The sequence below is a fragment of the Acinetobacter sp. Res13-Abat-PEC15-P4-01 genome (assembly GCF_015676285.1).
GTDB lineage: Bacteria > Pseudomonadota > Gammaproteobacteria > Pseudomonadales > Moraxellaceae > Acinetobacter > Acinetobacter nematophilus.
In genome coordinates this window covers 115,343-173,013 of record NZ_JADAIN010000038.1, presented here as the reverse complement: position 1 = coordinate 173,013, position 57,671 = coordinate 115,343, and the positions used below count along the sequence as shown (strand labels likewise).

At 38.5% G+C, this 57,671-nt stretch carries 47 protein-coding genes, 1 tRNA gene and 1 pseudogene (2 of these 49 running past the window's edge); 26 read left to right on the top strand and 23 right to left on the bottom strand.

Going from position 1 to position 57,671, the window contains the following annotated elements:
- Together infC and thrS are read right to left on the bottom strand one after the other, a co-directional pair.
- Positions 1-547: the 5' portion of a translation initiation factor IF-3 gene (gene infC / locus IMO47_RS14895; protein WP_080633117.1), read on the bottom strand. It extends 5 nt beyond the left edge of the window; 547 of the gene's 552 nt are visible here — the first part of the coding sequence; the start codon lies at positions 545-547; its stop codon lies beyond the left edge, outside the window.
- A gap of 5 nt (positions 548-552) precedes the next feature.
- On the bottom strand, positions 553-2,475 hold the full coding sequence (gene thrS, locus IMO47_RS14890) for a threonine--tRNA ligase (RefSeq protein ID WP_196075384.1): 1,923 nt from the start codon (positions 2,473-2,475) through the stop codon (positions 553-555).
- 256 nt (positions 2,476-2,731) lie between these two features.
- Here thrS and IMO47_RS14885 point away from each other — a divergent pair, with 256 nt between their 5' ends.
- Positions 2,732-3,805, top strand: a complete 1,074-nt coding sequence (locus tag IMO47_RS14885; RefSeq protein WP_196075383.1) for a hypothetical protein — start codon at positions 2,732-2,734, stop codon at positions 3,803-3,805.
- 60 nt (positions 3,806-3,865) lie between these two features.
- On the opposite strand, the gene IMO47_RS14880 is transcribed toward IMO47_RS14885, so the two are convergent.
- From IMO47_RS14880 to IMO47_RS14870, 3 genes are all read right to left on the bottom strand, one after another.
- Entirely contained in the window at positions 3,866-5,026 is a 1,161-nt protein-coding gene (locus IMO47_RS14880) for an alanine racemase (protein ID WP_196075382.1), read from the bottom strand.
- Positions 5,027-5,101: 75 nt separating this feature from the next.
- On the bottom strand, positions 5,102-6,376 hold the full coding sequence (locus IMO47_RS14875; RefSeq protein ID WP_196075381.1) for a D-arabinono-1,4-lactone oxidase: 1,275 nt from the start codon (positions 6,374-6,376) through the stop codon (positions 5,102-5,104).
- Between the two features lie 12 nt (positions 6,377-6,388).
- Complete coding sequence (locus IMO47_RS14870) at positions 6,389-8,155, bottom strand: neutral/alkaline non-lysosomal ceramidase N-terminal domain-containing protein (protein WP_196075380.1); 1,767 nt, start codon at positions 8,153-8,155, stop codon at positions 6,389-6,391.
- 432 nt (positions 8,156-8,587) lie between these two features.
- On the opposite strand from IMO47_RS14870, the pseudogene IMO47_RS14865 reads away from it, so the two are divergent.
- The 5 genes and pseudogenes from IMO47_RS14865 (at position 8,588) to IMO47_RS14845 (ending at position 16,587) form a co-directional block, all read left to right on the top strand.
- Positions 8,588-9,633: pseudogene (locus IMO47_RS14865) on the top strand (AraC family transcriptional regulator).
- A gap of 234 nt (positions 9,634-9,867) precedes the next feature.
- On the top strand, positions 9,868-11,517 hold the full coding sequence (locus tag IMO47_RS14860) for an acyl-CoA synthetase (RefSeq protein ID WP_196075379.1): 1,650 nt from the start codon (positions 9,868-9,870) through the stop codon (positions 11,515-11,517).
- Between the two features lie 354 nt (positions 11,518-11,871).
- Positions 11,872-12,399 (top strand): hypothetical protein, encoded by a 528-nt coding sequence (locus IMO47_RS14855; protein ID WP_196075378.1) that lies wholly within the window; start codon positions 11,872-11,874, stop codon positions 12,397-12,399.
- A gap of 412 nt (positions 12,400-12,811) precedes the next feature.
- Positions 12,812-14,614: an acyl-CoA dehydrogenase C-terminal domain-containing protein gene (locus IMO47_RS14850; protein ID WP_196075403.1), complete on the top strand. Its 1,803-nt coding sequence runs from the start codon at positions 12,812-12,814 to the stop codon at positions 14,612-14,614.
- Positions 14,615-14,805: 191 nt separating this feature from the next.
- On the top strand, positions 14,806-16,587 hold the full coding sequence (locus IMO47_RS14845) for an acyl-CoA dehydrogenase C-terminal domain-containing protein (RefSeq protein WP_196075377.1): 1,782 nt from the start codon (positions 14,806-14,808) through the stop codon (positions 16,585-16,587).
- A gap of 66 nt (positions 16,588-16,653) precedes the next feature.
- Here the strand turns inward: IMO47_RS14845 and IMO47_RS14840 are convergent, their stop codons facing one another.
- Positions 16,654-16,995 carry a hypothetical protein gene (locus IMO47_RS14840; protein WP_196075376.1) on the bottom strand — a complete coding sequence of 114 codons (342 nt, stop codon included), beginning with the start codon at positions 16,993-16,995 and terminating at the stop codon, positions 16,654-16,656.
- A gap of 159 nt (positions 16,996-17,154) precedes the next feature.
- Here IMO47_RS14840 and IMO47_RS14835 point away from each other — a divergent pair, with 159 nt between their 5' ends.
- Positions 17,155-17,649 carry a phosphate-starvation-inducible PsiE family protein gene (locus IMO47_RS14835; protein ID WP_196075375.1) on the top strand — a complete coding sequence of 165 codons (495 nt, stop codon included), beginning with the start codon at positions 17,155-17,157 and terminating at the stop codon, positions 17,647-17,649.
- A 158-nt stretch (positions 17,650-17,807) separates the two neighbouring features.
- On the opposite strand, the gene IMO47_RS14830 is transcribed toward IMO47_RS14835, so the two are convergent.
- The gene (locus IMO47_RS14830; protein WP_196075374.1) at positions 17,808-18,305 is read right to left on the bottom strand and encodes an RcnB family protein; all 498 of its coding nucleotides are present in this window, start codon (positions 18,303-18,305) and stop codon (positions 17,808-17,810) included.
- 167 nt (positions 18,306-18,472) lie between these two features.
- Here IMO47_RS14830 and IMO47_RS14825 point away from each other — a divergent pair, with 167 nt between their 5' ends.
- Positions 18,473-18,919: a hypothetical protein gene (locus IMO47_RS14825; RefSeq protein ID WP_196075373.1), complete on the top strand. Its 447-nt coding sequence runs from the start codon at positions 18,473-18,475 to the stop codon at positions 18,917-18,919.
- Positions 18,920-18,945: 26 nt separating this feature from the next.
- Here IMO47_RS14825 and IMO47_RS14820 read toward each other — a convergent pair whose 3' ends face one another.
- The 3 genes from IMO47_RS14820 to znuD all read right to left on the bottom strand — a co-directional run bounded on the left by IMO47_RS14820 (position 18,946) and on the right by znuD (position 24,137).
- Positions 18,946-20,277 (bottom strand): sel1 repeat family protein, encoded by a 1,332-nt coding sequence (locus IMO47_RS14820; protein ID WP_242052675.1) that lies wholly within the window; start codon positions 20,275-20,277, stop codon positions 18,946-18,948.
- Positions 20,278-20,426: 149 nt separating this feature from the next.
- Positions 20,427-21,890: a phospholipase D-like domain-containing protein gene (locus IMO47_RS14815; protein ID WP_196075371.1), complete on the bottom strand. Its 1,464-nt coding sequence runs from the start codon at positions 21,888-21,890 to the stop codon at positions 20,427-20,429.
- Positions 21,891-22,037: 147 nt separating this feature from the next.
- Positions 22,038-24,137 carry a zinc piracy TonB-dependent receptor ZnuD gene (znuD, locus tag IMO47_RS14810; protein ID WP_196075370.1) on the bottom strand — a complete coding sequence of 700 codons (2,100 nt, stop codon included), beginning with the start codon at positions 24,135-24,137 and terminating at the stop codon, positions 22,038-22,040.
- 134 nt (positions 24,138-24,271) lie between these two features.
- On the opposite strand from znuD, the gene IMO47_RS14805 reads away from it, so the two are divergent.
- From IMO47_RS14805 to IMO47_RS14790, 4 genes are all read left to right on the top strand, one after another.
- Positions 24,272-25,042: a DUF4184 family protein gene (locus IMO47_RS14805; protein ID WP_196075369.1), complete on the top strand. Its 771-nt coding sequence runs from the start codon at positions 24,272-24,274 to the stop codon at positions 25,040-25,042.
- Between the two features lie 198 nt (positions 25,043-25,240).
- A complete protein-coding gene (gene aspS / locus IMO47_RS14800) occupies positions 25,241-27,028 on the top strand; it encodes an aspartate--tRNA ligase (RefSeq protein WP_196075368.1) in 1,788 nt (595 codons plus the stop codon).
- A 137-nt stretch (positions 27,029-27,165) separates the two neighbouring features.
- Positions 27,166-27,384, top strand: a complete 219-nt coding sequence (locus tag IMO47_RS14795; RefSeq protein WP_004827797.1) for a hypothetical protein — start codon at positions 27,166-27,168, stop codon at positions 27,382-27,384.
- 9 nt (positions 27,385-27,393) lie between these two features.
- Entirely contained in the window at positions 27,394-28,257 is an 864-nt protein-coding gene (locus IMO47_RS14790; protein WP_196075367.1) for a lysophospholipid acyltransferase family protein, read from the top strand.
- A gap of 59 nt (positions 28,258-28,316) precedes the next feature.
- On the opposite strand, the gene IMO47_RS14785 is transcribed toward IMO47_RS14790, so the two are convergent.
- Positions 28,317-29,123, bottom strand: a complete 807-nt coding sequence (locus tag IMO47_RS14785) for a glycosyltransferase family 25 protein (RefSeq protein WP_196075366.1) — start codon at positions 29,121-29,123, stop codon at positions 28,317-28,319.
- A gap of 142 nt (positions 29,124-29,265) precedes the next feature.
- Between IMO47_RS14785 and IMO47_RS14780 the strand changes: the two genes are divergently transcribed.
- The 3 genes from IMO47_RS14780 to IMO47_RS14770 are packed head-to-tail and all read left to right on the top strand — an operon-like array spanning position 29,266 to position 33,111.
- The gene (locus IMO47_RS14780) at positions 29,266-30,171 is read left to right on the top strand and encodes a glycosyltransferase (protein WP_196075091.1); all 906 of its coding nucleotides are present in this window, start codon (positions 29,266-29,268) and stop codon (positions 30,169-30,171) included.
- A gap of 54 nt (positions 30,172-30,225) precedes the next feature.
- Entirely contained in the window at positions 30,226-31,143 is a 918-nt protein-coding gene (locus IMO47_RS14775) for a lipopolysaccharide biosynthesis protein (protein ID WP_196077837.1), read from the top strand.
- A 39-nt stretch (positions 31,144-31,182) separates the two neighbouring features.
- Complete coding sequence (locus IMO47_RS14770) at positions 31,183-33,111, top strand: acyltransferase family protein (protein WP_196075987.1); 1,929 nt, start codon at positions 31,183-31,185, stop codon at positions 33,109-33,111.
- A 92-nt stretch (positions 33,112-33,203) separates the two neighbouring features.
- Here IMO47_RS14770 and IMO47_RS14765 read toward each other — a convergent pair whose 3' ends face one another.
- From IMO47_RS14765 to IMO47_RS14750, 4 genes are all read right to left on the bottom strand, one after another.
- Positions 33,204-34,115: a capsular polysaccharide synthesis protein gene (locus IMO47_RS14765; RefSeq protein ID WP_196077836.1), complete on the bottom strand. Its 912-nt coding sequence runs from the start codon at positions 34,113-34,115 to the stop codon at positions 33,204-33,206.
- Positions 34,116-34,217: 102 nt separating this feature from the next.
- Positions 34,218-34,976, bottom strand: coding sequence for a glycosyltransferase family 25 protein (locus tag IMO47_RS14760; RefSeq protein WP_196076440.1), 759 nt, complete (start codon positions 34,974-34,976; stop codon positions 34,218-34,220).
- On the bottom strand, positions 34,966-35,973 hold the full coding sequence (locus tag IMO47_RS14755; RefSeq protein WP_196076441.1) for a capsular polysaccharide biosynthesis protein: 1,008 nt from the start codon (positions 35,971-35,973) through the stop codon (positions 34,966-34,968). The genes IMO47_RS14760 and IMO47_RS14755 overlap by 11 nt, the downstream gene beginning before the upstream one ends.
- A gap of 40 nt (positions 35,974-36,013) precedes the next feature.
- The gene (locus tag IMO47_RS14750; protein WP_196076442.1) at positions 36,014-36,781 is read right to left on the bottom strand and encodes a glycosyltransferase; all 768 of its coding nucleotides are present in this window, start codon (positions 36,779-36,781) and stop codon (positions 36,014-36,016) included.
- A 236-nt stretch (positions 36,782-37,017) separates the two neighbouring features.
- On the opposite strand from IMO47_RS14750, the gene IMO47_RS14745 reads away from it, so the two are divergent.
- Together IMO47_RS14745 and IMO47_RS14740 are read left to right on the top strand one after the other, a co-directional pair.
- Positions 37,018-38,187, top strand: coding sequence for a nucleotide sugar dehydrogenase (locus tag IMO47_RS14745; protein WP_196076443.1), 1,170 nt, complete (start codon positions 37,018-37,020; stop codon positions 38,185-38,187).
- Positions 38,184-39,206: an NAD-dependent epimerase gene (locus tag IMO47_RS14740; protein WP_196076444.1), complete on the top strand. Its 1,023-nt coding sequence runs from the start codon at positions 38,184-38,186 to the stop codon at positions 39,204-39,206. Before IMO47_RS14745 ends, IMO47_RS14740 begins: the two co-directional genes overlap by 4 nt.
- Positions 39,207-39,300: 94 nt before the next feature.
- Here IMO47_RS14740 and IMO47_RS14735 read toward each other — a convergent pair whose 3' ends face one another.
- From IMO47_RS14735 to IMO47_RS14720, 4 genes are all read right to left on the bottom strand, one after another.
- Positions 39,301-40,227: a branched-chain amino acid transaminase gene (locus tag IMO47_RS14735; RefSeq protein WP_196076445.1), complete on the bottom strand. Its 927-nt coding sequence runs from the start codon at positions 40,225-40,227 to the stop codon at positions 39,301-39,303.
- Positions 40,228-40,253: 26 nt separating this feature from the next.
- Positions 40,254-43,004, bottom strand: coding sequence for a bifunctional [glutamate--ammonia ligase]-adenylyl-L-tyrosine phosphorylase/[glutamate--ammonia-ligase] adenylyltransferase (gene glnE, locus IMO47_RS14730; RefSeq protein ID WP_196076446.1), 2,751 nt, complete (start codon positions 43,002-43,004; stop codon positions 40,254-40,256).
- 153 nt (positions 43,005-43,157) lie between these two features.
- Positions 43,158-44,435 carry a HAMP domain-containing sensor histidine kinase gene (locus IMO47_RS14725; RefSeq protein WP_196076447.1) on the bottom strand — a complete coding sequence of 426 codons (1,278 nt, stop codon included), beginning with the start codon at positions 44,433-44,435 and terminating at the stop codon, positions 43,158-43,160.
- 328 nt (positions 44,436-44,763) lie between these two features.
- Positions 44,764-44,850: transfer RNA gene (locus IMO47_RS14720), tRNA-Leu, on the bottom strand.
- 184 nt (positions 44,851-45,034) lie between these two features.
- Between IMO47_RS14720 and queA the strand changes: the two genes are divergently transcribed.
- The 9 genes from queA to secF all read left to right on the top strand — a co-directional run bounded on the left by queA (position 45,035) and on the right by secF (position 54,814).
- The gene (gene queA, locus IMO47_RS14715) at positions 45,035-46,090 is read left to right on the top strand and encodes a tRNA preQ1(34) S-adenosylmethionine ribosyltransferase-isomerase QueA (protein WP_196076464.1); all 1,056 of its coding nucleotides are present in this window, start codon (positions 45,035-45,037) and stop codon (positions 46,088-46,090) included.
- A gap of 118 nt (positions 46,091-46,208) precedes the next feature.
- A complete protein-coding gene (locus IMO47_RS14710) occupies positions 46,209-47,225 on the top strand; it encodes a hypothetical protein (protein ID WP_196076448.1) in 1,017 nt (338 codons plus the stop codon).
- A 101-nt stretch (positions 47,226-47,326) separates the two neighbouring features.
- Positions 47,327-48,352 carry a hypothetical protein gene (locus tag IMO47_RS14705; RefSeq protein ID WP_196076449.1) on the top strand — a complete coding sequence of 342 codons (1,026 nt, stop codon included), beginning with the start codon at positions 47,327-47,329 and terminating at the stop codon, positions 48,350-48,352.
- A gap of 19 nt (positions 48,353-48,371) precedes the next feature.
- On the top strand, positions 48,372-48,941 hold the full coding sequence (locus tag IMO47_RS14700) for a LemA family protein (protein WP_196076450.1): 570 nt from the start codon (positions 48,372-48,374) through the stop codon (positions 48,939-48,941).
- A 677-nt stretch (positions 48,942-49,618) separates the two neighbouring features.
- Positions 49,619-50,035: a hypothetical protein gene (locus IMO47_RS14695; RefSeq protein WP_196076451.1), complete on the top strand. Its 417-nt coding sequence runs from the start codon at positions 49,619-49,621 to the stop codon at positions 50,033-50,035.
- Positions 50,036-50,285: 250 nt separating this feature from the next.
- Positions 50,286-51,416, top strand: coding sequence for a tRNA guanosine(34) transglycosylase Tgt (gene tgt, locus IMO47_RS14690; RefSeq protein WP_196076452.1), 1,131 nt, complete (start codon positions 50,286-50,288; stop codon positions 51,414-51,416).
- 134 nt (positions 51,417-51,550) lie between these two features.
- Positions 51,551-51,880 carry a preprotein translocase subunit YajC gene (gene yajC, locus IMO47_RS14685; RefSeq protein ID WP_196076453.1) on the top strand — a complete coding sequence of 110 codons (330 nt, stop codon included), beginning with the start codon at positions 51,551-51,553 and terminating at the stop codon, positions 51,878-51,880.
- 53 nt (positions 51,881-51,933) lie between these two features.
- Entirely contained in the window at positions 51,934-53,835 is a 1,902-nt protein-coding gene (gene secD, locus IMO47_RS14680; protein WP_004827743.1) for a protein translocase subunit SecD, read from the top strand.
- A 10-nt stretch (positions 53,836-53,845) separates the two neighbouring features.
- Entirely contained in the window at positions 53,846-54,814 is a 969-nt protein-coding gene (secF, locus tag IMO47_RS14675) for a protein translocase subunit SecF (protein WP_004827740.1), read from the top strand.
- Positions 54,815-55,030: 216 nt separating this feature from the next.
- Here secF and IMO47_RS14670 read toward each other — a convergent pair whose 3' ends face one another.
- The 4 genes from IMO47_RS14670 to IMO47_RS14655 form a co-directional block, all read right to left on the bottom strand.
- A complete protein-coding gene (locus tag IMO47_RS14670) occupies positions 55,031-55,738 on the bottom strand; it encodes an FG-GAP repeat protein (protein WP_196076454.1) in 708 nt (235 codons plus the stop codon).
- A 124-nt stretch (positions 55,739-55,862) separates the two neighbouring features.
- On the bottom strand, positions 55,863-57,317 hold the full coding sequence (locus tag IMO47_RS14665; RefSeq protein ID WP_196076455.1) for an NAD(P)(+) transhydrogenase (Re/Si-specific) subunit beta: 1,455 nt from the start codon (positions 57,315-57,317) through the stop codon (positions 55,863-55,865).
- Between the two features lie 3 nt (positions 57,318-57,320).
- On the bottom strand, positions 57,321-57,641 hold the full coding sequence (locus tag IMO47_RS14660; protein WP_196076456.1) for a proton-translocating transhydrogenase family protein: 321 nt from the start codon (positions 57,639-57,641) through the stop codon (positions 57,321-57,323).
- Positions 57,642-57,652: 11 nt separating this feature from the next.
- Positions 57,653-57,671: the 3' end of a Re/Si-specific NAD(P)(+) transhydrogenase subunit alpha gene (locus IMO47_RS14655; RefSeq protein WP_196076457.1), read on the bottom strand. Its footprint extends 1,109 nt past the window's final position; 19 of the gene's 1,128 nt are visible here — the last part of the coding sequence; the start codon falls outside the window, past its right edge — the gene reads right to left on this strand; its stop codon occupies positions 57,653-57,655.

The following is a 57,671-nucleotide window of genomic DNA, read 5'->3' as shown; positions in this document are numbered from 1 at the left end:
TTTTCTTTTTAGGTCCAAGTAACATACCCATTTGACGACCTTCCATTTTTGGTGCTTGTTCAACTACACCTGATTCAGCCACATCTGCCTCAATTTTTTGTAATTGCGCAAGACCCAACTGTTGGTGAGCCATTTCACGACCACGGAAACGTAAAGTAATTTTGACTTTGTTGCCTTCTTCAAGAAACTTCAGAATAGCACGCAACTTAACATTGTAATCACCAACGTCTGTACCAGGGCGCAACTTGATTTCTTTCACCTGAACTTGATGCTGTTTCTTTTTCGCATCTTTTTGCTTTTGCTTCAAGTCAAATAAATGTTTGTTGAAATCCATGATTTTACAAACAGGTGGCTCTGCATTTGCCACGATCTCAACAAGATCAAGATCAGCTTCTTCAGCAGCACGCAAAGCTTCAGCAAGTGAAACGATGCCTTTTTGCTCTCCATCTGCAGCAACGAGACGTACTTCTTTAGCTTTGATCTCATCATTTAATGCAGGACGATTGCTTTTAGCACCTTGTTGTTGGTTACGGTCAGGCTGTTTAATCTTTCTTACTCCACAATATACCGGCCACGTTCGGCTACGGCTGCTTTCACTAGGTCAATAAATGCATCTATTGACATAGTACCTAAATTTTTTCCAGAGCGCGTGCGGACATTCACAGTACCTTCTTCGACCTCACGATCTCCAAGTACCAATAAGTACGGAATACGCTCCAGTGTACGCTCACGAATCTTAAAGCCGATTTTCTCATTTCTCAAGTCTGAAATTGCTCGAATTCCATTTTCTTTGAGTTTTGCGACGACTTGTTCACAAGCTTGCGCTTGAGAATCTGTAATATTCATGACACATGCTTGGATTGGAGCCAACCATGGTGGCATAAAGCCTGCGTAGTGTTCAATTAGTATACCAATAAAACGCTCGAAACTGCCAAGAATTGCACGATGCAACATCACTGGATGGTCACGATCGTTATCTTCTGTTACATATGAGGCATCTAAACGTAACGGCAAGTTGAAGTCACACTGAATTGTACCGCATTGCCAGATACGACCTAAACAGTCTTTCAGTGAAAATTCAATCTTCGGACCATAAAAAGCGCCCTCGCCAGGTTGTTCTTCCCAATCAAGATTTGCAGCATCCAAAGCATCTGCTAAAGATTTTTCTGCAACATCCCAAAGTTCATCAGCACCTACGCGTTTTTCAGGACGTGTAGACAATTTCATTTGAACGTCTTCAAAGCCAAAGTCTTTATAAACATCTAAAGTGAGTTTAATAAAGTCTGCAACTTCCTTACCGATCTGTTCAGTTGTACAGAAAATATGCGCATCATCTTGGGTAAAACCACGGACACGCATAATGCCGTGCAATGAACCTGATGGTTCGTTACGGTGACAAGAACCAAACTCTGCCAAACGAATTGGAAGATCACGATAAGACTTTAAACCTTGATTGAACACTTGCACATGACATGGGCAGTTCATTGGTTTTACAGCATAGTTACGACTTTCTGAATGTGTCGTAAACATATTCTCTGCATAGTTTGCAGCATGACCCGACTTTTCCCACAGTGTAAAGTCTACAATCTGCGGGGTTTTAATCTCTTGGTAGCCATTATCCTGCTGAACTTTGCGCATATATTGTTCAAGCACTTGGTAAATCGTCCAGCCATTGGCGTGCCAGAACACCATACCTGGCGCTTCTTCCTGCATATGGAACAAGTCTAATGCTTTACCAATTTTACGATGGTCACGTTTTTCAGCTTCTTCAATACGCTTGATATATGCAGCAAGTTCTTTTTTATCTGCCCAAGCCGTACCATAAATACGCTGTAATTGTTCGTTCTTCGCATCACCACGCCAGTATGCACCAGAGATTTTAGTGAGTTTAAATGATTTTAAGAATTTAGTATTTGGAACGTGGGGACCACGACACATATCTAAATAATCCTGATGATAGTACAAGCCCATTTGAGTTTCTTCAGGCATGTCTGCAATCAAGCGTAATTTATAATCTTCACCACGTGCAGTAAATTCAGCAATGACTTCATCACGAGGTGTCATCTTTTTAATGACATCGTAATCTTGATCGATAAGCTTTTTCATGCGCGCTTCGATCGCTGCCATATCATCTAATGTGAACGGGCGAGGCATCCAGATGTCATAGTAGAAACCTTCTTCAATGACAGGACCAATCACCATTTTGGCTTCTGGGAAGAGTTGTTTTACCGCATGACCCACCAAGTGTGCACAAGAGTGACGGATAATCTCCACGCCATCTTGATCTTTTGGGGTAATGATTTGTAATGTTGAATCTTCGGTAATTAAATCACTTGCATCGACTAAGCGACCATTTACTTTCCCTGCAACTGTATTTTTAGCCAGTCCAGGTCCAATACTTTGGGCAACTTCCATAACGGAAACAGCATGATCAAAACTTTTCTGATCGCCATTTGGCAATGTGATAATAGGCATATTTAAAAATCCTTAAGGAGTGATGCCCCGTACAATGGAGCATGTCACCGCGAGATTATGATCGAGGAAGATCCTCAAGATAAAATCGGTGGAACAAAATAAAAAGTGTGTGAAATTTTACACCTTTACTGAGTATTTATAAACCTTTGTCTTCAATTAATCTAAATTTTAGTTTTTGATTTTGTCGAAACAGTCATTTATCATCGCCGCGTGACATTTTATTGACTTTAAAAACATAAAACCAATGGATAACTAAATGAATTCGATAAACTTAACTAAACTTAGTTCTGTAATCCTTGTTGGCTTGGCATTAACTGCCTGTGGAGGCGGTTCTAACAATAACGAACACACATCAGATATAGCCAATACCCAAAGCCAATCTGAAAAAATTGAATGTAGTCATGGACTTCCCAAAAATCTTAAAACGACTGGACTGGGCTTTTTTAGTGATGAAATCTATTCTCTAGAGACACAACCCAATGACAGTGGCGATGAGGATGTTATCGTATTATATTCAAATAAGCTTACGAATGGTGTGATATACCAAAATCTCACCACCTTACTTAAAAATCAACCAAAGCAAATAAATATTGACTTTTTAGAATCATATCTTTTAACGAAATCTAAACTCGATACAAGCTTTAAACAAACCAATTTGACTGTTGGCTTTCCATTGGGCTATCTCATCAGCCAAGATGACAACTCAGCGATATTCAATAGTTTTACCGATAAGTGTACGATTCATATAGAAAATCAAATTAAATTAAATTTAAAACACATCGATATTTCGGGAATGACCATTGCTGATCTCTTTAAATATTACGACTATCCAAATGCTGGTAATGTAGAGCGTTATATAAATTCAGACCTAGCCCAGATTATAATCAACAACCATAAAGGTTCTTTAGAAAAATTATTAGCAAATCAAACAAAGTTTCCTTCTGGTTCTAAACTCAGCTATGTTGAGCAATCAATATTTAATACACCTACAATTACATTTAATGACAGTGATCTAACTGATTATAAATCCTTAGAAGAGTTTACTGATAACATTGAACTTCCATCTGGATACATTTGGCATAAAGATCAATTTGCAGGTTATAAAGTTGTCTATCCGATCAATCCAACTACAGGTATCTCCAAGAGCTTTGTTGATAACTATACAGGCGTAGAAATGAATGGAAAAATATATCAAGCATATCAAGTTATTTCTGGAGATTTAATAAAGGATCAAATGGCTCCATCAGAAGACAAACTTGATATGTCAGAAACTTACTTCAATAAAACAGCAGTACAAACTTTAGCGGATGCGCTAAATCAAGCGCTTTGATTTGATCTATCATCTGTTATTTTTAAAACCGCCATTTCTATGGCGGTTTTTATTATATATTCACTCTCTAAAGCTTTCCCATTTTTTAAAACTTCGATCTAGATAATAAGTCAGTTGGGCAAACTGAGGAATAACAGCTTCACTTTGAGTCGGTCGTAAAAATACAAAATCATCAACTTCGATTTGAGTTGTTTTTGGCACATTCACCATTTCTTGATTGGTACTACGCCCATACAGCACATGTGGATGAATTCCTTGGGGATAGACATAGTCAGCCATCCAATAGCCCCCATACACAAATAATGCTTTAGACCGGTGAGGAAGCTTGTTTAAAATCGGCAACCCTGGTAATTGCGAATACGGCAACACCTTTAATACAGGTGTTGCAATCCATAAACACGCCTTTAAAACACGTAGTCCTTCACTGTCAAAGTCGCTCGGTTTAAGCAGCATTGAACCAAAAGCAAGATCATTACACACACTCTGTTTCACATGGAGGTAAAAGGTCGGGCTGCCTCCCCCATTAAAACAGAGATCAGAATGCCAAAGCTGTGGAAAGAATTGTTGAATCACATCCTTGTAGCTTTGATAAGTTGCTTGTGATTCTTGATACGCCACCTCAACTTTCTTGATGACAGGTGGGAGTTTTGTCACATGGGCATCGTAGCCCATCAATCCTGAAAATTTTAAATTGTCAGGATGCTGCTCAATCAACCTGAGTAGGTCAATCATTTGCGCTTTTGAGTCTACACCGCCACGATGCAACCCCACATCTATCTCGATATTGACCTGAAGCTGAATTGCTAAAACTTTCGCCACCTCAAGATACTGTAATAAACGTGCTTTGGTATCAACCAACCACTGAATATTGTTGTGTTTCGATTGAGGATTATGGGTATAAAACTGTTGTACCAGCCTTACTGGCATCGGCTTTCCCAGTAAAATATCAGCTTCTGAAAAATTCTCTAAAATCGGCAGCAATTGAGGTAAGTGAAAAACCATAAAACGTTGTGTGGACAGCTTGGTACTTACCGTCTTAAGTAGTTCCATACATGCCAAAGATTTAACCACAAGACGGGGCTGTAAATGGGTTGCGTATTTAAACTGGGTTGTTGCATATTGCAAATTTTGCGCTAAAGCCTGACCATCAACAATCAATTGTGGTAGCACATCTGCGGATTGTTTTAAATCCCGGTTTAACTGCTCAAAAAAATGATTCATTGCATACCCCTATCTTTCACTGTTAATTTTTGAACATCCACCTTATTCAACCTTTTTCATGCACCATGACCTGAATTAGGTATTCAAGAACAGTTTTTCCAAATAAGGATTTAAAAACTTTTGCGTAGGGTCAAGCTGAGCCCTTAACTGCATAAAATCATTCCACTTTGGGTATAAGTCTTGAAGCTGCGAAGCACTCATGTTATGCATTTTCCCCCAATGAGGGCGACCATGATAATGCTGAAAAATCGGTTCAATTTCATCAAATAATTGGTTTGGAGCTTGTTTGTGATATTGATGGACTGAAATTGAAATCGAATCCTGCTGATAGAACGGACTCAGCCAAATATCATCACCTTTGACAAAACGAAATTCTACTGGAAAAAATGTTTGTGCTTTCGCATGTTTTAGTGCGGTTAATACTGCTTGTAAACATTCCATACCAGACTGTACAGGAATTTGATACTCCATCTCATTAAACTTTGTTTCGCGTGGAGTCGGAAAAATTTGACTGGACCAATCCACGCAAGTGGTGGGTTTGACAAAGACACCTAATAACTTTTGCAGCTTGGGATTCAATACCGGAAAAGACTTCGTCAAACCACAGCATATCGTAAGCAAGGCATCTTCTGATGGCCAGGATAATTTTCTCGGTTGAATATCTTCATCCGTGATGTCTAGAGTTTTTAATATCAATTGGTCTGCATGTGAAAATGCAAAACACTCGATATGACGATGTTGCGTTTTCCATAGATCGATATTTTCAAAAAAATCTTTAACCGAACAAAGCCGTACATCTTCTTTCAATTTATAACGCGGTTTGTTTTGCATGGTGATCTTGGTGAGTATCCCCAAACTTCCTAAAGACACTCGTCCTGCTTCAAAAATATCGGGATTGTCTTGGCGACTACACCTCAGTATTTCTCCTGATGCTGTTAAGAGTTCGAAAGCTTCCACATAAGCAGAAATACAATGCAAGTCCATACCTGTTCCATGTGTTCCAGTCGATACCGCCCCAGCCAAGCTTTGTTGGTCGATATCCCCCTGTTGCATTAAAGACTGCTGTATCGGTTCTAAATATTGATCCAAATTAAACAACCGGGTTCCTGACCAAATATTGGCCTGTGCTAATGCTGTATCGATGTTCTCTACACCAGAAAAATGGTCTAAGGACAATAGTGTTGCATCGGTACACACCAACGGGGTAAATGAATGACCTGCGCCCACAACACGGATCTTATGATGGTTTTGAACAATGCTTTTTAATTCATCTATACTGCTGGGTTTTAAAATATGTTCAGGTTGAGATTGTTGAAACCCAGACCAATTGTTCCATTTTTGCTGATTCATAATGCTGATCCTTTAGCGTACTGCGGTTTTTACACTGCCATGATTTGTTCTCAGGTCTATTTCGTGTTGTGAAATTTTTGTAGGGCGAGTGACTTGATCAAACTTGCGTTGCGACTCATCAATCATTAATTGGCTTGCAAGATATTGAAACTTGAATTGAATTGCAGCATGTGTCCACTGCCCATATAAGGTGTGCGCGCCTTCATAGGCTTGCTCTTGATACTCTTCTTGTGTGGTAATGTATCCCATATAATCATTGCAGTAAGACACTAGAGCCGTGGTTGAAATCATCTGATGAGTTGTCAGTTGCTTTGCCACTGTTTGAATCAAACGCTGCCCTGCTGTCGTGGTAATCTCTCCCGGACAACACACCAATGCCAATGCACCAATGTGAATGATCTGTAAAGGAATAACACTCGGAACAAGTGGACTGGTTTGAATTGCACCTGCTTTCACTTGACGATTCATTTCCGCAATAAGCGGATCAAAAACACTTGGAGAAAAATCCAAATGTTTGCCCAACAACCGGTTATCAGGACTTTCAAGCACAATATCTTTGGGAAATTGAGATTCATACAACGCCTTGTATTTGATATAATCTGGCGCATTGATATCTGCTAAACGTTTCTTACGCACTTGCCTTGACAACAGCGTTAAAATTTTAAGGATAGGCTTTGCTGCACCTTGACCATCAACGGGTGTCCCCCCCATAAATCCAACACCATGACAGGCAGCACTGGTTCTCACCCTGTAAGGCACCTGACTAAACTCGCTCGGAACCTCAACCTGACTTAAATCAACATAACTCAAGATAGCATCTATACCGCCGTTAAGTTTCATTGGTCCACCTCTCCATTGATTTTGGTGAACTTCCCTTTTTTCTAGACTTTCAGTCAATGCTTTAATCGCCAACTCACTTTGATAGCGACCATTCTGTTGCGCATATTGATATTGTTTTTCACCTTTGATTCTACTGCGAATTATATTTTGTTTCGGACCATGAAAATGTGGAGATACATCCCCAGCAGTGGCTTGTGCAAAAATTGCAACGGGATTTGGAACACCTTGCCGCAATAAATACGCTTCACTTTGTATCGCAGCATAACCTTTGTTATCACCATCATGCGCGTTGAGTTGATTACCCAAACATGTTGCATGAACACCAAATAATGAAATAAACCCGGAGAGTTGCCCTTCACGGTAAAAACCGATTAATTGCATTTCACGATTTAAGGCAAGATGTGTTTCAGCTTCAGTTCTATGAATCACGTCTGGATTACGATTATAGGCATTTAATGACCGATTCCATGCAACAGGTGTATGATGAGGAAATTGACGGGTTTGATAAAAAATCTCGGTTTGTTGTTCTGATTGAATTGCTTGAAGAATACTGGACAAAGCAGCATTGATCACAGCATTTAAATGCTCAGGAACAAAACCCGGGGTCGGCATATTATATAATGCTTCATAGGCACAGCCACCTGGTCCAGAATGGGTATGCGTCGCCATCAATACCAATCGTTGCGGATTAAATTGTCCATTCAACTTTTCAGTTAAAGCTTTAACTACACCTTCACGCATCGCATAGGTAATACAACCTAAATCCAAACAGCAAAATAAGAGAGGCTGTTCCGAATCTGAACGGCGAATACTGAAACTCCGTGCAAATAAGGCTGTACGTTTTTCATAGGCACGATGCGACCACATACCATAACCAAACATGGCATAACCCTGTGGTTGAATTTCAATCTCGTGTTTAGCCCAGCCTACCCAAAACATATACGATATTCCTTTATCATTTTTAAGTAGGGTCCGTTGACATTTCATAAATGGCTTGGTTGTAGGTTAAAATTGAGCAGGCAAGGCAGGAAACGAAGAGAATAGCGAGACTATTTTCAAGTTTCATAACGTAGCCTGAGATAATTTTAGCCACAACCCTGAGCAAGAACAAAGCACTGCTTTGTTTGCAGCGCAAGGCGTAGCGGGGACTAGCGTGTTTTTTGCCGCTTCTTCGTTTCGAACTACTTATTTAGAATGACTAAATTTCGTATTTCGCGTCTAAAATCGTCTAAAAAACACACCTAGTCGCAAACATAGGCGAATTGTCAACAGACCCTAATACAACACTAGAACTAGATTGAATATTAATCAAAAATATGCGATACCAACTAGGGTAAAAGCAACAACAATATGGGGGGCTAAACGGACTTTATGGGCTCACAACAAAAGGAATTTGCCAATACACAATTTTATATTCCACCTATGATCCTCACCAGTTTGATTCATTATGGGGAACAACAAGATTGGCAATATGAAGATTGGTTTAAACCACAAAATCTTGACTTGGAACAGATTCGCCAAGGGCAAGGTTTTGTTGCGTTTTCGGAACTTTGCAGGGTAATTCAGCAGGCCCTCAACTGTACTCAACAAAAGCATCTAGGTTTATTATTGGGTAGCCATGAAGGACAAATTTCCATTGGTATTTTGGGTTTCGCAATGCAAGCGTGCAAAACTGTTGCAGAAGCACTGGAAACAGCTTTGCAGTATCACCCTATTTCAGGCAGTGTTTTGGATTTAAGTGTTCATTTGAGTCAAAACTATTGTGAAATCGAGCTGATTGAACGCAGTGATTGTGGTTCACTCAAAGCATTTTTTTGTGATGAAGTTTTTGCCAGTATCATGACCTGTCTAAACATGATGTTAGATCGGGATTATGAACTCATCAACCTAGAACTCAGCTATGATCATTCCGCGTACATACAAGAATATCAGCGTATTTTTCAGTGCCCCATAATTTTTAAAAGCAACAGAAATTTGATTCGATTTCCAAATACCCTATTAGCCAAACCACTTAAAAACCACAGTCCAGTTAACTACCAAATTGCGATCCAAATGTGTCAGCAGGCATTAAAGCAATTTAATCAAATCAATCAGCACAGTATAGTTCATGTATTACAGCATTTAATTGAAAGTCATTTGCCAGAGCGTTTTGATATGCAGCAGGCTGCGCAGCATTTCCATTTAAGTGAACGCCACTTAAGACGTTTACTACTTAACGATGGTCTGAGTTTTCAGCACTTGAAGCAACAAGTTTTAGAACATAAAGCCAAGCAATGGCTTGAAGACAATCAATCAGCCAAATCAGTTTTAATTTAGGCTTTAGTGAGCTGAGAGAGTTTCGTCGCGCATTCAAGAAATGGACAGGATTTTCTCCGACTGAGTATAAGAAAACCAAACTCATAAGTTCAATTCCCTAATATTTAAATAGGTAAATATCCAGACAGCTCCCTAATTTTCGAATTGCCAAAAATTAATTAAAATATTCATTTAATTCAAACTCTTAAAAATCAGCTTTTAAACATCAACAGGACAAAACCATGTAAATACATTTACATTTTAACCCATACTCGACTAAAGCATAAATGAATTTTGTTCTTGTTGTGCCTATCTTTTAAGCATGGACATTAGAACAAATAGAGACGGAGCTCAACATGGTCAGTGCATATGATGAATTACCACGCACACCTGCAAATTTTGTAGCATTATCACCTTTACGTTACCTAGAACGCGCGGCTTATATTTATCCTGATCAGGATGCAATCGTTCATGGTCAGCGCCATATTTCTTGGCGACAAACTTATCAACGTTGTCGCCAATTTGCACATCAATTACGAAATCTAGGCATTGAGAAAAATGATACGGTTTCCGTTCTTTTACCGAATATTCCGGCTATGGTCGAAGCGCATTTTGCCGTCCCTATGGCGGGGGCTGTATTAAACACCTTGAATACCCGGTTAGATGCGAAAACCATCGCATTCATGTTAGAACATGCAGAAACCAAAGTACTTTTGGTTGACCCTGAATTTGCGGCATTGGCGCAAGAAGCTGTAGCCATGCTGTCTCAGAGTATCTATATCATTGATGTTGCTGACGTTGAATATGAGAAAAATGATACGTCTCCGCGTATTGGTCAAATCGAATATGAACAATGGCTTCAAGGTGGAGATCCCGATTTTGAATGGCACTTACCTCAAGATGAATGGGATGCCATCAGCCTGAATTATACCTCTGGAACAACAGGCAATCCCAAAGGTGTGGTCTATCACCATCGTGGTGCTTATATTAATGCCGCAAGCAATATCATCGCATGTGGTATGACACCACGTTGTAAATACCTATGGACACTCCCCCTATTTCACTGTAATGGCTGGTGTTTTGCCTGGACTGTAGCAGCCAATGGCGGCACCAATATCTGTTTACGTAAAATTGACCCTGAACTGGTTTACAAACTGATTGATCAATACAAAGTTGATTATTTCTGTGGTGCGCCGATTGTCTTATCAATGTTGATTAACACACCAAAAGATAAGCAGATTAAATTTAAACATCATGTTGAAGTCATGGTGGCTGGCGCGGCACCTCCGGCGGCAATTATTGAGGGTATGCATCATATTGGTGTTCAAGTAAATCATGTTTATGGACTTACAGAAACCTATGGTCCTTCAGCATTATGTGCATCACAAGCAGGATGGAGTGATTTGTCGATACAAGAGCAGGCTCAATTGCATTCGCGTCAAGGTGTTCCTTATCCTTTGCAAGATGGTATGCGTGTTCTAGATGCAGAAACAATGCAACCTGTTCCAAATGATGGCAAGACCATGGGGGAAATTATGTTCCGTGGCAACATTGTGATGAAAGGTTATTTAAAAAACACCCAAGCGACTGAAGAAGCATTTAAGGGAGGCTGGTTTCATACCGGTGATTTAGCCGTTTGCCAACCCGATGGTTATGCAAAAATCATGGATCGTTCTAAAGACATCATTATTTCCGGCGGTGAGAATATCTCCTCATTGGAGGTAGAAGAAGTACTCTATACCCATCCTGCCATTATGACAGCAGCGGTGGTCGCTCAACCTGATCCCCGTTGGCAAGAAGTGCCTTGCGCTTTTATTGAGCTGAAGCAAGGTGCAGAAACAACTTCTGAGGAAGTGATTGAGTTTTGCAAACAGCATTTGGCACGTTTTAAAGTACCCAAAAGCGTCGTGATTTGTGAGATTCCAAAAACATCAACAGGAAAGTTACAGAAATTTATCTTGCGTGACTGGGCAAAAGAGCGTTCAGTAGGTGAATTTCAGTCATGATTTAAGTTTCGTAATCTTCTCCTTGATAGAAATCACCTTTGGCTCGTCTAAGTAAAGCAGATGATCCAAAGGAGAGGACTCGATCCCCCCTGATGGCATCCAAAGCGACTTCGATAGGTTCATGATTTTTTAGTCTATGTTTTATACGATAAAATAGGCTGCTTGCGTTATCAATGATTACTTAATTTATTAGCCACTCTAAAGCCGCATAAAATGGTATTTTACAGGGTATTTTTGTGATAGAACTTTTAGAAATTAGCTATAGTCAAAAAAATCAGCATTCAATACTTCCAACTTGCATACTTTTAAAAATCGTCCCAAAGCTTATTTTCGCAAGAGCTCTGATACTTAACCATGAATAAACTTCGTACAGAAATAGAACCCGATTTCGAAACGGCACAACAACTTTATCCGACTGTGCTCGAATTGATTGCGAATTACACCCGCATATGTGATGAATTCGGTGATGAAGACTCCGTAGAATATCAAAAACTCAGTGAAAAACTTACACAAATCACTCGTAAAGATATCAGTCGATATGATCTTTGGGAGTGGTGGGAAGCCGAAGGCATCGAAAACTTAAGCTTTGATATTTGCCTACCCGAGCCTAAAATGCTCAAGGATATTTCAAGGCAAGAACTGACTGAGATTGTTCAACGAATTAAAAAGTCGGATTTTACTGCCCAACAAGAAAATGCTTTTATTTATTCTTTTTATATTCGTACCGTCTTTCCAGACGGTTATTTCTATCATTTTTTAGAACTTAATTTTAAATATTTTCATCATCGCTTATTTCAGCGCAATAAAGATCAAAACGGCAAATACTTTGAATATTCAACTGAACAAATTGTAGAACAGCTCTGGACTGAAAAATCTGAATAATAGACAGCAACACTGAAACTTACATGCGTAAATGGAATGGCTGATTCACTATAAAATCAGCATAAAACAGCTATTTTTATAAAGTTTATCATGACTTGAATGGTTCCATTATTTTTTAGCCAATTTTCCTCTGATAGCTCATCGTTTTTACCCTCATTTTATTGGACACAACTTTTTACGATTTTGACTATTTGTATCCTTATTTTTCAATGAAAACTGTTTACACTCAATGCACTTACAAGTTTCAAGCCATTTTTCTTTGACTTTACAGTCACAGAGAAATAACCATGAAATACTTGTACGTCACTATAAGATGTTGCACGATGTAGCAGAACAAATATGTGTCATAGAAGACACACATCGTATTTATGAAGATTATAAATCTGGTTTAACCAGTATTGAGGAAACCGATATGCCACAATACAAAGCACCCTTACGTGATATGCACTTCGTTCTGCATGAATTATTAAATGCAGAAGAACATTACGCTAAACTCCCTGCGTTCCAAGAAACCGTAAGCCGTGAATTGATTAATCAGTATTTAGAAGCTGGCGCGGATTTCTGTGAAAATGAACTTTCTCCTTTGAACCAAATCGGTGATCGTGAAGGCTGTAAGTGGGATGATGGTGTTGTGACTACGCCTACCGGCTTTAAAGCAGCGTATGACAAATATGTAGAACTCGGTTTCCCTTCTCTTTCAGTTCCTGAAGAACATGGCGGTCAAGGCTTACCTGGTTCATTGGCAACAGCTATTTCTGAAATGGTCGGTGCAGCAAACTGGGCTTGGGGCATGTATCCTGGTCTTTCTCATGGTGCAGTACGTACTATTGAACATCACGGTTCTGCTGAACAAAAAGCAACTTATCTGCCTAAACTGGTTTCAGGTGAGTGGACAGGTACAATGTGTCTAACAGAATCTCATGCAGGTTCTGACCTTGGTATTATCCGTTCTAAAGCTGAACCTCAGGCAGATGGCAGCTATGCAATCTCTGGTGAAAAAATCTTTATTTCAGCAGGTGAACACGACATGGCTGAGAACATTGTTCACATTGTTCTCGCACGTTTACCGGGCGCACCTAAAGGTACTAAAGGTATTTCATTATTCATCGTTCCAAAATTCAATGTAAATGCTGACGGTTCTATTGCAGACCGCAATGGCGTTCGTTGTGGTTCAATCGAACACAAAATGGGTATCCATGGTAATGCCACATGTGTGATCAACTTTGACAATGCGAAAGGTTTCTTGATTGGACCAGAAAACAAAGGTCTACACTGCATGTTCACCTTTATGAACACTGCACGTATTGGTACCGCTGTTCAAGGTTTAACTGCATCAGAGTCATCTTTCCAGGGCGCACTTGCATATGCCAAAGATCGTTTGGCAATGCGTTCACTGTCTGGTCCTAAAGCGCCGGAGAAAGAAGCTGATCCAATCATTGTTCACCCTGCTGTACGCAACATGTTGATGACGCAAAAAGCATTTGCTGAAGGCGGTCGTGCTCTTGTTTACTTCTTGTCTCAATATGCAGATATCGTAGAACAAGGTGTAACGGAAGAAGATCGTAAATTCGCTGACAACATCTTGTCTTTACTGACGCCAATTGCAAAAGCATTCTTAACTGAAACAGGTTCAGAGTCGGCAAAACATGGTGTACAAGTATTTGGTGGTCACGGCTTTATTTCTGAACATGGTATGGAGCAAATTGTACGTGATACACGTATCTCCTGCTTATACGAAGGTACGACTGAAATCCAAGCGCTTGATTTGTTAGGGCGTAAAGTATTGGGAACTCAAGGTGCAATGTTGAAAGACTTCACCAAGATTATCCATAAATTTGCAGAAGCCAACAAAGACAATGCTGAGCTCAAAGAATTTGTTGAACCATTGGCTGCTCTGAATAAAGAGTGGGGTGATTTAACCATGCAGATCGGTATGAAAGCAATGCAAAACCCTGATGAGGTGGGTGCTGCTGCGGTAGATTACTTATACTTCTCTGGCTATGTAACACTTGCATTCTTATGGGCGCGCATGGCGCTTGTTGCTCAACAGAAATTGGCTGAAGGTTCTACTGAAACTGGTTTCTACAATGCAAAAATCAAGACTGCTCGTTTCTACTTCAAAAAGATTCTCCCACGTGTTCGCTCACATGTAGATGTGATTGCTGGTGGCTTAGATCCTTTGATGTCATTAGATGCTGAAGATTTTGCATTCTAAGTAGAATGTCGAATTAGACATTTAAAAACTGTACTCAAGAGTGCAGAAATAGAGAAAGGACGGTCATAGCTTTGACAGTCCTTTTTCTTTATAAATAGACCGTAATTTCACTTAGATCATCTAACAACATTCATCATTGTTGATTACACTGGTCTGAGTCTAAGATTCAAACAATAAACAGGTGAACGAACATGCCAATTTATAATGCGCCACTTGCAGATATGAAATTCATTTTAAATGATGTTTTCAATGCAGAACAATTCTGGCAAGCCAATGAAAAGCTTGCTCATGTTGATGCAGCAACGGCTGAAGCGATTTTAGAAGAAATGGCTAAATTTGCTCAGAATGTTACGCTTCCGCTCAACCGTACTGGTGATGAAGAAGGCGCACGTTATGAAAATGGCAAAGTCACTACACCTGCTGGTTTTAAAGAAGCTTTCCAGCAGTATGCTGAGGGCGGTTGGATCGGTTTAGGGGCAGATGAGGAATGGGGCGGTCAGGCAATGCCGAAAATGCTGACTGTCCTTGCTGATGAAATGTTATTTGCAACCAATCCTTCTTTCATGCTCTACCCGCTTCTTTCTGTCGGTGCAGGTATGGCATTGAACAGCTATGCATCTCAAGAGCAAAAAGAAACCTATCTCCCTAAAATTTATTCAGGTGAATGGTCTGGAACCATGTGTCTGACTGAACCACATGCAGGTACGGATTTAGGTATCATCAAAACCAAAGCAGAACCAAATGAAGATGGTACGTACAACATTACTGGTACGAAAATCTTTATTACAGGGGGTGACCATGATCTCGCTGAAAATATCATTCACCTCGTTTTAGCAAAAACACCGAATGCACCTGCTGGTTCACGTGGTATTTCACTCTTTATCGTACCTAAATTTCTTGTCAATGCAGATGGTTCATTGGGTGAACGCAACACTGCTGGTCCTGGTTCAATTGAGCACAAAATGGGAATCAAAGCCTCTGCAACATGCGTCATGAATTTTGATGCAGCTAAGGGTTATCTGGTGGGTAAAGAAAACGAGGGGTTAGCTGCAATGTTCGTGATGATGAATTACGAACGTCTGTCTATGGGTATTCAAGGTCTTGGTGCTTCAGAATATGCTTACCAAAATGCTGCACAATATGCGACTGATCGTCTTCAAGGTCGTAGCGCAAATGGTGTCCAATCTCCAAACAAGCCTGCAGACAGCATCCTTGTCCATGGTGATGTACGTCGCATGTTATTGAATGCGCGTGCCAACAATGAAGCTTCTCGTGCCTTTGCTGTCTATGTTGGACAACAGCTCGACATTACTAAGTTTTCAACCGATGCTGAAGCGATCGCCAAAGCGAATAATCGTGTAGCACTGTTAACGCCAATTGCAAAAGCCTATTTAACCGATACTGCTTTTGATGCAGCCATTGATGCACAGATGGTTTTCGGTGGTCACGGGTTTATTCGTGAATGGGGCATGGAACAGTGTGTACGTGATTTACGTATTGCGCAAATCTATGAAGGTACAAACGGCGTTCAATCACAGGATTTGATTGGTCGTAAAACCATAAAGTGCAATGGTGAATTTATTGCTGAATATATTGCTGAAATCCGTGATTTCGCTAATGGTTTAGACACTGATCTGAACTTCATCAAAGATGCAACATTAGATGTAGCGACTGAAGTGGACATGATCACGCAACACATTTTAGAACGTGCAAAAGAAAATGCTGACTTCTCGAATGCTGCTGCTGTAGACTATTTACACGCTGTAGGTTTGTTGAGCTTTACCTATATGTTTGCACGGATTGCCAACGCTGCAAAAAATAAACAAGGTCAGTTCTATCAAGACAAATTGGCGCTTACACACTACTTCATCCAGCGTATCTTGCCTGATCTACACGCACGCATTGCAAAAATCAAAGCCGGTGCGGAAGTATTGATGAACTTCAGCGAAGATTATTTTACCACTCAAGCTTAATCTCAGAATAAACTGAAATAAGTGAGAAAACGTCCGATCATTCGGACGTTTTTTATTGTCCGATCGTTAATGTAGTTTAGGGTCTGGAAATGGTAATTTGTCTTGAGACTCACTCGGCATCGCAACCCATTTATCTTTATCTTGATAAAAATCAGATTGTGTTTCATTGGTTGCAGCACCTAATTTGACTGAAACAGTGCATGCTATTTGCCCTGAATGGGTAGCATTTACGGCAGGAATACATGTTCCCAATTTAACCTCTGAAATCATTGCGCCGATTTCGGTTCCCAGCAACTCAGCAGTCGCTTGTTTGGCTTCTGGAACTGTTGGAATTTTAACTGCTTCAGCATTGGCGAATTGAGTCAATAATAGAGCACTGATACATACAGTTCTGACACTTATTTTCATTATTTCTGTCCACTTACGATAACGTTGAATTTAAAAAATTATTCTAATCTCAATCTGATCTTATTTAAAATAAAACAGTATTTGAGCTATAGCCTATTTCATGTGCATGAAATTTGCATGATGTTTAATTTACAATACTGCATAGAAATGGAGGATGTCATGAATAAAGATCCGCGTATAGAAAAAATAGAGAACCTCCTCGATAAATTAGGCAATATTGCCGTAGAAGCTTTTCACTATATTGCACTGTTTATTATTGGTTGCATGATTGCATGGTCCGCCGTACATACTATCCTCGAAATTTTGACCGTAAAACGGTACGCCAGTATCGATGATATTTTACTCCTGTTTATTTACTTAGAATTAGGGGCAATGGTGGGTATTTACTTTAAAACCAATCATATGCCTGTTCGCTTTTTAATTTATATCGCGATTACAGCACTGACTCGGCTATTGATTTCAGATATCCAGCACGATCATAAAGCGGATATGGATTTGCTGATCATTACAGGTTCAGTTTTAATTTTGGCGATTGCAATCTTAATTGTACGTTATGCGTCTTGGACCTACCCCTCTGTTATTCGGGACAAACATGCTGAAAAACCACTAGCCCATGGAAAAACACCACGACCTGAGGATGATGAGCTAGCCTAACAGCTAATTTCTTTATCTCGATCAGAAATAAAACCTCTCAGTGCTGTACAATCTATGTCAAATTTAATTCACATCGCCAATACAGCACAGAAGGTTTAATTGTTTTTAGATTAAAGCTTTCACCCTTTATGTCTGAACATAATCAACGCAAAGTAGAATTAACGATCATTCGGTACTTGTAAATAACGTCCACTTTCAAAGATCCAGTGCATTCCAACCTGTGGATCAGGTAAACCATAACGACGCCAATCACTAATTAACGTATAGTGCGAGCTTTCAATCTGACCACCCTCTCCATTTACATAGCCATAACTGTTGCCTGAATACTCAGTGCGTGTCGGGAACTGATGGTTATAAATAATCATCACCCCATTTTGCGGTGGATAATTTGGGTATGGATGATTTGGATGTGGATAAGGTCGATTGGGGTAACTTGGATAAGACGGATATGGTCGTGGATATTGTGGTCGGACAGGAATTTCCTGCGTCATTTGTCGACCGTATTGATCTGTATATTTATACGTTGTGGTTGGATATTTCTTTTGAGGGCGTTCAACGCTGCGATAGTTTCCCCAATCTTTACCATCTGCCCATGTCGTTGCCGAAACGCCTGAAAGCATCAACATCAAGACACTTGAACTGAGTATCTGTTTCATTTCAACCTCCAAACTTCCTCAGATCTATCATTTTAATACATCATTCCAGAGAAATTGTGGATAAATAACATTCATTATTTATCTTGTTTAACTGTTTATACATCAACTTGGGCAAATTCTGATATCAATCTGATAAAATATAGTTTTAATCTGATGAGTGCTGTATTGTGGCTGAACTGAGCTTTGACCGTTTACATCAATTTTTTTGCAAAGTCCCTAGTGTGCAAGAAGCATTTATTGATAGCTATGGTTCAGATGGCAAACATGCTTGGTGGTTCAAGTTTCAAATCAATATTGAGCATCCACTCGCATGGCAAACCGTACAAGAACTGGGTCATGTTTTAAATTACATTTCTAAAAATGAACGACTTCCTACCCAGTTTCTACCTGTTTCGCCACCACCTTATATGAATGGGGAGGCAAAGCAGTTTTTAGCATGGGTCATTCAATGCAATCATCCAGACTTTTCCCCTGACGTGGTCTGTGATTGGCTTGAAGCACGTTTGCCCAAGCCTGTTGAGGATCCCGAGAAATGGAAAATAAAAACTGATTTACATGAGTTAGATCAAGTCCCTGATAAGGATTTGGACCAGATTATTCCACCCCATCCATAATCTCCATAAAACGCAAAGAACCGAATCTATCTTTTTCGGTTCTTCGCTTCAGTTTCAGCTTGCTCACTATCATTATTCAAACTTTCAATCAAACCACCGAGGTTTTTATTGAATTGTGCGCGCATCTGAATATAGGTTTTAAGCTTTCTCGCTTTAACGGGGTCTTTCGTTGTCCCCTTACCCGTTTGGTACGCCTCTAAAGCTTTACTTTGTGTATCTTCCTCAGATGATCCATTTTCATAAGCTAAAACCGCCCAACGATAATCCTCAGGCTCATCCGCAATACGTGCGAGATTATCCATTGCATTGACAGATCCCAACTCCGCAGCCTGTTTAAAATATTTTTGAGCAAGCACTTCATCATGATCTTGATTTTCTTCATTGAAATACCAGACACCAAGATAATTTAGCGCCTCAGGATCATTTTGAGCCGCTGCTTTCTTTAAATAATCCAATCCCTTATGAACATCTTTTTGATCTTCATCATTCATCAGTAAATAATCAGATCCCAGCTCCGTTAACGCAACATGATTATTGAGTGAAGCAGCCTTACCATACAAATATTGCTTCTCTTTATCTGTGTCTTTTTTTAATGCGAGCATCAAATAAGCATCACTCGCACCTTTGGCAGCCTGTTTTTCATAATGTGCCAAAATTCCGTTCTCAAGTTGCTTTATCTCCTTGTCCGATAAATATGTGTCTGAAGCATAATCATCAAGTAATTTAATTTTTGCGCCTATATCGCCTTGATTAGAACGTTGCTGAAGCATTCTAAAATAAGCTTGATCACTGTCTTTATGCACTGCTGCATAGTCTTGTTTTGTCTTGGCACCCATTCTTTTTAATATTTTTTCTGGACAGTTTTGAATCAACTCACCTGCTTTTAAGGTGTCTCCTTTTTGGACTGCCCGGTACAGCCACTGACACTGTTCATCGCTATATTCGTCTGCATCATTATCCAATGCATAAACCAACGTACGAATCGCCTGCGTATCACCTTGTTCAGCAAGTTTTAAAATTTTCGGACGAATTTTTAATAAATTTTGCTTGATATCACTCGAAATACCAAAGCCCTCAGCCACTTCAGCTTCTAAAGCCAATGATAAATAGGCGTCAAAATTTCCACGTTGTGCAGCCTCAAAACGTAATTGTTTATATAAATTATTATTTTCAGGTAAAAACCGATAATCTGCTGAATTAGAATAATACTTTGCAAGTAGAAAGTAGGCTTCCGCATCTCCTTGACTGGATGCCTGCTGAAGTAACTGAATTGCTTTGTCAGTATTGATTAAAACAGTGGGGCTACCTGTTTGCAATATTTTTGCCTGAGTCAATAAAGCATTTTCAGCAGAACTCACTGATGAAGCAATAAGGCTGAATATAAAAAAGGATGTTAAAAGTGACGTTTGTAAAGTTCTCATACAAGCTCAGCGTTGTTATTAAAATATACTCAGCTGCAGATTATGTACCGAACGCTATTCATTTCGGTACATATTTTTAAAAGTTTTTAAAAAGTAGATAAACCACTCCACTCCATAAAGCGGTAGATTGCATATTTCAATTTCGAATCATCCGCATATTTGCTGTAATCCACACTCATTTGGCGACCATTTAAATTCGACCAAGCTGTATTGAAATATTGTTCAGCATCAACAAACACTTGCTGTTGTGGATGACCTAAAACGCGCAAATCAGTTTCTAAATTATAGTTCTTCAAATTACGTGCGGTAAAATTGGCTGAACCTAAAATCATCTCTGCTGATTGAACATTGCGCTTTACCATCATCTTACTATGGCATTGTTCACCCTGTGTATTGCACCAACGAACTTCAATGCCTTCATCATGTAATTCTGAAGCAACCTGACGATTTGGAATACCGTTTTTCTGACGACCAAAAGCATCTTTATTGGGGTCGAGCAAAATTCTTAGTTTAACTCCACGTTTTTTTGCAGCAATCAATGCCTGAACAATCTTGCGCTCAGATAAATAAAACATGGCCAAGTCAATTTGGTCGTTGGCTTTTGCGGATGCCAGCATGTTTAAAACTGCGTCATAAATTGCTTTTTCGGTCAGTACTTGAACCTGAGGCGCATTTGAATTTTCAGGCAATTTCCCAAAAACAATCATTGGCGTATCTGCACCAGATAAATGTGCAACTGCTTGTTCCGATGTCAAAATATCTGTTGCGATTGCACCATCGACCAACAAAGCAACATTCGAATGGCGTGAGCTTCCATCATGGGGATTGGCAGAAGTCACGATGGTTTTCCAGCCCTCATCGGTATCAACAACAATAGTTTTTCGATGATTTGCTTTAAAATTAAATAAGTTTAAATAACTACGTACTGTGATTTTTTCCTTACCGAAAGGATTGTTCAACCAACCTTTCTCAGGATTGTTTCCGATATCCTGACAGCACAAATACCAAATCCCAGACCATGTTGGATTCGAGGCACGTAATGGCGTCAAATTGGTTTCAATCACCTCAATGCCACCCAAGCGTAATTGACGATATTGTTCAGGTTGAATACCGCCATACACTGAATTAATTGGATCTGTAATAAATTTAATTTCCAGTGCAGGATTCACAACTTTCTGATTGACTAAGGCCTGCGTCAACTGCTGAGTTAATTGACGTTGTTGAACTTTTGATTCACCCACTTCACTATTAAACAAAAACATATCAATTACAATTGTGGTTTTTGCCTGCTTAATTAATTGTAAAACTTGATCAAAAATATGCTGATCAAGTTGTTGTTTACCCTGCGCATCAATATAGGTTTCATCGGCAATGAATTTCACATCTGCATGACGCAGAGGTCCGGTGAAATTTAAACCTTTTGGCATGGGTTTATAGGTGTGATAAATCGCTGATGCGAGATAGCCCAAAGCCAATACACTCAAAATAATGCCGAAATAGCGGCGTTTTGACCAATTCAGCTTACTGTGAATTCTATTAAAAATACGCATAAAAAAGACCTAGACTCATTCAGGGTCTGTACAACTCATCAATCACTTGGGTTCAAGTAAAGATTAATAAGTCGTGAACAGACAATTAGAGCCTAGGTCGAATTCCTTTATTTTTCAATATCAATTTGGTGAATGAACACAAATAAGCTAGAACTTATAATCCACTCCAATCACAAAGTTACGTCCCATTTGTGGAATGTTTGCCAAGAAAGAAGTGTGATCATACACTTTCTCATCTAACAGATTGTTTGCTTTGAAGAATACTTTTGCTTCCTGTTGATTTGACAATGGATATTTATAAGCCAAGCCTACATTCACCATATTATAGCCTTTCGTCTCTTGCTCATAAGAGGCAAATTTGTCCTGGTTAAATACATGCGCGTATTCGGCAGAACCAGACCAATGATCATCAAAGTCAGCGTTTACACGCGCGCCCAAACGCCCTGCTGGAACACGTGGTGCATTTTCATCTTCAATTTTTCCACGCACATAATCACCAAACATACTGGTTTTGTAGACGTCATTCCACTGGTACGCAACTTCACCTTCTGTACCGTAGAACTTGGCTTTGTCTTGACTATATTTAATTAAACGGAAGTTTTCATATTGATCTAGCGTTTTGGCATAAATATAGTTGTCAAACCAATTGTGGTATACATGCACATGATAGCTAAGCTTGTCATTGTCAAAATGTAATCCGAGTTCAACGTTGTTTGACTTTTCTTTATCTAGATTTTCATTACCCAGTTCATAGGTATTGGTTGCATAGTGTTTACCATCCGCATACAGCTCTTGTGCCAAAGGTAAACGTTCTTGATGAGAACCTGTTAAGGAGAGTGTGTAATTCGGAGCAAAAGCCCAATTCACAGCACCTGAATATGAGAAGGCATTTCCATTGAAATCTTTTTGTTCAGAATCTACATCGACATTCTGATGATCAAAACGGGTCCCCAACTCGACATGAAAATCACCAAATTGACGATGCTCCAAGCCAAACAGACTATATTTTTGTGTCTTATTGGGGGCAAGAACTGCTTCTTCACCAGTAATGTCTAACTTCTGTTGACTTGCCTGTACGCCCCAAACACCTTCCCACGCAGCAACAGGATTATGTACTAACTCGACACGACCTTCATAACCTTTACTCTTAAAGGTCGTCATTGCTGTACCCTCTTCAATTTCATCATGTTTATAGTCGGTATAACTTGCTTGTGCACGCAGTTTCTTAAAGCCTGCAAAAGGTTCATTCAACTCAGAACGGAAATCATAACGTTCCGTTTTCATATCAATCCATGGACCTGCTTCAGCATGATCATGATCTTCATCCCCATGATCATGTCCGGAGTGATCATCACCACCATCATCATGCCCACCACAATGGAGGGACAAACCATGTAAATGGCATGACTCATACTCATGGCTATGTCCAGGTAAGCCATACTGATCTTGACGATTACTATAAGAAATACCGGCAAAACCACGCTCGCCAATCCACGATAAGCCGACATTGACATTATCTGATTCTGAGAAAGTATTGCCTACGCGGCGTTGTTTGCTGCTGTGTGCATGATCACCATGTTCTTCTGTCACAACATAGTCAGGTGTAACGTAATCATTGGCATCGCGTTTTAATCCTTCAACACGCAATGCTACATTTGAACCCAGACCAACTGTAACACCTGCATGTGCCATTTTTTCATCATTGCCAGTGTTATAGCGTAATCCAACATTACCTTCATAACCATTTTCAGGCATGCTGGTCGGAATTTTGCTATCCACAACATTCACTAAACCACCGACTGAACCTGCACCATAAAGGAGTGTCGAAGGTCCACGCACAATTTCAATACTCTGTGCAAGCTGTGGATCTACAGTGACAGCATGGTCTGGAGATAAGCTAGAAACATCCATGGTTTCCGTGGAATTTTGAGTAACTTTTACACGTGCCCCTTCTTGACCTCGAATCACAGGACGACTTGAACCTGCTCCAAATGTATTAGAATAAACCCCGAGTTCGCCTTTAAGTGCCTCACCTAAAGTGGTTCCGGATTGTTGTAATTTTTCACGTGAAACAGTTTCATCTGCAGCACCGAAATCTTGATTGGATGCAACCAGTGGATGACCCACAACAGTAATGGTTTCTAATTGACGTGGATTTTTCTCTGTATCGGTTTGATCTTCTGCCCAAATAGAGGTCGAAATGATCGCTGTTATTGAAAGTGTCAGTGCGCTTTTAGAAAAAGACATGGGATGCTCTCGAAGCTCGATGTTTTGAATTTATGTTATATTATAACATTTCAATATTTTTGCAATAAAAAACATTTCCTATAACCTATTTTGTTTAGAATCAAATCAAAGTCATCTTTGCCATCTGAAATTTAATGCCTTTTACTCTGTCTCACGCTGTTTTAGCACCACCTCTTTCTAAACTTTCAGGTAATCGTTTACCGATTGCAGCACTCGCAATTGGTACAATGACGCCTGACCTATATCGCATACTTGTACAAACTGAAATTCATTTAAACCATCAGTTTAAAGGCATAATTTATCCGGATTTGTGTGTTGGATTGCTATTCTGCTTGTTATGGTATGTATTGTATCGTCCCTTATTATTCAAGTTTTTGGGTATTTATAAACCACTTAATATCCAGTCAACTTCAAATTTTTTTAATTTTTTATTTTGGATCATATTGGCCGTTCTATTAGGGACTGCAACTCATATTATTTGGGATGGTTTAACCCATTTAGACTTTAGAACTTTTGCTTTTAACGACTTTTTAGCACAATCTGTCACAATCCTTGACCATATTTACCCAATGCATAAAGTCCTACAAATTGGTTGTTCAATTGTTGCTTTGCCATGCTTATTCTGGATGGGATTACACTATTTTTTTAAATATAGAAGCACTGAACCATTGAACCGTAAAGTCTCTGTCTTCTGCCTATCATTGTTTGCCATTTCCTTCTTTAGCGGCTGTCTTTATTATATTCATGCAGCAAATGAAACCGGCTTGATTCCCCAACAAACAGATCTTTATATACTGATTGGTTTCTTTATGAAAGTTTTTACTCAAGCCTCCATGATCTGTTTTAGCTTTGGCTGCTGCCTTTTTCTTTATTTAAATCACAAGAAATATTTTGCCATTGTTTAAATGCCAACACTTAATCTTTGCCGGTTTAATCACTAAAATTTTAGGCGAATCGGCTTAAATTCATTAGGCAATGCGTAGTTTTTAATGCAAGTCCTTGTGACTCACCGCTCAAAGAGGCATAATCTCACATTACATTTTTAGGCGATGCGCTGTTTACGTATTCGCTTCCTTAACCCATATAGTTGGATTTCTAACGCTATGATGCGAACTCATTATTGCGGTTCTTTAACCGAAGCTCAAATTGACCAAACTGTAACCCTGTGTGGCTGGGTACATCGTCGTCGTGATCACGGTGGTGTAATTTTCCTTGACATGCGTGATCGTGATGGTCTGGTTCAAGTCGTGATTGACCCGGATACTCCAGAAGCATTTGCAACAGCGGATAAAGCGCGCTCAGAATATGTATTAAAAATTGTTGGTCGTGTCCGTCGTCGTTACGAAGGGACTGAAAATGCCAATATGGTCAGTGGTCAAATCGAAGTTTTAGGTAAAGAAATCGAAGTTCTTGCGGCATCTGAAACCCCACCATTCCCATTGAATGATGAAAATGCCAATATTTCTGAAGAAATCCGTCTGAAATATCGTTTCCTTGATATTCGTCGTCCAGAGATGATTGACCGCTTACGTTTCCGTTCTAAAGTCACCACACTGATTCGTAACTATTTAGATGAACATGGTTTCCTTGACGTTGAAACACCAATCCTAACACGTGCTACTCCAGAAGGAGCGCGTGACTATTTAGTGCCAAGCCGTGTTTCAAATGGCAGTTTCTATGCCCTTCCACAATCACCACAATTATTCAAACAATTGTTGATGGTTGGTGGTGTAGATCGTTATTACCAAATTGCTAAGTGTTTCCGTGACGAAGACTTACGTGCAGACCGTCAACCAGAATTCACTCAGATCGACATCGAAACATCGTTCTTAAACGATGATGATATTATGGATTTGATGGAAGGTATGACAGTCAAAATGTTCGATGAACTTCTTGGCGTAAAATTCGATAAATTCCAACGCATGACTTATGCCGATGCAATGCGTGACTATGCATCAGATAAACCTGATTTACGTATTCCTTTGAAACTTGTAGACGTTGCGGACATGATGCAAGACGTAGAGTTCAAAGTATTTGCCGGACCTGCAAAAGATCCTAAAGGTCGTATTGTAGCGCTTCGCGTGCCAGGCGCTGGTTCATTACCACGTAGTCAAATTGACGAATATACTAAATTCGTAGGTATCTACGGTGCAAAAGGTTTGGCTTATATCAAAGTCAATGAACTTGAAAAAGGTGTTGAAGGCTTACAGTCTCCTATCGTTAAATTTATCGAGCCAATCGTGCTAGATCTATTAAAACGTGTGGGTGCTGAAAATGGCGATATCGTATTCTTTGGAGCAGATAAAGCCAAAGTAGTCAATGATGCAATGGGCGCTTTACGTATCAAAATTGGTCATGACATGAATATGTCGACTTGTGAGTGGGCGCCACTTTGGGTTGTAGATTTCCCAATGTTTGAAGAAACTGATGATGGTAAATGGACATCTGTTCATCACCCATTCACCTTACCGAAATCAAGTGTTGAAGAAGTGAAAAACAATCCAGGTCAAGCACTTTCAGTCGCTTACGATATGGTACTCAACGGTACTGAAATTGGTGGTGGTTCACTTCGTATCTACACTTTAGAAATGCAGAAAGCTATTTTTGAAGCTTTAGGTATCGGTGAAGAAGAAGCTGAAGAGAAATTTAGCTTCTTATTAAATGCATTAAAATTCGGTGCGCCTCCGCATGGTGGTTTAGCATTTGGTCTTGACCGTTTGGTTATGTTGATGACAGGTTCATCTTCGATTCGTGATGTGATTGCATTCCCGAAAACCAAAACAGCTGAATGTCCGCTTACTCAAGCACCTGCACCAGTTGAGCCAAATCAATTACGTGACCTTGGTATTCGCTTACGTGAAAAGGCAAAAGTTGAAACTAAGGAAGCTTAATTCTTTATTCAATTTGAAAAACCCTGTTTTTAACAGGGTTTTTTATTTATAAGTACGATCCTATTTATTGAGGTTCGAATTGAGATAAATTCTCATAAATGTCATAATATGCAGGTTAACTTTTGAGGTGAAAACCGATGGCTATGCGTCCTAATGTACTTCGTCATACAATTATCATCATTGTATTTTCAGTGGTTCAATGGGGATTCATGCGTTATATTCTCAACCATCAATTGTTTAACTTAGACACTTATCAACGTATTCTCTATTTCAGCATGAGTAGCTTTATTGCTGGTTTTTTTATTATTTCAGCACTGATCTATTTGGTGTTGAAAGGCAATGCTGATCGCGATTAATTTTCATAAATGTATAACTTACTTAAAAATTTTTCTCGTTTGCCTTTAGGCATGATTCAGAGCATTGCGAGAAGCGTTGGAAGTCTATTATTTATCAGTAATTCCTCAGCAAAACGAATTACTGAAATCAACATACAAGCAGCCTATCCCAAGCTTGAGGAACAACAACGCCAGCAACTGATCAAAGCCAGTTTGAAAAGTCAGTGTATGACTTATGTTGAGTCCATCAAAGTTTGGGGCTCCCCGCCTGAATTTGCCCTATCCCAAATCAAACAGGTGCATCATGCTGAAATCTTCCTCAACGCATTGAAAAATCCCAATGGCACCCTTGGTGTTGTTCCTCATTTTGGAAATTGGGAGCTAATGAATGCTTGGGTCAATCAACATACTCACCCTGTGATCATGTACAAACCAAGTAAAAATAAAGACTTAGATCGCTTTATGTTGGAATCTAGACAACAATTAAATGCGACATTGGTTCCTACAGATGATACAGGTGTACGTGCTTTATTTAAGCATTTAAAACAAGGCGGCTTTTCAGCCATACTTCCCGACCATATTCCCAAAGAATCTGGCGGTGTGTATTCTGATTTTTTTGGACAAAAGGCTTTTTCATCTACCTTACTGTCTAAATTGGCAGCGAAAACCCAATGTTCTGTGGTAGGACTCACCTGTATTCGTCGCGCAGATTACTCTGGTTTTGATCTGCATTTTACAGCATTGTCTCCAGACATTAATTCTAAAGATTTACAACTTTCTGTTGATACACTCAATAAGGAAATGGAACGAATGATAAATATTGCACCAGAACAATATTTATGGGGCTATAAACGTTTTCGTAAATTAGAAGGTGAACGGAATTTGTATAAATAAGCAAATTCTCGTTCATCTATTTAAATAATAGTCAAAATTCCATATTCAAAGCATTCTATTTAACGAAATTTTATTTTTACAGTTTTAATACCGCGCCTAAACTTAGTCATATTTAATATAAGTTTTTGAATCTGTTTAAATATTCTAAGAATTTCTTTTTTTAACTTAATGTTATATTTCAATTTTTCTTTTTGTAGATACTTCCCTTTTCTAATATTTCTAACCTCTTCCAAAGCACTAGGGAACTCTGTCTGACCATTCTTCAAGATAACATCTTGAATACACAGTGCAGGACTCAATTGATATATATCTAGCTTTGGGCATTCTCTAAAAAGAAAATGGTCTACTGGAATCAGTACCTTTGATTTAACGATATAATTCAATAGTTTTTGTGCTACTTCCTGAGATAATATATAACCACCACATCCCATATGCGCTTCACGTAATAACAATAGCTCACGGTCATGGGGTACATAAAGATGTTGTTGTTTTAAAGCTACACCTATTTTTTTATAAAACACTTCCAATTTAATCACAGAACATTCTTTTGGAATCCATGTAGTATCCAATAAAAAATCTTTTGCATTTTCACCTAGATAAATATCATCTTCAAATATTGCAATATAATCAAGTTGTTCATCTATGGCCTTCTTCCATAAAATCATATGACTGAGCAAACAACCAACTTCATTTTCATGCAAGTCTGTTGTAAATTCAACTAAACCAAGTTGAGATGCCATAAGATTTATATTGACTGGTGTGATAGCATCAAAAAATTCAAAATCTACTTCTTGTTTTGTAAACTCAGCAACAATATGTTTACGACGCTCTTGAGCGGTTGATAAACTAATAACAAATTTCTTCATAAAAACTCTTACAACAATTACTTATAAATTTAATTTTGAGATCGGCGCCATGATAAAGATTAATGTTCATTTAAATTAATCGCATTTAGCGATATACTATATGATACCACTCTAATAAATGTGTTTTTAGGGGCTATAAATAATGATTAGTGAAAACATTAAAATTTTTGTAGGTTGCGATCCAAATAACTGTGATCTTGAACAACTTATGGTATTAGAACATAGTGTTCGTAAACATACACAGCATAATGTTGAATTTATTTGGATGCAACTTAGTCATGATATAAATAGTCCTTGGTATAGCGATCAGGAAACAAATCAAGGTTGGTCAACAGCAAAATGGGCAACACCTTTCTCGGGTTTTCGTTGGGCAATACCAGAGTTATGTGATTTTAAAGGTCGTGCAATTTATATGGATGCAGATGTAGTCGTGCTCTGTGATATTGCAGAACTTTGGTCACACCCTATGACTGATGAAGCAATTGTTATTGCAAAAGGTGGAAAAAGTTCGGCTCGACTATGTACGTGCGTATGGGATTGTGCAAAAGCTAAAGAATATCTTCCATCACTTGATGAAATTCGCAGTAATCCAGATAGCCATAAAAATTTAATGCGTCTTATCAAAGAAAAGCCTCAATTAGTTGAACCTTATCAAGATTCTTATAATAATATTGATGGAGAAGATTTAACAATTGAACAAATTAAAGTGTTGCACTACTCAGACATGGGGACTCAGTTTAGTCATAAATATGCCATTCCACGTCTTGCTAAAATGAATCAAAAGCATTGGTTTGATGGCAAAATAATGCCCCATCCTCGTCAAGATTTGATTAAATTATTCGATGAGTATTATGCAGAAGCGCTAAAACTCGGCTATAAACCTGAGAATTATTTAATTGAACCTTATGGAACTTTTTCAAAAGCAACTCAAATTAATTATCAAGGAAATAAAGTAACGCGTCCTGATCAAGAAACCAATTGGTTCAACAAGCAAATTCGAAAAATCAAAGCAAAATTTAAAAAGCCAACATTTACTTTAGATGGATGAATTGTCAAAGCGACAATTTATCCATTAACATTCATTTTATGATTATTACGCAATATGAATCCTAACACACCAAAATCATTTAAATTAATGTTTACAAACATTATTTTAAGAAATATCTATAAATTTATTTATAAACATACACATCCTAAAACATATAAGCATAATCGTAAATACTGGCCTTATTATTCAGTTACAAGGAATGAACTTGGTGGAATAGATAAGGTTTATTTCCGTAAGAAACTTATTGCTGATAATACATTAATTCCAAAAGGTGAATGTCAAAAAGCTATGCTGGTTGCAACTGGGCCATCCATTCAAAAATGTCCAGAAGATATATTTAAAAGAAAAGATATTGATTATATTGGAATTAATGGTTCAATCTCCTTAGACCATGTTCATTTTAAATATTATGTCATCATCGATTTTAATTTTACCAGGAATCGTTTTGACTTAGTGCTCAAAGTCCTCCAAAGCCAATGTACTTTTTTTACTACCCATCGCTGTCTTGATATAATTCTCAGAAAAATCAGTCCTGATCAAATAAAATGTCAAATTAAAATCATTGAAACAATTACTGAAGGAGTAGTTGAGCGTTTTCTAGGGCCACGTATTACTATTAATCCTCATCAAGACTATTTTTATTTAGAAGGTGAAAAGGGATTTTCAAGTCATATCCGTAACTCTATTTTTGACTATTTCACAGTCTCATATGTTGCTTTACAAATTGTTTATTCATTATCGTATCAAGAGATTTACTTGGCTGGTTTAGATATGAATAATTTCAATCAGCCACGTTTTTATGAAAAAAGTTCCAATAAACAGCCTACTATGCTTGATCAGTATCTCACTGAAATATTTCCTGCATTTGAAGTAGCTTCTCGTTACTTAAATAAGCAGAATATCAAAGTTTACAATCTATCACTAAAAAGTGCGATAGAGTCTTTTGAGAAATTAGATCCTAAGCTTTTATAAAATTTGGATTCACTTTAGTTTCATTAAGTTTTTTTGAATATGCAAACCAAAAATTTTCGTGATGATATCAACGGGCTTCGTGCCTATGCAGTAATACTTGTTGTTCTATACCATTTCGGCGTCTCTGGATTTTCTGCTGGATTTTTAGGTGTAGATGTTTTCTTTGTAATTTCTGGCTATTTAATGTCTAAAATTATTATTGAAAACCTTGAAAAAAATAGTTTTTCTTTTATAAACTTTTATTTAGCAAGAATCACACGAATTTTTCCTGCATTATTCTTTGTTGTAATAGTCATGACAATCTGTGGATGGTTTTTTTTCATCCCAGAAGATTTTAAATTATTTGCAAAAGATGCAAAATATAGTCTCTCATTCTTGTCAAATGACCTATATTATCGTCAAGCAGGTGATTATTTTGCTGTAAGCTCTCACGATAAACCTTTACTCCACACATGGTCATTGTCCGTTGAATGGCAATTTTATATACTTTTTCCAATTCTTATTTATTCATATTTTAGAATTATTAAAAATAAAAAATTTTTAGGTTTATTTTTAATTTCATTGTGTATCTTGTCTTTAAGCTTCTCGATTTATATCTCTTCTAAAGATTCAATTTATGCCTTTTTTAAGCTTACTTCTCGCGCTTGGGAACTTATCGCAGGTGGTTTGGCTTTTTATTACTTCAGAACATATAAACCATCAAAATCTATAAAGATTTGTTTTGAATTTCTTGGACTTTTATGTATTGCTTTGAGTTTAATCATATTTGAGAAAAATACAATCTGGCCAAGTTATAATGCTCTAATTCCTGTCACTGGAACGTTATTAATTCTAATTGCCAATCAACAACACTCTTTTTTTACTAAATTCAAAATTATTCAAAATATAGGGAGTGCTTCTTACTCGATCTATTTGTGGCATTGGCCTATTGCATTTTTACTAGGATATTTTTTCTTCGAGAAGAATATAATCAATATCAGCTTAGGTATTCTAATTTCCCTTACTCTAGGTTGGTTAAGCTATATATACATTGAAAGTTCTAGAAAGTATTTCATTAAAATCAACAGATATTACTGCTACATATTGTTTTTTAGTATACTCATCTTCACATCTATACTTTATTCATATATCAATAAAGATGGTTTAAAAAATCGCGCAAACTCACTTTATTTACAACATAACGAAAAACTTGAAATGCCAAAAGTTTCGAATGGGTGGTGTTTTTATAATATAAAGGATGATCATAGTCTAAAGGTAGGCAACCAAGGGCTTGCATGTTATATAGGATCACAACAAGCTAATGCCCAATCAGTTCTTTTATTTGGCGATTCTTTTGCTGGTCATAATATTCCGTTTTGGCATTATATTGGAAAAGAACTTAACTTAAATATTCATGCTGTGACAACCAATTGGTGTTACCCTAGTATAGATGAGCAATTTACGGGTGATAAGAATTCAACAGCCTATCAACAATGTATAATCAATCGAAATTACTTAAAAAATAATATAAATAAGTACGATATATTGATTTTTGCAGGTCGCTGGTCTGATATTGTGCAACAACATCAACAACAAAGCTTTGACAACTTGCTTAAAATTACAAATCAATTGCATAAGAAAGTCATTATAATGTCTGAGCCTTACGCATTTGATGAAAACATTAGTATCTTATATAAACGATCATTATGGTTACATCGAAATTTTAGTCTAAATAATTATTCTGATAACATTAAAGCTCAACAGCAAAAAATAGCATTCCCCATTATTAAAGATATGGCACAACGTTATCCAAATACCCTATTACTCACACAAACAGACTTATTTGCACCTAATCATATGGCAAAAGATAATATTCCCTACTCTTTGGATGGTCGTCATTTATCTGTTTTTGGCTCCCTATCATCTAAAGATTACTTTAGTAAACAGCCAAAATATAAAATACTCAAACAGTTTGTATTATCAAAATAGATGATTTTATTCAATAACTATGCAATACAAAACAGGCTATAATTTTATATAAAAATTATAGCCTGTTTAAAACATAATAAGGCTAGCTTATATTAAAAATCAATTAAAGAACCTTTAAAATACATTCCTTTATCATAATACTGACATAAATAATTTCGCTCTTTTCCAGCAAGTTTAATTAATTTTGGATATTCTTTTGCTGGATAATTTAGCGCCATATCAATCAATATCTTTTCTTTGATCCAACGATTTTTTACCTGACAGTAAAATGCATTTTCGTCACAATCAATCAAAGTAAGACTTGGAAAAGATTTTCTAAGCACCTTTTGACATGCAACATATGCAACAAGATACTCTAAATTACTGATTCTTTGAAATATATCTTTGGTATTTTTTTCTGTATCTTTAATTTCTTGAACATATTTCTTGGGTGTTTTCTGAATAGCAAGATAAAGCTCATCATACCAATATTTAAAGAAAATATTATTTTTCACACTGGCTAAGAGCCAATTCTCCAATACAGGATAATTTAGATTTGTAGTGTTCTTCTTACGGTAATATGAAAAACTTTCAGTTTGATTTTTTTGCATTAACTCTGCAATCCAATCTAAACTCTCATAGAGGATGATACTGGCGTCCAACCAAATTCCACCATATTGATAGAGTAAATCAAATCTTAATAAATCAGCCTTTTGCTGGGGAGTTGCAGTTTCTAAAAGTGAAAAGTTAATTTGAGTATACTGATTAACATTTTCAGGGTTTAAAACATGTACTTCATAAGTCGGATTTTTTTGGCGAATATTATCAATACATTTTTCAACAAATTCAGGAAAATGACCTTCCCAATAAATCCAGATTTTCTTTGGTAATTCAATAGGCGTATCGACAGGATTAAAAACCAATTCTCCAGCATAATTATCAATTTTTTTATTGGTATGTCTAATGTTGTAATAGTACATCATATGAAATTTAGCCAAATAGAATAGTTTCTTAAAAATTTTCATATCAAAGACCTAATACTTTTATACACACAACAAAACAATGATAAGCACACTAAACACTAGTCAAAATACCCATACAGCTCAGAACTTGAAATATTAATTCATTCAAAAATAAAGATGTTTAAGCGCATACATACGATCACGCCACATCCGCTTTTGTTTTTTCAAGCCATAAGAACTGTCACGGTTTTCCTTATCTTTCCGAGAAATCCCTTGGGTAGCCACTGTACCCAAAATATCACTATCCAACCCAGCAGGTTTCACTAAGGCTGGCCAAACACCTAAGCCTTTGCCATTTTTACTGAGCCATGTTTGGAAAAAAATATCTACTGGCATGGTCATCGTTTTACCAGAAGCGACGAATGCTTCAGCACCTTTTCTTGACCAAATTAAACCTAATCCGCGGATCGGGAAATAATAAGCATGCCATAGTGAAAAATCATCAAACTTCACAATATCTTTTGCAAATTTTTTCTTTTTGGCAGCCAAATTTACCAGATACCAGTCAATATCCTGATGCCGATCTAAATATGACAAAATTTGCTCAACAGACTTTTTAAAGTTGGCCGTAATTTTCATGTCATCTTCTAAAACCACCAAATAATCTGCGTCACTTTTTAAAAACTTTTCAGCGCAGCCATAATGGCTAAGATAACAACCTAGTTCAGAATTCAGCAATCGACGACCTAAAGTTTGTTGGGTCGCAACATCATCATAGTTTTTAAACGAAGCTAAATCCTGACCACGACCATCATAAGCAGAAAACCGTTGGAATGACCAATCAACTGCTTGTAATTGTTCTGTAGCCCGTTGAAGTCTTTCATCACTACCATCAAGATTAATAAGATATGTTTCAACTTTCATGAAAAACTTCCGATGACAAAACTTGGTTTGGGATGACAGACTCAGGGAGATAATTACCAAACTTGACAATCATTGCATTTTTTACTTGGGCTGCATCTTGTACATTCAACTGATCTAAACTTTGAATACAGCCATATTTAATCTGATCTTGATCTAGTGCTTGAATAAACCCATTTAAACTTTCAGCATTTTTTAAATAAGCTAATGGTAAATCTGGCTTTAACACCGCTTCATTTTTTTGAATTTTCAAATGATTCATCAATGAAATCGGATTTAATTGCTCAACGCTACGAAACTTATATTTAATTTGTGTTTCCAATAACACCGGATGATTCAATAAATATTGACTTAAAATTTTACGATCAACGCAATGTGGATAATGATGGATTTCAAAAAATTCTTTAAATCCAAGGATATCAGCACCCAACATCTGCGCAATCACATGACCGGGCTGAATAGGTTTATTGAAATTTCGATTTAAAAATTGACGATATTTCAGTTTAGCCTTGTAGCTAAAACAACTTTTCCAATGCCCATAAGTCACAATTTTGTCTTGCTCTAGAAAATCTTCAATTTGAGCAGATGCATTAAAAAAGAAGTCATCATTTAAATAGATAAAATAATCCGACAAGCCATCAATATTCCACAACATACTTTCTATAGAGCGGGTATTAAAAGTCGGTAGAAATTGTTCATAACCCGCAAAAATTTCGCGATGATCAACCACTCGAATTTTATCGGCATCACAAAGACCTTGTGTGACAAACTCATTTAAAAATTCAGGTTGTTGACCATCCGTAACAATCAAAATATGACGGCAAAAAGGTACATACTTCAATATAGATGCAATGTTGTAATAGATTTCATCATTGCTGGCAAATCGGGTTTCACTGACTGCGTCACTGGCATCTTTACCTGTCAGGTACAAATGACGTTTACGTTTTAACTCAACATCATTGCCATCTACCCAAGCAATCACGATATCAAGGTTTTGCATCTATCTTGTTCTCAATGTTGGTCAAATAATATGAAGAGCATTATTGCCATGCATCTTTAATCCAGTCTGAAGGCAACACATAACGATACCACTTACCACCACCACCAGTAACGGCATCTGGTGGATTAATTTCACCATGAAAAATAATGATTTTGGCATCTTGTGGTTTTACTGGTGGCTTAAAATAGGCCAATGGCAGTTTTTGCAAACAGTGGTATTTATAACTTTTACACCAGTCTTTCGGCCAATAGCTGAGTTTTTTCTGTTGATCAACATACCAAGACAAATATTCTTGTTCATTTCTAAACTTGTGACTAATTTCTTTAAAGTTTTCACGAAAGTAAGGCAGAATGTCTGGAAAGGAACCCAATTTAAAACGATACACAGAACTGTTTCCAGTGACTCGCCAAGGACGTTTCCAATCATGAATTATTAAAAACTCGCCCGGATAAGTAAAGAAATCATCGATATTATCAACAATCACCACATCAAGATCTAAAAACAGCAAATTGCCTTTGAGACCATATAAGTCTGGCTCAAAAGTCGATAATTTGTTCCAGCCACGTTCTGGACTTCCTTCAGGCAATGCCAGGGGTGGAATTGGAAAACACAGAATATCCGGATTGATACCTTCTGTACGATCAGTCAGGCAGACCATTTTAAAATCAATGGTGGTATGTCGTTTGACCATGTTATACAGTCGATTGACATAGTCTGCACCATACTTGGTTCCCCATTTCATACACAAAACAATATTTTGTTCTGATTCAACTAAATTTGACTGTAAATTTGATTCATTAACCTGCATGCATCAATCTTCCACCTGAGCAATCGGCATATCATACCATTACCATAGCCAAGTTACTGTATTCGATTGCACATGCTGAACAATTTGTTTCATCAGAATATGCTATGATGCACAAACAATTTAAACGCATGATGTTTATTTCATTATTCCATAATTTTTGAGGATAGGATGCTTTAAACAATTCGTTAAAATGTCGAATACAACTTTTGCAAGCAGATTTTCTATATTAGGTTTTTATGAAAATAGCAGTCGCTGGAACAGGTTACGTTGGCTTATCCAATTCAATGATATTTGCACAACATCATGAAGTTGTTGCTGTAGATATTTTAGAATCTAAAGTTAACATGCTCAACAATAAAATATCACCTATTCAGGATGCTGATATTTCATTATTTTTAAAAGAAAAAACACTGAACTTTACCGCCACCACTGATTATGAAAAAGCCTATCGAGATGCCAATTTTGTAATTATTGCAACCCCAACGGATTACGACACTAAAACCAATTATTTCAATACACAAAGTGTCGAAAGCGTGGTTCAACAAGTCTTAACAGTTAATCCTCATGCAGTGATGGTGATCAAGTCCACCGTCCCTGTTGGCTTTACCAAAAGTCTCAAAGAAAAATTTCAGACTGAGAATCTCATTTTCTCTCCTGAATTTTTACGTGAAGGCAAAGCACTGCATGACAATTTATATCCGTCCCGAATTATTGTGGGTGAAAAGTCGGAGCGCGCACAACAGTTTGCAGATTTGTTGATCGAAGGTGCAATCAAAAAAGATAGCCCTGTTTTATTTACTGATTCTACTGAAGCAGAAGCCATCAAACTATTTGCCAATACGTATTTGGCGATGCGCGTTGCCTACTTCAATGAACTCGATACCTATGCGCAAATTTTTGGTTTGGATACCCAACAAATTATTGAAGGCGTTTGTCTGGACCAACGTATCGGAAATCATTACAACAATCCATCTTTTGGTTATGGGGGCTATTGCCTACCGAAAGATACCAAACAGCTTTTAGCCAACTACAATCATGTGCCAAGCAATTTGATTCAAGCCATTGTTGATTCAAATAGCACGCGCAAAGACTTTATTGCCGACTCAATCATTGCGCGCAATCCGAATACAGTGGGTATTTATCGCTTAGTCATGAAAAGCGGTTCAGACAATTTTAGAGCTTCAGCCATTCAAGGCGTAATGAAACGTATCAAAGCCAAAGGAATTGAAGTGATTGTCTATGAACCCACTTTACAAGAAAATGATTTCTTTAAATCTAAAGTGGTTAATGATTTAGCGCAATTTAAACAGCAAAGTGATGTGATTATTGCCAATCGCATTTCAAACGATCTCAGTGATGTACTCGACAAAGTCTATACACGAGATATTTTCGGAGCAGATGAATGAAAGTTCTCGTCACAGGTGCAGCAGGCTTTATCGGATTTAATGTTGCAAAGAAACTATTGGAACGGGGTGATGATGTTGTTGGTTTTGACAATGTCAATGATTATTATGATCCTGCTTTAAAAGAAGCGCGATTAGAAGTTTTAAAAAAGACAGCTGAACACGTTCAAGGTTCTTTTGTCTTTATTCGCGCCAATCTTGCCGATAAAGGAGTTGTTGATCAATGCTTTCAAGATCATTCATTTGATCGTGTGATTCATCTAGCAGCTCAAGCAGGCGTACGCTACTCTCTAGAAAATCCTTCCAGTTATGTAGAAAGCAATCTTATCGGCTTCACCAACATTCTTGAAGCGTGTCGCTATGCACAAACGCCACACCTCACTTATGCCAGTACCAGTAGTGTCTATGGTGCAAATACCACCATGCCATTCAGTGAAAAACATGGCGTCAATCATCCTGTTCAATTCTATGCAGCGACCAAACGCGCAAATGAATTGATGGCACACAGTTATAGTCACTTGTTTAATTTACCCACCACAGGTTTACGTTTCTTCACCGTTTATGGTCCCTGGGGACGTCCCGATATGGCGTTATTTAAATTTACCAAGAATATTATTGAAGGTCGTTCTATTCCCGTATTCAATCATGGCAATCATACCCGTGACTTTACCTTTATCTCAGATATTGTCGAAGGTGTTATTCGTTCAAGTGATCAAATTGCGCAGCCGGATCCAGATTGGGACAGCAGAAATCCCAATCCATCAACCAGTTATGCCCCATTCCGTATTTTTAATATCGGCAACAATAATCCAGTCAAATTGATCGAATACATTCATGCGATTGAGAAAGCTTTGGATAAAGAAGCCATTTTAGAATTACTCCCCTTACAGCCGGGTGATGTACCAGACACCTTTGCGGATAGTACAGCACTGGAAAATATGGTTGGTTATAAACCATCGGTTTCCGTAGAGGAAGGCGTACAACAATTTGTTGATTGGTACCGAGACTTTTATAGAGTTTAGGACAGGCCCACCTATTCATCGTATTGTTTATACCCAAGTTCAAAGCATAAAAAAAGGATTCCTACAGGAATCCTTTTTTTATGCTTTGAACAGCTTATTTTACATAAGTCAACCAATGCGCATATTTTGGATCTTTACCCTGAACCGCATCAAAGAAAGCTTTTTGAATTTTTTCAGTGATTGGTCCACGTGTACCAGTACCAATTTGACGGTCGTCATATTCGCGAATTGGCGTTACTTCAGCAGCTGTTCCTGTAAAGAAAGCCTCATCACCAATATAGAATTCATCACGTGTGATACGGCGTTCAACAACCTCAATACCAAGGTCTTTAGCAATGGTAATAATCGTTTGACGGGTAATACCGTCTAAAGCACCACCGGCGATATCCGGTGTATGTAAAACACCATCTTTCACCAAGAATACGTTTTCGCCAGAACCCTGACATACATAACCTTGAGGATCCATCAACATTGCTTCATCATAACCAGAATGTGCAACTTCTTGGTGAGCAAGAATGGACAATGTATAGTTACCTGCCGCTTTTGCCTTACACATAGTCACATTTGGATGATGATGGGTAAATGATGATGTTTTAACGCGAATCCCTTTCGCCATCGCTTCATCACCAAGATAAGCACCCCAGCTCCACGCAGCAACTGTTGCGTGAATGGTGTTATCAGTTGCAGCAATACCTAATTTTTCCGAACCAATGAAAATAATAGGACGTAAATAGCATGATGCCAATTTATTTTCACGTACCACATCAATCTGAGCTTGCTCAAGTGTTGCTTGATCAAATGGAACTTTCATTTGATAAATTTTTGCAGAATTTAACAAACGCTTTGTATGATCTTGGAGACGGAAAATCGCGGTACCATTCGGTGTTTCATAAGCACGGACACCCTCAAACACACCCATACTATAATGTAAAGTATGTGTTAAGACGTGAATTTTAGCTTCACGCCATTCAACCATTTGTCCATCTTGCCAAATAAAACCATCACGATCAGCCAAATTCATGGCGCACACTCCAAATTTTTACACAATTATTCACTTTCCAAAGCGAAAGTCGCTGTTGGATCAATTAATCTTTGCCATAACTTGCAAACGACCTCTCGGGTATCGTGCCAAACCGCTGCACTCACTTGCATATTATGATTTGCAAGTGCTAAACGGTGGCTCTCGGCGCGTTCACTGAGATAAGCTTGAATCAATGCGGATACATCGTCGCTGGATAAGCAACCTGCCTTTGCGGCATCTTCAAGGATTCGTACGTTGTCGGAATAATGGGCGAGATCAGGATTCGTCCCACTCCAGGCTAATACCACATACTGTGCCATAAATTCGATGTCAACGATACCACCTGCATCCTGTTTTAAGTGAAAAATTCCATCTTTTTTCTGATCTTTTGATGAGCCTAGATGATCTTTCATTTTTTGACGCATGCTGAGCACTTCTTGGCGAACCATTTCTTCCTGTCTCGGCAAAGTCAGAATCTTACAGCGTAATTCTTCAAACTTCGTTCTCAGTGTCGATTCACCTGCAATTGAACGAGCCCGAACAATTGCCTGGTGTTCCCACAACCATGCACTTTTCAGTTGATATTGTTCAAATGCTTTTAAACTGGTCACCAATAAACCGGCTTCACCTGATGGACGCAAGCGCGTATCCACTTCATAAACCCGACCATCCAAGGTTTGAGTGGTCATCAAGGACATAAATTTCTGGGCAACCCGCATGGCAAATTCAAAACCACTAATGGCTTTGTGACCATCTGTATCTGCTTGTTCGTCCATATAATGAATAAACACCAGATCCAAATCTGAGCCATAGCCCAGTTCAATTCCCCCGACCTTGCCATAACCAATTACACAATATGCCATATGCTCCAAAGAGCAGCGCTGACCTTCCGCATCCACAGGATAACCATGTCGCTTAGCCACTGTTTGATAGGCTAAATTCAATGTAGCAATCACTGAAACTTCCGCAATATCGGTTAAAGCATCAGATACTTTCATCAACGGACTTTCAGCCAATACGTCACTTGCTGCAACTGTCAGCACATTGGACTTTTTAAACAGGCGCAATACCCGCATTTGATCTTCGACTTGATCAATTTCAATGCGCAGCAATTGCTGGCGTAACGAATCTTCCAAATATGACCTTTGTGGCAGCTCAAAATCCATTGACAAGAACTCATCCAAAAGGACGGGATAATGGGTCAGTTCCTCACAAATCCATGGACTTACTGTCGCCATTTTAACCAGGCGCTGCAATGCCCCTTTGCTTTCAATCAGCATCACTAAATACACCGTACGGCGCATTACAGACTCGACCAATGGCATCAAACGCATCAATGCGACTTGTGGGCTATTCGACTGTAAAACTGCTTCGACCAAATGTGGCCAAAACTCTTTTAAACGCTGAACCGCTTTTGCTGGCAATTTTTTAATGGCATGACCATACCAAAATTCATGGATTAAATTTTTGGCGTCATCATCCAGAATATCATTGAGTTGGCTTTCAAGTTGGCTATAACTTTCGATAGGTGATTCAAGCCCTTTTTCTTTAATCAGATGCTCGAATTGGAATGTCACCTTTTCTCGTTTTTGATTTAAAAAGTCAATAAAATCATTCCAATCTGCAAAGCCTAAAGTATCAATCAGTCTTTGACGTAACTCAGGCTCGGTCGGTAAAGATTGGGTTTGTTGATCATTCAGTGCTTGAATCGCATGTTCAACACGGCGTAAGAATAAATATGCATCTTCTAGATCAGCAACCGATTGCGAATCCAGCAATCCAACCTCACCTAAATGCTGAAGACTGACGAGACATTGACGATCTTGCAGCTCTAATTTAGCGCCACCATAAATCAATTGAAAAACCTGGACAATAAACTCAACTTCTCGAATTCCCCCTGCACCCAACTTGATGTCATCTGCAATATTACGACGTGCAACTTCGCGCTCAATCATGGCTTTCATTTCACGCATGGCTTCAAATGCGGTGTAGTCGACATATTTACGGAATACGAATGGACGTGTCATGTCCAATAGACTGTCACCCTCTTGTCCACCCGTAATAATACGCGCCTTGATCCATGCATAGCGCTCCCACTCGCGCCCATGCTGACTGAGATATTTTTCCAAAGCGACATGACTAATCGCAAGTGCAGAACCATCCCCCCAAGGACGCAAACGCATATCTACACGAAAAACAAAACCATCCGCAGTAATATGATCCAGCAAATAGATCAGCTTCTGTCCCCACAAGATACAGAACTGCTGTACATCGATACATTTCCGTCCATTGCTTTCACCCTGTTCATCAAAAGCAAAAATCAAGTCGATATCACTTGATAAATTGAGCTCTTGCGCACCCAGCTTGCCCATACCAATCACGATCAGATCTTGAATCTTACCGTTATACCCAACTGGCTCACCATGTTTGGCAATGAGTGGAATCCGTGCAAAATCTTTGGCTGCAACGATACAAATATCAGCAAAATCAGAAAGTTCACGGGTCAATGTCACAACATCGGTGAGTTGATTGGCATCCTGCCAGATCCAACGAAACATCAAACGCGCACGGAGTATCCTTAATACACGCATCCACGTAATTTCATCTTGAATCGCTGCTAAATTAGCATCCACGAGGTGTTGAATTTGCTGGGTACTGAGCGATACTTGAAATTGGTCAATTGCATAATCATGTTCTAATACACTCTGATGTAGACTTAATACTTGTTCTGCATACTGACTGGCATGTAAGGTTTTTTGCAATTGCTCAGCATTCATTAGAAAAGCCTGTACTGATGTTTTATATGATTATTTATAGCAGTTTGCTTTACTGTTAGGGAATTTTTTATCGTTTTATCAAAAGTCATAGATTAAAAAAACATCAAAAACACACATCCACCCCTTTAAAATTCACTTCATACTTTTTGAATACTAGAAAATTTTTACCTTGTCTGACTTTAGGTCCGTATCGACCAAAGACTGGTGGGTATTTTTTGCCGCAGGGAGTGCAACAATAAATGTTGTTCCCTCACCTTTTTGAGAGCTGACCGATATCTGCCCATGATTTAAGTCAACAAATCTCTTGCACAACACCAATCCCAAACCAGTACCCTGCTCACCAATGGTACCTTTTATACTGGCTTTGAGTTGTGGTTCAAACACCTGTTCAATCTGTGGCTGAGTCATGCCCAAACCAGTATCATGAATAATGATTTCAATACGGTTTCCCACAGGCTGAGCAGAAATTGTCACTTTGCCTGTACCATCAGTTTGCGTAAATTTCAAAGCATTGGAAACTAAGTTTTGAATAATGGAAGTCACCATATTCATATCTGCAAAAACAGTTAAATCTTCAGCAACATTTTCAATCAATTGAATATTTTTATTCACGGCTAAAGGTTGCAGTATATCGTAAACAATTTTAGTGGTCTGTTTGAGCTTAAAATTAATCGGATGATATACAAAACGACCACCTTCAGACATCGCCCAATTGAGTAAATTTTCAAGTAAAGCATATGTGGACTGCAAGGTATCATGCAGATATTGTGCAATACTATGAATATTGTCTTCGTCCAGGCTTTCTCGCTCATTGGCTAATACATCAGAGAAACCAATCAGGCCATGGAAAGGCGCACGCAAATCATGGGCAATCACCTGAAAAAACTTGGTTTTACTAAAATTGAGAGCACGTTCTTGCTCATAAAGTTCATAATAGTCTTGAGACTCCGACTTGCGCTGCAATATCGTCACCAGGTCATCACTCAACTCTTCTAATAATAGTTTTTGTTTGGCTGTAAAACCCTCATTCTGGTGATCATAAAAATAGACATGCGCGATGGATTCGTTGTCTTGAAGTTTAAAATCATAAGCAATGAGCCGTGTATGCGGAAGACCAATCTCCTTTATATAATCTGAACATTCCTGATAACTTGGATGTGTATTCTCCACGATTAAATCATTTTTAAAATTTGGAAAAAGACTGGGCTTTGGAGAAATATAGGCAGCAACAAAGTCACATTGGGTATTTGCAGCCCATGCATAAGGTTCATTGTGAAAGGTAAAAAAGGCATTTTCGACATTCAGAATAGCACGAACGATTCTCATATAGCGCTCGATTTTATTATCCTGTGTATAAGCCCCTAAAATGAGCGACAATCGACATGCACTGAGTTGCTCAGTTTGATGAGAGTCTAAGAATTCTAGTTTCATGTTTACCTCATTTTCACTTTCAGTTCACACGTTGTTGATTAAACTCACCCATTTCTAATATCAATTTCTTTTTAAATGAATAAAAACTTAATTCGAAAAATAAAAAAATAGCATCAAAGACGTAGATGTACATTTACAAATGTTCACACAAAACACTATAACAGCAATACTTTTAAATAAAACAAAAAAATTTAAAAATCATATTTTTGTAATAAAAGATTGTGCAACAAATCACACTACTTTTTGATTTTATGAACTGCAAGAAACAAAAAACCCAAGCTGTTTGTACTGGCTTGGGTTTTGCTGAATCAACAAGGATTCTATATTCTGGTCCCGAGGGTCGGACTCGAACCGACACGTCATCGCTGACAGTGGATTTTGAGTCCACCGCGTCTACCAATTTCACCACCTCGGGAGAGGTTGTGTGCGTATAATAGCGCGTTTCATTTTCTTGTCAACGACAAGTTTTCACATTTGTCTAAATTTAACGCACATCTGGTTTTTTTGGATTATAAATCACCAATTTCAGCCTTTAATTTGAAAAAAGACTATACTAGGCGCAGTTTTTAAATCTCAAATGCCAGTTTTTCTTTCCCATGATGCAACTCTCCGATTTCAGTTTCGAACTTCCAGATGAACTTATCGCACGCTACCCGCTTGAAACACGTAGCGCTTCCCGCCTTTTACATCTCAATGCAGATGGTTCATATCAAGACCATTGCTTCACCGATATCTTGGATTTATTCGATGAAGGCGACTTGATGGTACTCAATGACACCAAAGTCATGAAAGCACGCCTTAAAGGTAAACGAGCATCAGGTGGCGCAATTGAAGTCTTGGTAGAACGCATTTTTGACCAGACCATTGCGCATTGCCACATCAAAGCGAGTAATTCACCTAAAGCGGGGGCAGAACTCTTCATTGGCGTAGATGGCGTCAAAGCCACTGTTCAGGGCCGTCATGAAAACTTATTTATCGTCGAGTTTTCTCAGCCAATTTTGCAGGTTCTGGATCTATATGGGCAACTCCCTATTCCTCCTTATTTTAATCGTGAAGCAGAAGCGATCGATACAGAACGCTATCAAACCGTATTTAATGATCCGACAAAGTTAGCAAGTGTCGCAGCACCCACTGCAAGCTTGCACTTTGATCAGGACTTATTACAAAAATTAGAACAAAAAGGCATTAAAAAAGCTTTTGTGACTTTGCATGTCGGCGCAGGCACTTTTTTACCTGTGCGTACAGATGATATTGAAAATCACATCATGCACAGTGAATGGTGTGATGTACCAGAAGCAACAGCAAAACTCATTCAAGAAACCAAAGCACGTGGGAATAAAGTTATTGCAGTCGGTACCACAGCAACACGAGCATTGGAAAGTGCTGCACAAGCTTCTGGAGGAAAAATTGCTGCATGGACAGGAGATACCCAAATCTTTATCTATCCCGGCTATCAGTTTTGTGTGGTTGATCGTTTGATCACGAATTTCCACTTGCCTGAATCGACATTGTTAATGCTGGTTGCTGCATTGTCCAATCGAGACAATATTTTAAATGCTTATAGACATGCAGTTGAGCAAAAATATCGTTTCTTTAGTTATGGCGATGCCATGCTCATTGAGAATGCAATGACTGGACAAATAATAGCTGAATAGCTTTACACCATCATTCACAGCACGATCTGCAAAGTGTTCGAAAATGGATACTTTGCATTTAAAATCATTTTTTCGTTACAATTAGACTTCTGAAAGCTCCTCACAATAATGAATAAAGATGAATGATTTACTGACAAAAATTCAAAATGCGTTTAGTCAACAACATGTCAATAATGGTAAAACCCAAAGTAATATTGATTCAATCAATCAGTTATTAGCATCGACTGAAAATTTTGATCACTTGATCGAAAAGTTAAAGCATTGGCAAGATGACCCCAGCCTGTCTATTCAAAATTATACATTTTGGCTTTTTATCTGTATGGGAATTAGCTGTGTCATCCTAGCTTTTTTTAGCCATTCAGTTCTATTTCTATTTGCGATCGCAAGTATTGCCTTTGCGTTTTATAAACGCACTTCCACCCAACCCCTCAATCAACTCATAGATTATATCCAGCAAAAAAATTTAGAAGCCAAATATCAAATTCGCTTCTTTCCAAATGAAACGGATAACAGAATTATCTCCCCTTATGATTTTCCATTATTTGGCTTAGGAGACTACGAAAATTCAATTCGCAATACCATTTACGGTACTTGGCAAATTGACGCTTTCATCTATCCCTATATGCTGTTTAATTATCATTATGTTGATGAAGTTGAAACACGTGATTCGGAAGGAAAAACAAAAACCGAATATCGTCATTATGATTTATGGGGGATCATCGTCGAGAATTTTCCAACACAGGGCATCAGTATTTCATCCAAACAAAACCGCGCTTGCCGGCTCGGAACAAAATGGTCCAGTGGCGATATCCGCTTTGACAATCAATATCAACTCAGCGGAACTAACGAAATGCGCTTGGCTAAATTTTTCAGTCCCAATCATGTACTGGTGCTTGATCAGGCAATGTCCCGTTTCAAAGGTGATTTTTACGTTCATCCACAACACCCTGCACTGTGTTGGTTATTTAAGATTGACATCACCAAACCACACCTGCCAGTGGGGCAGGTCCAGACTGTACATGACCTCGCCGCACAATTGGAAAGCATGAGCATGCCTGATTATGAGCAACTTAAACAATCGCTCTTAACAATACTGCAAGAAGTTCAACCGAACACACCAGTAAATAAGTTTTAAAAATAAATAAGTTAATTGGTAATTAGTGTGATTTATCCGATAATTATCGATAAAATATTTAAAATTTTAGTTGCTGAAAAGCCAAATCATGATGAGCAGTTATGCCTATAGAAACCGTTGAGCGATTATTGCATTATCGCACTCGAAAAAATCAGCATGTGATGCGTAACATAGCTCGACTGTGGGATATTGGGCAACAGGCTCAATCTGCCCAAGATATTTTGGATGGTCTACATCCGTGGGGAGAAAGCAAAGATCTATTTTTTTATAATGTCATTCCTCGATTTCTGTTTATTGTGGGAATACTGACTGCTGTAATTGGTTGGTTTTTTCATCCATTCATCCCCTACCCACTCGTATTCTTAGCTGGATTGTTATGCTGTTTTGCTGCCTATTTAATTTATGAACCGAGTGATCCAATTGATCAAGTCATTGCTTTTCTTGAACAGAAGATCATGCTGCTGAGATATGACTTACATTTCAATAAAACTCCCAGTCATATCTCAACCACAACCAATACCTTATTGGTGATGAGCAGATTGAAACAAACCTTTCCATTTTTTGCCCAAGGCAATGTCTCAAATGAAATCGAGCAATTCGCCTCTACCCTATGGTTTGATGGAGAAAAAGAACATCATGTGATGCTATTTCACTATCATTATATTGATGAATTTTCACTCCCGAATAGCCAAGGTGAAAAACAGAAAATCAGAGAGATTCACAAAGACCAATGGGGTGCCTTTATTTTTCAAATGCCTGCATTGGGATTTGCTGCCAGTAATAAACATCATGAATTCGCACCGCCCTATACACAACGCTGGAAAACTGCGGATATTTTGGTGAACCAAAACTTACATATCTTCGGCTATAATCAACATCAATTGGCGCGAATCATTAGTCCCAGTATCACCTTAAAATTAAGTGATTTTTTTCAACAATATTCCGGTGATATTGTTTATCATTTTGAGGAAAATATGTTGTGCTACATGGGTGATCAAAACTTATTTCGAATTGCTCGAAAAAAGCAAAGTCCTCAGGACATCTCGGCACTGCGTGGACATTTAAGAACATTAACCATGCCTGAATATGAAAAATTCAAACAGAGCATGCTAAACTTGATTTCATAAATCATAAGGAATAATCAGAATGGGTTTAATCATCTTTATTGGGATTTTTGTCGCAATTGTTGTTTGGGGCATACTGGTCAGAAATAATATCGTGCGTTATTTCAATGCCACCCAACGCGCATGGGCTGAAGTGGCTAATTTTGAGCGTCAAAAAGTCAAAACACTTGAAACGCTTGAACAGACATTGGCGCAATATACTCAGTTTGAAAAATCGACCTTAGAAAAAGTGACTGAACTGCGTCAGCAAATTTTAAATTTGAACCTCAACAATACAGATGTTTCACAATTGCAACATGTTGAAAAACTCAATCAGGACTTAATGAAAAGTTTAAATGTGGTGGTAGAAAACTATCCTGAACTGAAAGCAGATACCTTATATGCAAAAATGATGGATGATATTCAAGAGCAAAATGAAAATGTCGGGGCAGCAATTACAATCTTCAACCGTAATGTTGAGGAGTTTAATAACACCATCGAAATTTTCCCGAATAATATGATTAATACCATTACTTTAGCCAAGAAAACTATTCGTCCGTTTTCAGATAATGTGGTGACTCAAAATTTTGATTACAAACCCAACTTCAATTAATCATCATTACCATTGTCTCAAATATTTTTCATGCCTTCTTAGATCATTTCCAAGGAGGTTTTTTTGATTTGTTCCTTGAATTCCATCTTTAGCTTTACATCTAGCCACCCCAGATTATTCATACCAGTGATTTGATTTCATTCATTGATACCCAGTCAACGCTATATTTTTATACACATCATGTATTTTGTACTTTGGTATCATCACTGGTTTTTATCATAAGGCAACATCAAGGCAACCTTGTTGGGCAGAATTATGAGCAAAAACACAGAACTGCCTTGTTTGCATTACAAGCATGCTGTTCGACAGGCAATGGGTTAAGCAAAATGCGGATTCGTCTACGCCAATTTATTTCAAGCCTAGATGGCAAAGCGTGGCAGTAAAAGCCTTCTATCATTCAACAATAAATTCATCGCATTGATTTTATTGATCAATAGAAATTATATTTTAATGTATGGATTTTTATAGATGTTGAGTATAAATCTACCTTAAAACCTATAGATAAATCATGATTTGCAAATCACGATCCTCATCGAAGATTATAAATATGGATAGGCTTAAGATAAAAATGACATTCTGTTAAATTTCTGATAATTTTCAAACCGCTAAAAAAAATGACTATTTTTAGAACAAAACGATCAACTTATAAAAAACAATCTTAAGATTGGAGCTATACAATGTTAAAAAAACTATTGATGATGTTATGCCTATGCCTTATGTGGCAGATTCCTGCTCAAGCAAAAGGACTGTTGGTTTTCAATACCGGTGATGAAATGTTTAAAGTGGGAGCTTTTCCACAAGAACTCATCAGCCAATATGAAGACCTCAAGAACTTAAATGTGGGCTACAAATGTAGTCACTTTGGAATTTTATGGGCAGATGTAAGAACTTGGGATTGCACACTGGTTGGCATGGCCGATGCTGAACCAGATACTTTTTATGAATTACCAGAAGATGTGATTGCATCCTTAAATAAAAATCCTGATTACCAAGAAAACAAAATGCAGCGTAATTTCTGGAATCATTATGGAATTTTCATCTTGGTTCTCGTGATCATTGGTTTAATTGCCATGAGTCGCAAAGCCAAAGATTAATCTGATAGCTGAACTAAAAAAGTGGGCTAAAGTCCACTTCTTTTATAAAAATAAAATAAAAATATCCATGATAAACAAAATACAAACATCATTCGAAAATTTATTTCCCCACCATAAATCAAGTCGCGTCTTAAATTTTTTAACACGATGAAAAATAACATGACTGGTATTCAACCCTAAAATCAGGGAAAATAGCCCCTTTTGCAATTATCAATCAGCGAACTGTTTTTTCGCCAGATTTAGGTCATTTATGAAGTTTGAAAAATTAGGTCAGTCGGGGCGTGCTCGTCGTGGCCGTTTAACTTTGGCGCATGGTGTCGTTGAGACGCCGGTGTTTATGCCTGTCGGAACATATGGTACTGTCAAGGGTATGCTGCCACGTGATATTGAAGATATCCAAGCGCAAATCATATTAGGAAATACCTTTCACCTTTATTTACGTCCTGGATTAGATGTCATTCGTGAACACGGCGGTTTGCATGAGTTTATGAAATGGGGCAAGCCTATTCTGACTGATTCAGGCGGTTTCCAAGTGTTTAGTCTTGGTGCCATGCGTAAAATTAAAGAGGAAGGTGTGACATTCCGCTCTCCGATTGATGGATCAAAAGTCTTTTTATCACCTGAAATTTCAATGGATATTCAGCATGCATTGAACTCAGATATTGTGATGATTTTTGATGAATGTACACCTTATCCTGCAACACATGAAGAAGCGCAAAAGTCATTGCAACTGTCATTGCGCTGGGCAAAACGTTGTAAAACTCAACATCATGATGTGCTCAAAAATAAAAATGCCTTGTTTGGAATCATCCAAGGTGGCATGTATGAAGACCTGCGTGATGAATCTTTAAATGGTTTAAAAGAAATTGATTTTGATGGTTTTGCGATTGGTGGTCTCTCTGTCGGTGAACCAAAAGAAGAAATGATCAAAGTTTTGGATTATCTTCCTGCGAAAATGCCAGAAGACAAACCTCGTTATTTAATGGGTGTAGGAAAACCAGAAGACATTGTCGAAGCGATTCGTCGTGGTGTCGATATGTTTGACTGTGTAATGCCGACACGTAATGCACGAAATGGCCATTATTTTGTTACAGATGGCTTGGTCCGCATTCGTAACAGTCAATATCGCCATGATCAACGTCCATTAGACCCTCACTGTGACTGTTACACCTGTACAAACTTCACTCGTGCTTATTTATTCCATTTAGAAAAATGTGGTGAAATGCTCGGTTCAATGTTGGGTACAATCCATAATTTGCGCTATTACCAACGCTTTACCCAAGATATTCGTGACGCTTTAGATCAAGGCACTTTTGATGAATACGTGACAGATTTTTATCAACGTCGCGGCTTAGAAGTCCCACCTTGTCCTGTGGACTAATGCCCCAATATCAAGCTGAATTGAAGATTAATTCAACAGTATTTGCGCTGAAACCCAAGACAAGGTAAATTGCAGAACAAGTCGATTTAAAAGCCATGCAAATGGCAGAAAATTTTTAACATTAGGAAACTGAAATGAGTTTATTTATTTCTTCTGCTCACGCTGCGGCAGCGCCTGCACAAGGTCCAGGCATGATGGCAAACATTTTGATGATCGTTGTATTTATCGCGATCTTCTATTTTCTCATCTGGCGTCCTCAAGCAAAACGTGCAAAAGAACACCGTACTTTGATTGAGAGCTTAGGTGTGGGCAGTGAAGTTGTATTTGCAGGCGGCTTAATGGGTCGTATCCTGAAAATCGACGGAGACTTTGCAGTGGTTGAACTGAGCAAAGGAAATGAAGTCAAAGTTCAACGTGCAAGCGTTATTTCAGTTCTGCCTGAAGGCACATTAAATAACCTTTAATCATAAAACGGTCGTGCACTTAGCACGACTTTTTCATTTTAAGAAGAAAGCGAATGCGTTACCCTGCATGGAAATATTTATTGATTCTAGTGGTACTAGTAATCAGTACATTATACGCGCTGCCAAGTTTATATCCTGATGAACCTGCTGTTCAAATTTCGGGTGCCAAGGCTGGTACCACGATTGACAAATCAGTGATACAAAAAGCAGAGCAAATTTTAAAAAGTGAAAATATTAGCAGTCATGATAATACTTTCACCAACAATGCTGCCCTCTTACGTTTAAGCACATCAGAAGCCCAGTTAAAGGCAAAAGATGTACTGAGCAAAGGTTTGGGCGAAAACTATACGATTGCCTTAAACCTTGCGCCAACAACACCTGAGTGGCTACAAAAAATTGGTGCCAAGCCAATGAAGCTCGGTTTGGACTTGCGTGGTGGTGTCCATTTCCTACTTGAAGTAGATATGGACAAAGCGATTGCACAACGTATGGAAACATCAGCAACTGATTTACGTCGTGAATTCCGTGACAACAAGATTAATTTCAATAGTCTTGCATTGAATAACAATGTAATTACCATCCAGTTTGCCAATAATGATGACCGTGCAGCGGTTATGGATTTCTTACGTCGCGATGGAAATAAATATAATCAACAAGCTTTAGCTACGGATACGGGTTCTACGCTTAAGTTGACCTATAACGATGCGACCAAGCAAGACATTCAGTCTTATGCATTGAACCAGAACTTAACCACGCTACGAAATCGTATTAACGAATTAGGTGTCGCTGAGGCATTGGTGCAAAGTCAAGGCAGTAACCGTATCGTGGTTGAACTGCCGGGTGTGCAAGATACTGCTGAGGCAAAACGTGTCTTGGGCCGTACTGCAAACTTAGAATTCCGTTTAGTTTCAGACTTAAATGATCAGTATATTGACCGTTTTACAGGTAAATACAATGGGCAACCTTTACCGCCGGGTACTGAAGTTTTTGCTTATGAATCGCTAGACAGTGGTCGTGAGTTGTTATTAAACCGCAACCGTATTTTAACGGGTGAACGTGTCCAAAACGCATCGAGTGGCTTTAGTCAGGATACTGGTGGCGCTGAAGTAAATATTACTTTAGACACTGCTGGCGGCAAGTTGATGTCGGATGCAACACGTAACGCGGTGGGTAAACGCATGGCCGTTTTGTTTATTGAAAATAAACAGAAAATTACCTCGGTTCCAGATCCAGTTACAGGTGCAATGACTGAAGTCCGTACGCCATATACAGAATCTGTAGTAATCAATGCTGCGAACATTCAAGCTGTATTAGGTTCATCTTTCCGTATTACAGGTCTGGATTCACCTCAAGAAGCCTCTGAGCTTGCGTTGATGCTTCGTGCAGGTGCTTTGGCTGCCCCAATGTACTTTGTCGAAGAACGTGTGGTTGGTCCTAGCTTAGGTCAAGAAAATATCGATAAAGGTGTACTTTCTACACAAGTTGGTTTCATCCTGGTTGCGCTTTGGATGATCGTATTCTTCCGTTTATTTGGCTTAATTGCTGATATTGCCCTGGTGATTAACCTGGCAATGCTTCTGACCGTCATGTCCTGGATTGGTGCTTCGTTGACCTTGCCCGGAATTGCGGGGATCGTGATCACAATTGGTATGGCGGTAGATGCCAACGTACTCATCTGTGAGCGAATACGAGAAGAAATGCGCTGGGGAGCCTCCCCCAAACAGGCTATTATTGCGGGTTATGATCGAGCCTATAACACTATTCTCGACTCAAACTTAACCACATTCTTGGTTGCATTTATTCTGTTTGCGATTGGTACAGGTCCGATCAAAGGTTTCGCTGTTACACTGATGATTGGTATTATTTGCTCAATGTTTACTGCAATTACAGTCACTCGTGCAATTGTCCAACTCGTATACGGCCGTAAACGTAACTTGAATAAGTTGAGCATATAGGAGATCGAAGATGACTGATGTGACTCAACCGAAAAAGAAATATGGCCGCCCTGATGATGAGCATGTAATTAATTTCATGAAGATTGCCAAACCTGCGGCAATCATCTCGATCATTCTTACAATTGCCAGTATCTTCTTTATTGCAACCAAAGGTTTAAATCTAGGTCTAGATTTTACAGGTGGTGTTTCTGCTGAATTGAATTATCAACATGCAGCAAAACCTGCTGACGTGATTGCAAACCTGGACCAAGCCGGCTTTAAAGATGCTGTTGTACAGACTTTAGGTTCAAATAAAGACCTTATTGTTCGTATGCCTGCACAAGATCTGAAAGTCGAAGACTTAAGCAACACCATCACCAAAGCCGTTCAATTACCGAACAATGCAGCGGTTGTCCACAAAGTGGACTCTGTGGGTGGTCAAGTGGGTAATGAACTGTATTTGCGTTCTGCGGGTGCAGTTGCACTTGCAATGTTGCTGATGCTGATCTATGTCACCATTCGCTTCGAGTTTAAACTTGCAGTTGGTGCTGTCCTTTCATTACTGCATGATGTGATCGTAACGATTGGTATTTTTGCAATGATGCAATGGCCGTTTGACCTGACTGTTTTGGCAGCTATTCTTGCATTAATCGGTTTCTCGTTAAACGATAACATTGTTGTATCTGACCGTATTCGTGAAAACTTCCGCAAGATTCGTGGTGCAACGCCGTTAGAGATCGTCAATATTGCATTGACTGAAACCTTAAAGCGTACCATCCATACCTCAATGACCCTCTTGCTGGTTGTACTTGCAATGATGTTCTTGGGTGGCGATGGTTTACACTGGTTCTCTGTTGCAATGTTTATTGGTGTATTTGTGGGTACTTACTCATCAATCTATATTGGTACTGCATTTGCATTGTGGCGTGGTCTAAACCGACAAGACTTTATTGTACAGGTTAAACCTGAATTTGAAGATGAAGAACATATTCCTCACTAAAATTTAGTTTTTCTTGTGCTAGAAGCCCATCTTAGGATGGGCTTTTTTATGTCTCAATATCAATTAGAATTTGTGCGAATGTTGTTTTTTCATGATTTATCAAACAGAGTAAGCCTCTGTAGGTACAGGGTTAAACGACATACATAGGACTAAACCACATAAAAGTGAAGAGCTTTTTTTACATTATTGTCAGACTAAAAAAATTTAAAATAGCGATTATCGAGCATAGTATTTTTCAGTTGAATAATACTTGGTTTTTTCTTTCCATTTTCCATTAATTAATTGACGCTCTGTAACTTTAACCTGATTTCCACTTGAAGTAAGCTCATCTTCAATAGACTCGCGAACCAGCAATAAACCTTTTCCAGGTACAACTTGATACTCAGAACGAATATGGTAGCAACAGCCACTTTTATTAAAGGTAATGATCCGTTTACGCTTTTTGTCCAGCTCAAACATACCTAAATTTTCTTGAGTGAGCACAGACAGCTCCTGACTCAAAACAAATTGATTCTTGCTCTGATTAAATACATAAATATCATACACAGGACCGCCATAAGAACCATAATTGCCGTTTCTAATCGCAAGGTCTTGTGTTCCATCGAAGTTAAAATCATCAAAAATCAAAGGACTTTGTTCACCATAGAGCTGTATCACATTAACACTCGGTTTAAAATTTTCATCCAAATACATGGTCAGTTCATCAGAATGAAATGCTTGAAATACCGTTTTACTGCCCTTTTTAAATAGTTTTACTTCGGCCTTGGCACCACATTCATCTTTTTCACACGCAATCTCAATCCTGGCATCATAGTGTTTAGAACCATTTTGAATTTCAAAAACTTGTGCGTGCGCTATGGACAAAAAAAGTGCCAGACAAATTCCTGAGCTTTGATGGATTATTTTAAATGGTTGCTTCATCATTTTTATTCAGTCAATTTTTATCAAAATCATAGCATTAAAATGACTGGAATAAAAAACCGCCCGAAGGCGGTTAGGCTCCCTCCCTGATCAAAGGAGGGTTGGGGGGATTTAATCCGCTATTGGCTTAGTGCCCACCACCATTGATTGCTTTGGTCATCTCTTCAACAACTTTCTTGGCATCACCAAAAATCATCATGGTTTTGTCATTGTAGAACAAGTCATTGTCTAGACCCGCATAGCCTGTTGCCATAGAGCGCTTGATAACCATAATGGTACGTGCTTTATGTGCCTCAAGAATCGGCATACCATAAATCGGTGAACTCGGATCATCTTTAGCCGCAGGGTTAACAACGTCATTCGCACCAATCACCAACACCACATCTGTTGCAGGAAAGTCTGAGTTAATCTCATCCATTTCCAAAATATCTTCATATGCAACATCAGCTTCAGCCAACAATACGTTCATATGACCAGGCATACGACCCGCAACTGGATGGATTGCAAAACGAACAGTTACCCCTTGCTCTTTCAATATTTCACACAATTCTTTCACTGCATTTTGTGCACGCCCCTGCGCCATACCGTAACCCGGTACAATCACGACGCTGTCAGCATTTGACATCAAGAAGCCCGCATCATCCGCAGAACCAGAACGGTAGTTACGCTGAACCTGCTCACCTTTGTCCGCAGAAGCAACTGCCGCACCCCCCATCGCACCACCAAACAGGACATTGATGATTGAACGGTTCATTGCTTTACACATGATATAAGACAGAATCGCACCTGATGAACCCACCAGCGAGCCAGCAACAATCAGCATGTTGTTTTCAAGAGTAAAACCAATACCTGCTGCTGCCCATCCAGAGAATGAGTTCAACAGTGAAACCACAACAGGCATATCACCACCACCAACTGGTGCAATCCATACCCAACCGAATGCCAGTGCCAATGCAGTCATTGCCCAGAATGCTTGCATATTGCCTGTGCTAAAGAAGTACACTCCACATGCCAGCATGGCAAGGAAAATGATCGCTTGAACTGGTTTAACCCAAGCACCTGAAATGGTTTTTGCCCATTTCTTTGCAGCTAACTTACCATAAGCAAACACAGATGCAGTAAAGGTAATCGCACCAACAAAGCAACCTACAAACAATTCAAATAAATGAACCTTGCTCATATGGGCATGCTGTACGCCTGCGGCAGTTAAAGCAGATTCATGCTGCGTGAATAAAACTGTCAATTGGTTGTTATGTAAAATCGCAGCAATCGCAATCAATACCGCAGCCAAACCCACCAGTGAATGCATCAATGCTACAGTTTCAGGCATTTGCGTCATTGGAACAGTACGAGCACGTGCAATACCCACGATAGCGCCCAACACCATTGCTCCACCAATCATCCAAACTACAGGATGATCTGCAACAAAGAAGGTGGTGATCACGGCAATCGCCATAGCAATCATACCGTAACGGTTACCTGCAATCGCAGTTTTAGGACCTGAAAGACCACGTAGAGTCAAAATAAAAAGGACCGCACCAACAAGGTAGAACCAATCCGCATACTCTCGAATAAATTCCATAGATTAGCCCTCTTTTTTCTTTTGCTTTGGCTTAAACATTTCAAGCATGCGTGCAGTCACTGCGAAACCGCCAAAAATATTAATACTTGCCAAGAACACTGCAATTGCACCAAGCACACTGACAACATTCACAGACTGAAATTGTACGTTTGCTTCAACAACACCCGGAATTCCCACAGTTTGCAGCATTGCACCGACAATAATAATCGAGGACAATGCATTGGTTACCGCCATTAACGGAGTATGTAATGCAGGTGTAACCCCCCAAACCACATAGTAACCAACAAAAATGGCCAAGACGAAAATAGTAATAGTTTCAACCATGATGACTCTCCTTAACCACGCTTCAGCAGT

Bases quoted from the DNA above. Each gene is read 5' to 3' on its own strand.
- yajC (WP_196076453.1), top strand. From the start codon at position 51,551: ATGAGTTTATTTATTTCTTCTGCTCACGCTGCGGCAGCGCCTGCACAA.
- IMO47_RS14795 (WP_004827797.1), top strand. From the start codon at position 27,166: ATGGCTATGCGTCCTAATGTACTTCGTCATACAATTATCATCATTGTA.
- IMO47_RS14705 (WP_196076449.1), top strand. From the start codon at position 47,327: ATGCCTATAGAAACCGTTGAGCGATTATTGCATTATCGCACTCGAAAA.
- IMO47_RS14780 (WP_196075091.1), top strand. From the start codon at position 29,266: ATGATTAGTGAAAACATTAAAATTTTTGTAGGTTGCGATCCAAATAAC.
- IMO47_RS14695 (WP_196076451.1), top strand. From the start codon at position 49,619: ATGTTAAAAAAACTATTGATGATGTTATGCCTATGCCTTATGTGGCAG.
- IMO47_RS14665 (WP_196076455.1), bottom strand. From the start codon at position 57,317: ATGGAATTTATTCGAGAGTATGCGGATTGGTTCTACCTTGTTGGTGCG.
- IMO47_RS14725 (WP_196076447.1), bottom strand. From the start codon at position 44,435: ATGAAACTAGAATTCTTAGACTCTCATCAAACTGAGCAACTCAGTGCA.
- IMO47_RS14845 (WP_196075377.1), top strand. From the start codon at position 14,806: ATGCCAATTTATAATGCGCCACTTGCAGATATGAAATTCATTTTAAAT.
- IMO47_RS14875 (WP_196075381.1), bottom strand. From the start codon at position 6,376: ATGAATCAGCAAAAATGGAACAATTGGTCTGGGTTTCAACAATCTCAA.
- IMO47_RS14880 (WP_196075382.1), bottom strand. From the start codon at position 5,026: ATGAATCATTTTTTTGAGCAGTTAAACCGGGATTTAAAACAATCCGCA.
- IMO47_RS14815 (WP_196075371.1), bottom strand. From the start codon at position 21,890: ATGCGTATTTTTAATAGAATTCACAGTAAGCTGAATTGGTCAAAACGC.
- thrS (WP_196075384.1), bottom strand. From the start codon at position 2,475: ATGCCTATTATCACATTGCCAAATGGCGATCAGAAAAGTTTTGATCAT.
- IMO47_RS14740 (WP_196076444.1), top strand. From the start codon at position 38,184: ATGAAAGTTCTCGTCACAGGTGCAGCAGGCTTTATCGGATTTAATGTT.
- IMO47_RS14750 (WP_196076442.1), bottom strand. From the start codon at position 36,781: ATGCAGGTTAATGAATCAAATTTACAGTCAAATTTAGTTGAATCAGAA.
- IMO47_RS14840 (WP_196075376.1), bottom strand. From the start codon at position 16,995: ATGAAAATAAGTGTCAGAACTGTATGTATCAGTGCTCTATTATTGACT.
- IMO47_RS14710 (WP_196076448.1), top strand. From the start codon at position 46,209: ATGAATGATTTACTGACAAAAATTCAAAATGCGTTTAGTCAACAACAT.
- IMO47_RS14860 (WP_196075379.1), top strand. From the start codon at position 9,868: ATGGTCAGTGCATATGATGAATTACCACGCACACCTGCAAATTTTGTA.
- aspS (WP_196075368.1), top strand. From the start codon at position 25,241: ATGATGCGAACTCATTATTGCGGTTCTTTAACCGAAGCTCAAATTGAC.
- IMO47_RS14850 (WP_196075403.1), top strand. From the start codon at position 12,812: ATGCCACAATACAAAGCACCCTTACGTGATATGCACTTCGTTCTGCAT.
- IMO47_RS14660 (WP_196076456.1), bottom strand. From the start codon at position 57,641: ATGGTTGAAACTATTACTATTTTCGTCTTGGCCATTTTTGTTGGTTAC.
- IMO47_RS14700 (WP_196076450.1), top strand. From the start codon at position 48,372: ATGGGTTTAATCATCTTTATTGGGATTTTTGTCGCAATTGTTGTTTGG.
- IMO47_RS14775 (WP_196077837.1), top strand. From the start codon at position 30,226: ATGAATCCTAACACACCAAAATCATTTAAATTAATGTTTACAAACATT.
- IMO47_RS14830 (WP_196075374.1), bottom strand. From the start codon at position 18,305: ATGAAACAGATACTCAGTTCAAGTGTCTTGATGTTGATGCTTTCAGGC.
- IMO47_RS14885 (WP_196075383.1), top strand. From the start codon at position 2,732: ATGAATTCGATAAACTTAACTAAACTTAGTTCTGTAATCCTTGTTGGC.
- queA (WP_196076464.1), top strand. From the start codon at position 45,035: ATGCAACTCTCCGATTTCAGTTTCGAACTTCCAGATGAACTTATCGCA.
- IMO47_RS14805 (WP_196075369.1), top strand. From the start codon at position 24,272: ATGCCTTTTACTCTGTCTCACGCTGTTTTAGCACCACCTCTTTCTAAA.
- secF (WP_004827740.1), top strand. From the start codon at position 53,846: ATGACTGATGTGACTCAACCGAAAAAGAAATATGGCCGCCCTGATGAT.
- IMO47_RS14835 (WP_196075375.1), top strand. From the start codon at position 17,155: ATGAATAAAGATCCGCGTATAGAAAAAATAGAGAACCTCCTCGATAAA.
- IMO47_RS14790 (WP_196075367.1), top strand. From the start codon at position 27,394: ATGTATAACTTACTTAAAAATTTTTCTCGTTTGCCTTTAGGCATGATT.
- IMO47_RS14770 (WP_196075987.1), top strand. From the start codon at position 31,183: ATGCAAACCAAAAATTTTCGTGATGATATCAACGGGCTTCGTGCCTAT.
- IMO47_RS14670 (WP_196076454.1), bottom strand. From the start codon at position 55,738: ATGATGAAGCAACCATTTAAAATAATCCATCAAAGCTCAGGAATTTGT.
- znuD (WP_196075370.1), bottom strand. From the start codon at position 24,137: ATGTCTTTTTCTAAAAGCGCACTGACACTTTCAATAACAGCGATCATT.
- IMO47_RS14765 (WP_196077836.1), bottom strand. From the start codon at position 34,115: ATGAAAATTTTTAAGAAACTATTCTATTTGGCTAAATTTCATATGATG.
- IMO47_RS14785 (WP_196075366.1), bottom strand. From the start codon at position 29,123: ATGAAGAAATTTGTTATTAGTTTATCAACCGCTCAAGAGCGTCGTAAA.
- IMO47_RS14735 (WP_196076445.1), bottom strand. From the start codon at position 40,227: ATGAATTTGGCTGATCGTGATGGTTTTATTTGGCAAGATGGACAAATG.
- glnE (WP_196076446.1), bottom strand. From the start codon at position 43,004: ATGAATGCTGAGCAATTGCAAAAAACCTTACATGCCAGTCAGTATGCA.
- tgt (WP_196076452.1), top strand. From the start codon at position 50,286: ATGAAGTTTGAAAAATTAGGTCAGTCGGGGCGTGCTCGTCGTGGCCGT.
- IMO47_RS14745 (WP_196076443.1), top strand. From the start codon at position 37,018: ATGAAAATAGCAGTCGCTGGAACAGGTTACGTTGGCTTATCCAATTCA.
- IMO47_RS14760 (WP_196076440.1), bottom strand. From the start codon at position 34,976: ATGAAAGTTGAAACATATCTTATTAATCTTGATGGTAGTGATGAAAGA.
- IMO47_RS14755 (WP_196076441.1), bottom strand. From the start codon at position 35,973: ATGCAAAACCTTGATATCGTGATTGCTTGGGTAGATGGCAATGATGTT.
- secD (WP_004827743.1), top strand. From the start codon at position 51,934: ATGCGTTACCCTGCATGGAAATATTTATTGATTCTAGTGGTACTAGTA.
- IMO47_RS14870 (WP_196075380.1), bottom strand. From the start codon at position 8,155: ATGTTTTGGGTAGGCTGGGCTAAACACGAGATTGAAATTCAACCACAG.
- IMO47_RS14855 (WP_196075378.1), top strand. From the start codon at position 11,872: ATGAATAAACTTCGTACAGAAATAGAACCCGATTTCGAAACGGCACAA.